This is a genomic window from Amycolatopsis sp. NPDC051061 (assembly GCF_040682935.1).
Classification (GTDB): Bacteria; Actinomycetota; Actinomycetes; order Mycobacteriales; family Pseudonocardiaceae; genus Amycolatopsis.
Genome location: NZ_JBFBBZ010000007.1, coordinates 168,757 through 225,267 on the forward strand (window position 1 = coordinate 168,757; position 56,511 = coordinate 225,267).

The 56,511-nt window shown below is 69.8% G+C and carries 53 protein-coding genes and 3 pseudogenes (2 of these 56 cut by a window edge); 34 read left to right on the forward strand and 22 right to left on the reverse strand.

Annotated elements, in window-relative coordinates; translation table 11 throughout:
* From AB0N03_RS12035 to AB0N03_RS12070, 8 genes and pseudogenes are all read left to right on the forward strand, one after another.
* Positions 1-626, forward strand: partial view of a germacradienol/geosmin synthase gene (locus tag AB0N03_RS12035; protein WP_364369647.1) — the 3' portion only. The gene continues 1,489 nt to the left of window position 1, outside the view; the window shows 626 of its 2,115 coding nt (coding positions 1,490-2,115); the start codon falls outside the window, past its left edge; its stop codon occupies positions 624-626.
* Between the two features lies 1 nt (position 627).
* Complete coding sequence (locus tag AB0N03_RS12040; protein ID WP_364369336.1) at positions 628-789, forward strand: hypothetical protein; 162 nt, start codon at positions 628-630, stop codon at positions 787-789.
* 75 nt (positions 790-864) lie between these two features.
* Positions 865-1,656 (forward strand): MBL fold metallo-hydrolase, encoded by a 792-nt coding sequence (locus AB0N03_RS12045; RefSeq protein ID WP_364369339.1) that lies wholly within the window; start codon positions 865-867, stop codon positions 1,654-1,656.
* Positions 1,653-2,246 (forward strand): VTT domain-containing protein, encoded by a 594-nt coding sequence (locus tag AB0N03_RS12050; RefSeq protein ID WP_364369342.1) that lies wholly within the window; start codon positions 1,653-1,655, stop codon positions 2,244-2,246. The genes AB0N03_RS12045 and AB0N03_RS12050 overlap by 4 nt, the downstream gene beginning before the upstream one ends.
* Positions 2,243-4,360: a phage holin family protein gene (locus tag AB0N03_RS12055; protein ID WP_364369345.1), complete on the forward strand. Its 2,118-nt coding sequence runs from the start codon at positions 2,243-2,245 to the stop codon at positions 4,358-4,360. The genes AB0N03_RS12050 and AB0N03_RS12055 overlap by 4 nt, the downstream gene beginning before the upstream one ends.
* Positions 4,357-4,587: a glutaredoxin domain-containing protein gene (locus AB0N03_RS12060; RefSeq protein ID WP_364369348.1), complete on the forward strand. Its 231-nt coding sequence runs from the start codon at positions 4,357-4,359 to the stop codon at positions 4,585-4,587. Before AB0N03_RS12055 ends, AB0N03_RS12060 begins: the two co-directional genes overlap by 4 nt.
* A pseudogene (locus AB0N03_RS12065) lies at positions 4,584-4,787 on the forward strand (ferrous iron transport protein A); the annotation flags it as partial. The gene AB0N03_RS12060 and the pseudogene AB0N03_RS12065, both read left to right, overlap by 4 nt.
* A complete protein-coding gene (locus tag AB0N03_RS12070; protein ID WP_364369650.1) occupies positions 4,776-5,528 on the forward strand; it encodes a class I SAM-dependent methyltransferase in 753 nt (250 codons plus the stop codon). The pseudogene AB0N03_RS12065 and the gene AB0N03_RS12070, both read left to right, overlap by 12 nt.
* Here AB0N03_RS12070 and AB0N03_RS12075 read toward each other — a convergent pair.
* A complete protein-coding gene (locus AB0N03_RS12075; protein ID WP_364369351.1) occupies positions 5,506-6,294 on the reverse strand; it encodes a TetR/AcrR family transcriptional regulator C-terminal domain-containing protein in 789 nt (262 codons plus the stop codon). The genes AB0N03_RS12070 and AB0N03_RS12075 overlap by 23 nt on opposite strands.
* 76 nt (positions 6,295-6,370) lie before the next feature.
* On the opposite strand from AB0N03_RS12075, the gene AB0N03_RS12080 reads away from it, so the two are divergent.
* Genes AB0N03_RS12080 through AB0N03_RS12090 form a run of 3 tightly spaced genes read left to right on the forward strand, consistent with a single transcriptional unit; the run spans position 6,371 to position 10,329 of the window.
* The gene (locus AB0N03_RS12080; RefSeq protein ID WP_364369354.1) at positions 6,371-8,644 is read left to right on the forward strand and encodes an excinuclease ABC subunit UvrA; all 2,274 of its coding nucleotides are present in this window, start codon (positions 6,371-6,373) and stop codon (positions 8,642-8,644) included.
* Positions 8,641-9,429: a siderophore-interacting protein gene (locus tag AB0N03_RS12085; RefSeq protein ID WP_364369357.1), complete on the forward strand. Its 789-nt coding sequence runs from the start codon at positions 8,641-8,643 to the stop codon at positions 9,427-9,429. The genes AB0N03_RS12080 and AB0N03_RS12085 overlap by 4 nt, the downstream gene beginning before the upstream one ends.
* A gap of 15 nt (positions 9,430-9,444) precedes the next feature.
* Positions 9,445-10,329: an aminoglycoside phosphotransferase family protein gene (locus tag AB0N03_RS12090; protein WP_364369360.1), complete on the forward strand. Its 885-nt coding sequence runs from the start codon at positions 9,445-9,447 to the stop codon at positions 10,327-10,329.
* 36 nt (positions 10,330-10,365) lie between these two features.
* Here the strand turns inward: AB0N03_RS12090 and AB0N03_RS12095 are convergent, their stop codons facing one another.
* The gene (locus tag AB0N03_RS12095; protein WP_364369653.1) at positions 10,366-10,929 is read right to left on the reverse strand and encodes a TetR/AcrR family transcriptional regulator; all 564 of its coding nucleotides are present in this window, start codon (positions 10,927-10,929) and stop codon (positions 10,366-10,368) included.
* Positions 10,930-11,090: 161 nt separating this feature from the next.
* Complete coding sequence (locus AB0N03_RS12100) at positions 11,091-11,792, reverse strand: SDR family oxidoreductase (RefSeq protein ID WP_364369363.1); 702 nt, start codon at positions 11,790-11,792, stop codon at positions 11,091-11,093.
* A gap of 102 nt (positions 11,793-11,894) precedes the next feature.
* Between AB0N03_RS12100 and AB0N03_RS12105 the strand changes: the two genes are divergently transcribed.
* Together AB0N03_RS12105 and AB0N03_RS12110 are read left to right on the forward strand one after the other, a co-directional pair.
* Complete coding sequence (locus AB0N03_RS12105) at positions 11,895-12,386, forward strand: helix-turn-helix domain-containing protein (protein ID WP_364369366.1); 492 nt, start codon at positions 11,895-11,897, stop codon at positions 12,384-12,386.
* A 175-nt stretch (positions 12,387-12,561) separates the two neighbouring features.
* Complete coding sequence (locus AB0N03_RS12110; protein WP_364369369.1) at positions 12,562-13,125, forward strand: snapalysin family zinc-dependent metalloprotease; 564 nt, start codon at positions 12,562-12,564, stop codon at positions 13,123-13,125.
* A gap of 60 nt (positions 13,126-13,185) precedes the next feature.
* On the opposite strand, the gene AB0N03_RS12115 is transcribed toward AB0N03_RS12110, so the two are convergent.
* Complete coding sequence (locus tag AB0N03_RS12115; protein ID WP_364369372.1) at positions 13,186-13,857, reverse strand: GntR family transcriptional regulator; 672 nt, start codon at positions 13,855-13,857, stop codon at positions 13,186-13,188.
* Between the two features lie 176 nt (positions 13,858-14,033).
* Complete coding sequence (locus AB0N03_RS12120; protein WP_364369373.1) at positions 14,034-14,216, reverse strand: hypothetical protein; 183 nt, start codon at positions 14,214-14,216, stop codon at positions 14,034-14,036.
* Positions 14,217-14,401: 185 nt separating this feature from the next.
* Here AB0N03_RS12120 and AB0N03_RS12125 point away from each other — a divergent pair, with 185 nt between their 5' ends.
* Entirely contained in the window at positions 14,402-15,556 is a 1,155-nt protein-coding gene (locus AB0N03_RS12125; protein WP_364369375.1) for an AAA family ATPase, read from the forward strand.
* A gap of 27 nt (positions 15,557-15,583) precedes the next feature.
* Here the strand turns inward: AB0N03_RS12125 and AB0N03_RS12130 are convergent, their stop codons facing one another.
* Positions 15,584-16,585 carry a LacI family DNA-binding transcriptional regulator gene (locus AB0N03_RS12130; protein WP_364369378.1) on the reverse strand — a complete coding sequence of 334 codons (1,002 nt, stop codon included), beginning with the start codon at positions 16,583-16,585 and terminating at the stop codon, positions 15,584-15,586.
* Positions 16,586-16,739: 154 nt separating this feature from the next.
* Here AB0N03_RS12130 and AB0N03_RS12135 point away from each other — a divergent pair, with 154 nt between their 5' ends.
* The 8 genes from AB0N03_RS12135 to AB0N03_RS12170 all read left to right on the forward strand — a co-directional run bounded on the left by AB0N03_RS12135 (position 16,740) and on the right by AB0N03_RS12170 (position 26,804).
* Positions 16,740-17,819 (forward strand): ABC transporter substrate-binding protein, encoded by a 1,080-nt coding sequence (locus AB0N03_RS12135; protein ID WP_364369381.1) that lies wholly within the window; start codon positions 16,740-16,742, stop codon positions 17,817-17,819.
* The gene (locus AB0N03_RS12140; protein ID WP_364369384.1) at positions 17,816-19,372 is read left to right on the forward strand and encodes a sugar ABC transporter ATP-binding protein; all 1,557 of its coding nucleotides are present in this window, start codon (positions 17,816-17,818) and stop codon (positions 19,370-19,372) included. The genes AB0N03_RS12135 and AB0N03_RS12140 overlap by 4 nt, the downstream gene beginning before the upstream one ends.
* Positions 19,365-20,321 carry an ABC transporter permease gene (locus AB0N03_RS12145; RefSeq protein ID WP_364369386.1) on the forward strand — a complete coding sequence of 319 codons (957 nt, stop codon included), beginning with the start codon at positions 19,365-19,367 and terminating at the stop codon, positions 20,319-20,321. Before AB0N03_RS12140 ends, AB0N03_RS12145 begins: the two co-directional genes overlap by 8 nt.
* The gene (locus AB0N03_RS12150) at positions 20,318-21,298 is read left to right on the forward strand and encodes an ABC transporter permease (RefSeq protein ID WP_364369389.1); all 981 of its coding nucleotides are present in this window, start codon (positions 20,318-20,320) and stop codon (positions 21,296-21,298) included. Before AB0N03_RS12145 ends, AB0N03_RS12150 begins: the two co-directional genes overlap by 4 nt.
* A 29-nt stretch (positions 21,299-21,327) precedes the next feature.
* Positions 21,328-23,823, forward strand: coding sequence for a LamG-like jellyroll fold domain-containing protein (locus AB0N03_RS12155; protein ID WP_364369391.1), 2,496 nt, complete (start codon positions 21,328-21,330; stop codon positions 23,821-23,823).
* 76 nt (positions 23,824-23,899) lie between these two features.
* Positions 23,900-25,657 carry a hypothetical protein gene (locus AB0N03_RS12160; RefSeq protein WP_364369393.1) on the forward strand — a complete coding sequence of 586 codons (1,758 nt, stop codon included), beginning with the start codon at positions 23,900-23,902 and terminating at the stop codon, positions 25,655-25,657.
* Positions 25,658-25,743: 86 nt separating this feature from the next.
* Positions 25,744-26,142 (forward strand): carboxymuconolactone decarboxylase family protein, encoded by a 399-nt coding sequence (locus AB0N03_RS12165; protein WP_364369396.1) that lies wholly within the window; start codon positions 25,744-25,746, stop codon positions 26,140-26,142.
* Positions 26,139-26,804, forward strand: coding sequence for an epimerase (locus AB0N03_RS12170; protein ID WP_364369398.1), 666 nt, complete (start codon positions 26,139-26,141; stop codon positions 26,802-26,804). Before AB0N03_RS12165 ends, AB0N03_RS12170 begins: the two co-directional genes overlap by 4 nt.
* Here AB0N03_RS12170 and AB0N03_RS12175 read toward each other — a convergent pair.
* Both AB0N03_RS12175 and AB0N03_RS12180 read right to left on the reverse strand, forming a co-directional pair.
* On the reverse strand, positions 26,764-27,420 hold the full coding sequence (locus AB0N03_RS12175; RefSeq protein ID WP_364369401.1) for a TetR family transcriptional regulator: 657 nt from the start codon (positions 27,418-27,420) through the stop codon (positions 26,764-26,766). The two genes, AB0N03_RS12170 and AB0N03_RS12175, sit on opposite strands and share 41 nt — an antisense overlap.
* A 19-nt stretch (positions 27,421-27,439) precedes the next feature.
* Positions 27,440-27,856, reverse strand: coding sequence for a PGPGW domain-containing protein (locus tag AB0N03_RS12180; RefSeq protein WP_364369403.1), 417 nt, complete (start codon positions 27,854-27,856; stop codon positions 27,440-27,442).
* Positions 27,857-28,209: 353 nt separating this feature from the next.
* On the opposite strand from AB0N03_RS12180, the gene AB0N03_RS12185 reads away from it, so the two are divergent.
* The 4 genes from AB0N03_RS12185 to AB0N03_RS12200 all read left to right on the forward strand — a co-directional run bounded on the left by AB0N03_RS12185 (position 28,210) and on the right by AB0N03_RS12200 (position 30,937).
* The gene (locus AB0N03_RS12185) at positions 28,210-28,545 is read left to right on the forward strand and encodes a metalloregulator ArsR/SmtB family transcription factor (RefSeq protein ID WP_364369406.1); all 336 of its coding nucleotides are present in this window, start codon (positions 28,210-28,212) and stop codon (positions 28,543-28,545) included.
* A complete protein-coding gene (locus AB0N03_RS12190; protein ID WP_364369409.1) occupies positions 28,542-29,000 on the forward strand; it encodes an SRPBCC family protein in 459 nt (152 codons plus the stop codon). Before AB0N03_RS12185 ends, AB0N03_RS12190 begins: the two co-directional genes overlap by 4 nt.
* A 1-nt stretch (position 29,001) precedes the next feature.
* Positions 29,002-29,607: a dihydrofolate reductase family protein gene (locus AB0N03_RS12195; protein ID WP_364369412.1), complete on the forward strand. Its 606-nt coding sequence runs from the start codon at positions 29,002-29,004 to the stop codon at positions 29,605-29,607.
* A 100-nt stretch (positions 29,608-29,707) separates the two neighbouring features.
* Positions 29,708-30,937, forward strand: a complete 1,230-nt coding sequence (locus AB0N03_RS12200; protein WP_364369415.1) for a DUF222 domain-containing protein — start codon at positions 29,708-29,710, stop codon at positions 30,935-30,937.
* Between the two features lie 198 nt (positions 30,938-31,135).
* Here the strand turns inward: AB0N03_RS12200 and AB0N03_RS12205 are convergent, their stop codons facing one another.
* From AB0N03_RS12205 to AB0N03_RS12215, 3 genes are read right to left on the reverse strand one after another with little or no spacing between them, the layout of a single operon-like run.
* Positions 31,136-31,570: a VOC family protein gene (locus AB0N03_RS12205; RefSeq protein ID WP_364369418.1), complete on the reverse strand. Its 435-nt coding sequence runs from the start codon at positions 31,568-31,570 to the stop codon at positions 31,136-31,138.
* Positions 31,571-31,606: 36 nt separating this feature from the next.
* A complete protein-coding gene (locus AB0N03_RS12210) occupies positions 31,607-32,194 on the reverse strand; it encodes a CE1759 family FMN reductase (RefSeq protein WP_364369421.1) in 588 nt (195 codons plus the stop codon).
* Positions 32,191-33,291, reverse strand: coding sequence for an LLM class flavin-dependent oxidoreductase (locus tag AB0N03_RS12215; RefSeq protein WP_364369424.1), 1,101 nt, complete (start codon positions 33,289-33,291; stop codon positions 32,191-32,193). Before AB0N03_RS12215 ends, AB0N03_RS12210 begins: the two co-directional genes overlap by 4 nt.
* A 106-nt stretch (positions 33,292-33,397) precedes the next feature.
* On the opposite strand from AB0N03_RS12215, the gene AB0N03_RS12220 reads away from it, so the two are divergent.
* The 3 genes from AB0N03_RS12220 (at position 33,398) to AB0N03_RS12230 (ending at position 39,421) form a co-directional block, all read left to right on the forward strand.
* Positions 33,398-34,723: a hypothetical protein gene (locus tag AB0N03_RS12220; RefSeq protein WP_364369427.1), complete on the forward strand. Its 1,326-nt coding sequence runs from the start codon at positions 33,398-33,400 to the stop codon at positions 34,721-34,723.
* A 135-nt stretch (positions 34,724-34,858) separates the two neighbouring features.
* On the forward strand, positions 34,859-36,910 hold the full coding sequence (locus AB0N03_RS12225; RefSeq protein ID WP_364369429.1) for a DNA topoisomerase IV subunit B: 2,052 nt from the start codon (positions 34,859-34,861) through the stop codon (positions 36,908-36,910).
* Positions 36,911-36,937: 27 nt separating this feature from the next.
* Positions 36,938-39,421, forward strand: coding sequence for a DNA topoisomerase (ATP-hydrolyzing) (locus AB0N03_RS12230; RefSeq protein ID WP_364369432.1), 2,484 nt, complete (start codon positions 36,938-36,940; stop codon positions 39,419-39,421).
* Between the two features lie 213 nt (positions 39,422-39,634).
* Here AB0N03_RS12230 and AB0N03_RS12235 read toward each other — a convergent pair.
* The 4 genes and pseudogenes from AB0N03_RS12235 to AB0N03_RS12250 form a co-directional block, all read right to left on the reverse strand.
* Positions 39,635-40,147: pseudogene (locus tag AB0N03_RS12235) on the reverse strand (beta-ketoacyl synthase N-terminal-like domain-containing protein); the annotation flags it as partial.
* A 70-nt stretch (positions 40,148-40,217) separates the two neighbouring features.
* The gene (locus tag AB0N03_RS12240) at positions 40,218-41,522 is read right to left on the reverse strand and encodes a family 1 glycosylhydrolase (RefSeq protein WP_364369435.1); all 1,305 of its coding nucleotides are present in this window, start codon (positions 41,520-41,522) and stop codon (positions 40,218-40,220) included.
* A 105-nt stretch (positions 41,523-41,627) separates the two neighbouring features.
* Entirely contained in the window at positions 41,628-42,908 is a 1,281-nt protein-coding gene (locus tag AB0N03_RS12245) for an RICIN domain-containing protein (protein ID WP_364369438.1), read from the reverse strand.
* 28 nt (positions 42,909-42,936) lie between these two features.
* A complete protein-coding gene (locus AB0N03_RS12250) occupies positions 42,937-44,763 on the reverse strand; it encodes a glycoside hydrolase family 3 N-terminal domain-containing protein (protein WP_364369441.1) in 1,827 nt (608 codons plus the stop codon).
* 254 nt (positions 44,764-45,017) lie between these two features.
* Here AB0N03_RS12250 and AB0N03_RS12255 point away from each other — a divergent pair.
* A pseudogene (locus AB0N03_RS12255) lies at positions 45,018-45,146 on the forward strand (DUF664 domain-containing protein); the annotation flags it as partial.
* Here AB0N03_RS12255 and AB0N03_RS12260 read toward each other — a convergent pair.
* The 6 genes from AB0N03_RS12260 to AB0N03_RS12285 form a co-directional block, all read right to left on the reverse strand.
* A complete protein-coding gene (locus AB0N03_RS12260; protein WP_364369444.1) occupies positions 45,143-45,640 on the reverse strand; it encodes a YbaB/EbfC family nucleoid-associated protein in 498 nt (165 codons plus the stop codon). The pseudogene AB0N03_RS12255 and the gene AB0N03_RS12260 overlap by 4 nt on opposite strands.
* A gap of 5 nt (positions 45,641-45,645) precedes the next feature.
* On the reverse strand, positions 45,646-46,026 hold the full coding sequence (locus AB0N03_RS12265; RefSeq protein WP_364369447.1) for a YbaB/EbfC family DNA-binding protein: 381 nt from the start codon (positions 46,024-46,026) through the stop codon (positions 45,646-45,648).
* A gap of 9 nt (positions 46,027-46,035) precedes the next feature.
* Entirely contained in the window at positions 46,036-47,166 is a 1,131-nt protein-coding gene (locus AB0N03_RS12270) for a C40 family peptidase (RefSeq protein WP_364369449.1), read from the reverse strand.
* Positions 47,163-47,513, reverse strand: a complete 351-nt coding sequence (locus AB0N03_RS12275) for a hypothetical protein (RefSeq protein ID WP_364369452.1) — start codon at positions 47,511-47,513, stop codon at positions 47,163-47,165. Before AB0N03_RS12275 ends, AB0N03_RS12270 begins: the two co-directional genes overlap by 4 nt.
* Positions 47,514-47,624: 111 nt before the next feature.
* Entirely contained in the window at positions 47,625-48,368 is a 744-nt protein-coding gene (locus tag AB0N03_RS12280) for a thioredoxin domain-containing protein (protein ID WP_364369455.1), read from the reverse strand.
* Between the two features lie 72 nt (positions 48,369-48,440).
* A complete protein-coding gene (locus AB0N03_RS12285) occupies positions 48,441-48,959 on the reverse strand; it encodes a MauE/DoxX family redox-associated membrane protein (RefSeq protein WP_364369656.1) in 519 nt (172 codons plus the stop codon).
* Between the two features lie 88 nt (positions 48,960-49,047).
* Between AB0N03_RS12285 and AB0N03_RS12290 the strand changes: the two genes are divergently transcribed.
* The 4 genes from AB0N03_RS12290 (at position 49,048) to AB0N03_RS12305 (ending at position 54,086) form a co-directional block, all read left to right on the forward strand.
* On the forward strand, positions 49,048-49,878 hold the full coding sequence (locus AB0N03_RS12290; RefSeq protein WP_364369457.1) for a glutamate ABC transporter substrate-binding protein: 831 nt from the start codon (positions 49,048-49,050) through the stop codon (positions 49,876-49,878).
* Complete coding sequence (gene hrpB, locus AB0N03_RS12295; RefSeq protein WP_364369459.1) at positions 49,875-52,301, forward strand: ATP-dependent helicase HrpB; 2,427 nt, start codon at positions 49,875-49,877, stop codon at positions 52,299-52,301. The genes AB0N03_RS12290 and hrpB overlap by 4 nt, the downstream gene beginning before the upstream one ends.
* A gap of 94 nt (positions 52,302-52,395) precedes the next feature.
* The gene (locus tag AB0N03_RS12300; protein WP_364369462.1) at positions 52,396-53,310 is read left to right on the forward strand and encodes an ATP-binding cassette domain-containing protein; all 915 of its coding nucleotides are present in this window, start codon (positions 52,396-52,398) and stop codon (positions 53,308-53,310) included.
* Positions 53,307-54,086 carry an ABC transporter permease gene (locus tag AB0N03_RS12305; protein ID WP_364369465.1) on the forward strand — a complete coding sequence of 260 codons (780 nt, stop codon included), beginning with the start codon at positions 53,307-53,309 and terminating at the stop codon, positions 54,084-54,086. The genes AB0N03_RS12300 and AB0N03_RS12305 overlap by 4 nt, the downstream gene beginning before the upstream one ends.
* Positions 54,087-54,174: 88 nt before the next feature.
* Here the strand turns inward: AB0N03_RS12305 and AB0N03_RS12310 are convergent, their stop codons facing one another.
* Positions 54,175-56,511 carry the 3' portion of a DUF6185 family protein gene (locus AB0N03_RS12310; RefSeq protein ID WP_364369468.1) on the reverse strand. The gene runs 45 nt beyond the window's last position, so the window shows 2,337 of its 2,382 coding nt (coding positions 46-2,382); its start codon lies beyond the right edge, outside the window — the gene reads right to left on this strand; it ends in the stop codon at positions 54,175-54,177.

A 56,511-nucleotide genomic window follows, 5' to 3' on the forward strand; every position in this document is an offset into this window, starting at 1 on the left:
CGAACCGGCCCGACGTGCGCCGCGCGGTCGACACGATGACGTCGAGCTGGCTGTGGGAGCTGGCGAACCAGGCACAGAACCGCATCGCGGACCCGATCGACTACGTCGAGATGCGGCGGCGGACGTTCGGCGCGGACCTGACGGCGAGCCTGTCGCGCAGTCGCGCGGTGCCGCCCGAGCTGTACCGCACCCGGCCGGTGCAGGCTCTCGAACACTCCGCGGCCGACTACGCGGGCCTGCTCAACGACGTGTACTCCTACCGCAAGGAGATCGAGTTCGAGGGCGAGCTCAACAACGGCGTCCTGGTGGTGCGGAACTTCCTGGACTGCTCGGAGGAGCGCGCGTTCGAGGTGGTCGGCGACCTGATCGCGGCGCGGCTGGCGGAGTTCGAGCACGCGGCGGACGTCGAGCTGCCGGCGTTGCTGCGCAGCCACGACCTGGCGCCGGACCTGCTGCGGGAGTACGTCGAGCGGCTCCGCCACTGGATGTCGGGAATCGTGCACTGGCACGAGAACGTCAGGCGGTACACGGAGATCGAGCTGGGTTACCAGCCGTGGTCCGGCCGGCCGACGGGGATCGGGACGTCGTCGCTCCGGATCTCGTCGCTGCTGCCGGCCGGTCGCTGAGGTGCCGACCGACAGACAGATCCGGGTCGCCGAGTTGCTGCACGAGATCGGCATGCACCGCGAAGCCGAACAGGCGCTCCGCACGGACCTCCGGGCGAGGTGGCGGCGCCTCCGCCGCCGGTGGGCCGGGCGAACCCGGCCGCGGCGAAGAGAGCGGCGCTAGCTCGCCGTCACCGGGCAGCGTCGTTCGTGCCACTCCGCCGGGCATTCGTTCGGGGAGGGGGCGATACTCGACAGCGTGAGCGGCTTCAACCTGCGTTTCCTCGGCCATTCGACGGTCCGGCTCGAAGTCGGCGGCCGGGTGCTCCTGACCGATCCCGTGCTCACCGCGCGCGTCGGCGGGCTCGTGCGGGTCGTGCCGCCGCCGGCACCGCACGCCTACGAAGACGTCGACCTCGTGCTCCTTTCGCACCTGCACGGCGATCACCTGCACCTGCCGTCGCTCAAGCTGCTCGGCCGGCGCACCCGCATCGTCGTCCCGCGCGGGGCCGGGTCCTGGCTCGCCAAGAAGGGCTTCGACCACGTCGAAGAGATCGCGCCGGGCGAAACCGTCACCGAAGGCGCGCTGGAAGTCACCGCCACGGAAGCCGTCCACTCCGGACACCGGTGGGGCCCCCGGCTCACCCACGGCCCCCAGAGCCCCGCGATCGGGCACCTGATCCGAACCGGGGACACGAAGATCTACAACGCCGGCGACACCGACCTCTTCGCCGGGATGGCGGACTTCGGCCCGGTCGACGTCGCCCTCCTGCCCGTCTGGGGCTGGGGGCCGAACCTCGGGCCGGGTCACCTGGACCCGGCCCGCGCCGCGAAAGCGGCCGGAATCGTCCAGGCCCGCGCCGCCGTGCCCGTCCACTGGGGAACCCTCGCCGTTCCCGGCCTGAGACGCACCGCGCGGATGCGGCGGCTGCTCGCCGATCCGCCGCGGGTGTTCGCCGCCGAAGTGAAAGCCGCCGGCGGAGCCACCGAAGTCCTGTTCACCGAGCCCGGCGCCGACGTCGTGCTCCCCGCCCGTGAGGACCGGGCGTGAACTGGACCGACCCGGCCGCCATCGGGTACCCGGCCCTGTTCGGCGGCGTGCTGCTCGGCTCGATCATCCCGATCGTGCCCACCGGCGCGGTCGTCGGCGCCGCGGCCGCCGTCGCGACCACCACCGACCACCTGTCCCTGCCGCTGGTCATCGTCCTGGCCACGCTGGGCGCGTACGTCGGCGACGTCGTGACGTTCGGGATCCCGCGCCTCGGCAGCGAAGCCGCGTTCCGCTGGATCAGCCGCCGCCAGCCCGCCGAACAGCTCGAGAAGGCCCGTGACCAGTTCGCCCGCCGCGGCTGGCAGCTCGTCGTGATCGGCAGGCTCGTCCCGGCCGGCCGGATCCCGGTGCTGCTCGCGGCGGCCGCGCTGAGCTACCCCTGGCGGCGCCTGCTGCCCGCCGCGCTCCTCGCGTGCGTGCTCTGGGCGGGCGCGTACAGCTTGCTCGGCATCCTCAGCGGGGGCATCTTCGACTCGCCGATCATCGCGACCGTGCTGGCGACGGTGCTGGTCCTGCTGGTCACCGTGCTGATGAACCTGATCGCCCGGTGGCGGCGCAAGGCCAAGGAGAAGACGGGAGAGCGAGTGTGACGACGTCCGCGCCGAAGGGCCGGCTGCTGCGTGGTGGCCGGGCCGTCGCCCGCATCCTGCTGGTGTGGGCCGCGGTGACCGGTGCGCTGCGCCTGCTCGACGTCCTCCTGCCGGGCTTCCGGATGACGCACTGGTGGCAGCCGACGGTCTGCGCGCTGCTGCTCGGCCTCCTCGCCGGCGTCGGCTGGCCGCTGGTCATGCGCATCGCCTACCCGCTGGCGTTCTTCACCTTCGGCGTCTTCGGGTTCCTGCTGCTCGGCGCCGGGACGCTGGCGGTGTTCCGCACCGTGCCCGGTGTCGAGGTCACCGACTTCCGCAGCGCGGTGCTCGTGACGCTCGGGATGGCGGCGGTCGGCGCGCTGATCTCCAGCCTGCTCGCCGTCGACGAGGACGAGATCTTCTTCCGCCGCGCCGCCCGGCGCCGTCGTCGCCACACCGCCGCGCCCGGCCAGGGCGAACTGCCGCCCGGCGTGCTGTTCCTGCAGATCGACGGCCTCGGCTTCGACACCGTCCGCCGCGCGATCCGCGACGGCGACATGCCGACGTTCGCCGCCTGGCTCGCCGAAGGCAGCCACACGCTGACGCCGTGGCACACCGACTGGAGCTCGCAGACCGGGGCGAGCGTCTGCGGCATCCTGCACGGCTCCAACCACGACATCCTCGGGTTCCGCTGGTACGAAAAGGACCGCGACCACGTGATGGCGTGCGCCCACCCGACCGACGCGGCCGAGATCGAGCGGCGCCACTCCGACGGGCAAGGCCTGCTCTCCGGCGGCGGAGCGAGCCACGGGAACCTGTTCTCCGGCGACGCCGACCACGTCAGCCTCACCATGAGCTCGATCCCCGTGCTGGTGCCGAAGAAACTGCGCCACCGCCGCCGCGACCGGCTCGGCGCGGGCTATTACGCCTACTTCGCGAACCCGGTCAACGCGCTGCGCACGTTCTTCGTCGCGCTCGTCGACGTCTTCCGCGAGATCAACGCCTCGGTGCGCCAGCGCCGCGCGGGCGTCGTGCCGCGGGTCCCGCGCGGCGGCTGGTACCCCCTCGCGCGGCCGGGCACGACGGTGATCGCGCGCGACGTCGTCGTGTCGGCCATCCTCGGCGACATGCTGGCCGGGCGGCCGGTGGTGTACGCGGACTTCCTCGGCTACGACGAGGTCGCGCACCACTCCGGCATCGAGCGGTTCGACACGCTGTCGGTGCTGCGCTCGATCGACCAGCAGATCGCGCGGCTGCACCGGGCGAGCCGGCTGGCGCCGCGCCGCTACCACGTCGTCGGGCTATCGGACCACGGCCAGACGCAGGGGCAGGCGTTCTCGGAGCGGTTCGGCGAGACGATCGAGGCCTGCGTCGGACGGCTGTGCGGCGGTTCGCCGCCGCCCGCCGCCGGCAAGCGGCGGCAGGCGGAGAGCTGGCAGATCAACGCGGCGCTGGCGGAGGCGACGAAGAGCGGCGGCCTGATCGCGCGCCGGCTGCGCGCCCGGGTGGAGAACGCCGAGACCGGCGGCGACCGGCCGCGCACGGAGTCCGGTTCACCGGGTGCGGTGACGCGGGTGGCGCCGGGCGTGGTGGCGGTCGTGTCCGGGCACGTCGCGATGGTGTCGTTCACCGAGCACGAGGGCCGCGTCGTGCTGGAGACGATCGAGCGCGAGTTCCCCGACCTGCTGCCGGCGCTGGTCGACCACCCCGGAGTCGGATTCATGCTGGTGCGCAGCCGCGAATTCGGCCCGGTGGTCCTGGGCCGCGACGGCCTGCACCGGCTGGCGACGGGCGTAGTCGTCGGCGAGGACCCGCTGCTGCCGTACGGCCCGCACGCGGCGGACCTGATCCGGCGGGTCGACACGTTCCCGCACTGCGCCGACGTGATGATCAACAGCCGCTACGACCCGGACTCGGACCAGGCATCGCCGTTCGAGACGCACGTGGGCTCGCACGGCGGGCTGGGCGGGCCGCAGCAGCGCGGTTTCGTCGTGCACCCGAGGGAGTTGCCGCCGCTCGGTGCGGTCGTCGGTGCGGAGGCGCTGCACCTCGTGTTCCGCGGGTGGCTCACGGAGCTGGGACACCCTTCGCCCGCCCCGGTGGAAATCCCTGTCGCTTCGGAGGTCGCTTCATGAGTTTGACGGTGTACGGCGCTTCCTGGTGCCCGGACGTGAAGCGCAGCCGGGCCTTGCTCGACCGCGAAGGCGTCGAATACTCCTATGTGGACGTCGAGGCCGACGCGGCGGCCGAGCGCCGGGTCCGCGAGCTGCAGGACGGCGCGCGCCGGATCCCCACGATCGTGTGGGACGACGGCTCGTTCCTGGTCGAGCCGTCCGACGACGAGCTGAGCGCGCGGCTGTGAAATTGCTGCGAGAGCTGCCGCTCGGCACGCGAGTGGTCGTGCGGTACCGGATCGAGGGCGGGTTCACCGACGCGCTCGGGAACCTCGTCGCCCGGGACGACACCACCTGCACGGTCGACACGCGGCGCGGCCCGGTCGTGGTGGCGTTCGAGGCCGTCGCGCTCGCCAAGCCGGTACCCCCGCCGCCGGTGCGGAAGTCGCGGTTCGACGAGCTGGTGGCCGAAGCCGACGCGGTGTCCGTCGACGGCTGGGACTTCTCCTGGCTCGACGGCCGGGCCACCGAAGCGCGCCCCTCGTGGGGTTACCAGCGGCTGCTGGGCGAAAAGCTCGCGAACGTCCACGCCGCACTCGACCTCGAAACCGGCGGCGGCGAGGTCCTCGACGGGTGCCCTTCCCTGCCTCCGCTGATGGCGGCGACGGAGTCGTGGCCGCCGAACGTCGCCGCCGCGTCGGCCCGGTTGCGGCCGCGCGGGGTCGTCGTGGTGGCCACCGAGGGCCTCCCTTTCGGGGACGACGTTTTCGACCTCGTCTCCAGCCGCCACCCGGTGACGACCGCGTGGGCGGAGATCGCCCGCGTTCTGCGCCCCGGCGGGAGCTATTTCTCGCAGCAGGTCGGCCCGGCGAGTGTGTTCGAGCTGGTCGAGTTCTTCCTGGGCCCGCAGCCACCGGAGGCCAGGAACAGCCGCCACCCCGACCGGGCCGTGCAGGAAGCCGGAGCCGTGGGCCTGACCGTCACCGATCTGCGGTCGGAGTCCTTGCGCACCGAGTTCGGTGACATCGGCGCGGTGGTCTACTTCCTGCGCAAGGTGATCTGGATGGTCCCGGGGTTCACGGTCGAGCAGTACCGCCCAAGACTCCAACAGCTGCACGAGAAGATCGAGCGGGACGGCCCGTTCGTCGCCCACACGACCCGGTTCCTCATCGAGGCCCGGAAGCCTTGACGATCGCCGTCTCGACGCCGTCCAGCAGCAGCTCCAGCCCCGCCTCGAACGACAGCCGCGCCTCGCGCTCCAAGTAGGGCTCGTCGGAAAGCTCGACCGAGGGCCCCAGCCGCGCCACCGTCGGGAACCGGGCCGTCAGATCCGGCACCAGCTCCCCGAGCAACGCCGATCGCGCGTACCACCAGTCCTCTTCGGACAGTCCCGTCTCACGCGCCGCCTGGCGGGACTCCGCCGCCGCCTGGACCGACCCGCGGACGATGTTGAACAGCGCCGACACCACCCAGCGGACCCGGGACAACGGCAGTCCGGTCGAAGCCAGGACCGACAGCAGCGTCTCCTGGACGTGGAACTCCCCCGGCCCGAGCACCGGGCGCGCGGGCGACACCTGCAGCAGCCACGGGTGGCGCAGGTGCAGGTCCCACAACGCGTCGGCCAGCGAAAAAGCCGCCGCACGCCACCCCGAAGTCACCGAATACGACGACGGCAGCTCCCCCAGCGTCCGGTCGTACATCAGGTCGACCAGCTCGGTCTTGCCCGGCACGTACGTGTAGAGCGCCATCGCCGTGCGGCCGAGCCGCTCCCCCACCGAGCGCATCGACAGCGACGCCATGCCCTCGGCGTCGGCGATGTCGATCGCCGCCGCGACGATCGCCTCGACGGACAGGCCCGGCTTGGGCCCCGGGCCCGTGCGCGGCGCGACCACGCGCGGCCCCCACAGCAGCTCCATGGACCGCCGGGCGTCGCCCTGACCCGCGAAGACGACCACCTTGCCGACTCCTTACACCATAAAGTAATGTACGATCGAGAATCACCTTACAGCCTAAAGTATCAAGAAGGACGGTATGACCTCACCCAGGCGGGCCGCCGACACCCACGACGTGATCGAGGTCCGGGGGGCCCGGGAGAACAACCTGACCGGCGTCGACCTGGACATCCCGAAGCGCCGGCTCACGGTGTTCACGGGCGTGTCCGGCTCCGGCAAGTCGTCCCTGGTCTTCGGCACCATCGCGGCCGAGTCCCAGCGGCTGATCAACGAGACCTACAGCGCCTTCCTCCAGTCGTTCATGCCGAGCCTGTCGCGCCCGGACGTCGACCTGCTGGAGAACCTCAGCGCGGCCATCGTCGTCGACCAGGAGCGGATGGGCGCCAACTCGCGCTCCACGGTCGGCACCGCGACCGACGCCTACGCGATGCTGCGGATCGCCTTCTCGCGGCTCGGCGAACCGCACGTCGGGACGTCCGGCGCGTTCAGCTTCAACCTGCCCGAGGGCATGTGCCCGGCCTGCGAGGGCCTCGGCCGGGTGTCCGACCTCGACGTCCACGCCCTGCTCGACTTCGACCGCTCGCTGCACGACGGCGCGATCCAGGTCCCCGGCTTCACGCCGGACAACTGGTACGTGCAGACCTACCTCTCGTGCGGCTTCTTCGACCCGGACGCCAAGATCCGCGATTTCACCCCGCAGCAGCTCGACGATCTGCTGCACAAGGGCCCGTGCAAGGTGAAGGTCGGCAAGACCAACATCACCTACGAAGGCCTCGCGGTGAAGGTCCGGCGGCTCTACCTGCAGAAGGACACCGAGTCGCTGCAGCCGCGCCTGCGCGCGTTCATCGAGAAGGCCGCGACCTTCAAGACCTGCGACGCGTGCGGCGGTGCCCGGCTGAACCAGGCCGCGCTCTCGGCGAAGATCGACGGCCGGAACATCGCCGACTGCGCCGCCCTGCAGATCAGCGACCTCGCCGACTTCGTCCGGAACCTCGACGCGCCGTCGATCCGGCCGCTGCTGGGCAACCTGCGCGACACGCTCGACTCGCTGGTCGAGATCGGCCTCGGCTACCTGTCGCTGGACCGCGAGTCCGCGACGCTCTCGGGCGGCGAGGCGCAGCGCGTGAAGATGGTGCGGCACCTGGGATCGAGCCTCACCGACGTCACCTACGTCTTCGACGAGCCGACCGTCGGGCTGCACCCGCACGACATCGAGCGGATGAACAACCTCTTGTTGTGCTTGCGGGACAAGGGGAACACGATCCTCGTCGTCGAGCACAAGCCGGAGACCATCCGGATCGCCGACCACGTCGTCGACCTCGGTCCCGGCGCGGGCACCGACGGCGGCCGGCTCTGCTACACCGGGAGCGTCGACGGCCTGCGCGCGTCCGGCACGCTCACCGGCCGCCACTTCGACCACCGGGTCACCCTGCGTTCCCAGGTGCGCGAGCCGAGCGGGCACGTCTCCATCACCGGCGCGAAACTGCACAACCTGCGTGACGTCAGCGTGGACGTCCCGCTCGGCGTCCTGACCGTGGTCACCGGCGTCGCCGGCTCCGGGAAGTCGTCGCTGATCCACGGTTCGCTGGCGGGTCGCGACGACGTCGTGGTGGTCGACCAGTCGGCGATCCGCGGGTCCCGCCGGTCCAACCCGGCGACCTACACCGGCCTGCTCGACCCGATCCGCGCGGCGTTCGCCAAGGCCAACGGCGTCAAGGCGAGCCTGTTCAGCGCCAACTCCGAGGGTGCCTGCCCGCACTGCAAGGGCCTCGGCGTCATCTACACCGACCTGGCGATGATGGCCGGCGTCGCGTCGGTCTGCGAAGAGTGCGAGGGCAAGCGGTTCACGCCCAAGGTGCTGCTGTTCCAGCTGCGCGGCAAGAACATCAGCGAAGTGCTGGCGATGTCCGTCGCCGAGGCGCGCGAGTTCTTCCCGTCCGGCAATGCGCGGACGGTCCTCGACCGGCTCGGCGACGTCGGCCTCGGCTACCTGACGCTCGGCCAGCCGCTCACCACGCTCTCCGGCGGCGAGCGGCAGCGGCTCAAGCTGGCGATCCGGATGGCCGAGAAGGGCTCGACGTACATCCTCGACGAGCCGACGACCGGCCTGCACCTCGCCGACGTCGACCAGCTCCTGGCCCTGCTCGACCGGATCGTCGACGCGGGCAACACGGTGATCGTCATCGAGCACCACCAGGCGGTGATGGCCCACGCCGACTGGCTGATCGACCTCGGCCCCGGCGCCGGGCACGACGGCGGCCGCGTGGTGTTCGAGGGGACGCCGGCCGCGCTGGTGGCGGACGCCTCCACGCTCACCGCCCGCCACCTGCGCGAATACCTGGGGAAGCCGTGAACCCGACCGGGCTGCTCGAAGTGACGGCGGTGCGGCGGCCGACCCCGCGCACCGTGCGCGTCACGTTCACCGGGTCCGGGTTGGACTCGCTCGAGGCGTGGCCCGACCAGCAGCTCAAGCTCCTGTTCCCGCCACCGGGCCGCCCGGTGCGGCTGCCGTCCGCCGACGACGACGTGATGCGCTGGTACCAGGCGTACCTGGCGATCCCCGAAGACGAGCGGCCGGTGATGCGCAGCTACACGGTGCGCTCGCGGGATCGCGGCACGATCGACGTCGAGTTCGTGCTGCACGCTTCCGCGGACGGCCCGGCGACGACGTGGGCGCGCACCGCGGCTCACGGTGACGTCCTCGGCCGCTACGGCCCGGATATCGCCTACCGCCGTCCGGTGCCGAAGGCGGACACGGTGCTGCTGGCCGGGGACGAGACGGCGCTGCCCGCCATCGCGACCCTGCTGTCCGAAGTGGACAACGCACTGGTGTTCGTGGAGGTCCCGGACGCGGCCGAGGAGCAACTGCTGCCGGTCCGCTGGCTGCACCGGGACGGCGCACCGCACGGAACCAAGCTGCTCGAAGCCGTGCGGGGTGCTTCGCTCGGTCCGGGAGTGGCCGCTTGGCTCGCGGGAGAAGCCGGGATGGTGCGGTCGCTGCGGCGCCACCTCGTGGGCGAGCGGGGGCTCGCCAAGGACGTCATCGAGTTCACCGGCTACTGGCGGCGCGCGCTGACCCAGGACGACGCGCCGACGTCCGAAGATCTGGCCGACGCACGGGAAAAGCTCGGCGGCTAGTGGCAGACTTCCGGCGTGCGCACGGAAGAGGCTCTGGCGGCGGCGGGCATCGACCCGGCTTCGGTGGTGGCGAGCGAGGAAATCGGCGGGGGAACGTACAACACGGCGATCCGGCTGGCGCTGTCCGACGGGCGGCGGCTGGTGCTCAAGATCGCGCCGTCCGCGCCGGGGTTGTCCCATGAGCACGATCTCCTGGCCACGGAGGCGGAGTACTACCGGCGGGTCTCGGGCCCGCTGCCGTCCGTCGTCGGGGCCGGGCCCGGGTTCCTGCTGATGACGGAACTGCCGGGCGTCCCGTGGTCTCAGCTGCGTGACCCCGGCCCGCGGGCCGAGCTGGGCGCGATCGTCGCGGGCTTGCACGGCGTCACCGGCGACGGGTTCGGCTACCCGCAGGACCCCTTGCGGCCGACGTGGCCGATGGCGTTCACGGCGATGGCGGACACGGTCCTGGCGGACGCGGTCCGGTACGGGGTGCGCCTCCCCCGCCCGGCGGCGGAGATCTCGCACCTGGTGCAGCGCCACGAGCCGCTGCTGGAGCTGGTGACGACACCGGTGCTGGTCCACTTCGACCTGTGGAAGGGCAACATCCTCCTCGACGGCGACCGGGTGTCGGGCATCATCGACGCCGAGCGCGCGTTCTGGGGCGATCCGGTGGCAGAGTTCGTTTCGCTGACGCTGTTCCGCGACCTGGACACGGCGCTGGTCGAGGGGTACCGAGCGGCGGGTGGCCCGGCACGGTTCGACGCGCCGTCCCGGCGGCGGCTGGCGTTGTACCGCGTGTACCTGGACTTGATCATGCTGGCGGAGCTGGTCCCGCGGAAGGACGGCGACGCCGGCCGGGCCCGGCTCATCACGGAACATCTGGTGGCGGACCTCGATACCGTGCAGCGTGCGCTCTGAAATCGTGGTCCCGCCGACCTGAAGCCGCCGCCACGATCAGGCGAACACCAGTGACACCAGCTCGTCGACGAACGGCTCCACCAGCTCCGCCCCGGTCCGGTTCAGCACGCTGTGGAACAGCGCGACCCGCCCGTGCGCCCCGACGAACACCACCGCCGCCGCCCGGCCCGGGGTCACCCGCAGCGCGTGGCCGGCCTCGACGCAGCGCTCGAAGCCGGCCGTCAGGCGGTCGATCACGTCCAGCAGCGGACCTTCCGCGCGGGCGTCGGGCTCGGGACGCGACGCGCCGTTCGCGAGCATCAGCCGGTAATGCCCGGGGTTCTCCATGGCGAACGCGCAGTACGCGTGAATCTGCGCACGGACGCGGCCGACCACGTCGGTTTCCCCGAGCGTCTCTTCGGCCGCGCCCATCGATTCCGCCAGCCGCGTGTATTCGTGGTCGAGCAACCCGCGCACCAATTCCGCGCGATCGGAAAAATGCTGGTAGATGCTGGCCGGGGCGATCCCGACCGCGCGCGCGACTCCGCGGATCGTCAGTCCGTCCTCGCCGCCGAGCTCGGCCAGCAACCGGCCGGCGGCGGCGAGGATCTCTCCGCGCAGCCGTTCGCCTTCGCCCCAGCGGTTCCTCGTTCGGCCGTTTCCGGCTTCGACATTGTCCGGCACCCGCCCATTCATACGCCCGGGGTCACGGTGGCCGTATTCCGGGGTCCACTATAAGCAAAAACTGTCGAAATATGACAAAGCCGGAATCGGTTCCGCGATTAGGCGAGCACCGGGTACAGCCCCGCGAGGTCGCCGGACAGCCCGGCCCGCACGTTCCGGCTGACGTCGTCGGCGAGCACCTCGAGCCGGCCCTGCTCGACGCCGTCGAGGGCGAGCCCGGCCACGACCGCCGGGTCGACCTTCGGCCCGTCGACGTGCTTGGCCATGTCGGTGTCCATGTAGCCGACGTGCAGCGCGGTGACCCGCGTCTTCTGCGGCGCGAGCTCCAGGCGCAGCGCGTTGGTCAGCGACCAGGCCGCCGACTTGGCGGCGGAGTACGCGGCAACCTGGGGCGCGGTGAACCAGGAAAGCACCGAAAGCACGTTGAGCACCGCACCGCCGCCGTTGCGCTCGAGGATCGGCGCGAACTCGCGTGTCACGGCGAGAGTGCCGAAGTAGTGCGTGTCCATCTCCAGCTTGATGTCGTCGAGCGAACCGCCGAGCAGTGACGCGCCCGTGGACGAACCGGCGTTGTTGACCAGCAGCGTGACGTCGCCCGCTTGCGCCGCAGCTTCCCGGATCGACTCGGGGTCGGTGACGTCGAGCTTGAGCGGCACCACTCCCGGCAGGTCGACCGACTCCGGATTCCGCGCGGCGGCGTAGACCTTGGCCGCGCCGCGCTCGAGGAGAGCGGCGGCGAACTGCCGGCCGAGCCCCCGGTTGGCTCCGGTGACCAGCGCCACCGCACCCGTGATCTCCATGACGAGCTCCTCTCGCACCTGGCTTGCTCGTTGCAAGCTAGCTGCGGCCGACTGTACGGCGTAGACTTGCTCGGAGCAAGTCAGGTAGGAGGGAGCACACTCATGAGCCGCCGCACCACCTGGGAGGGCACTGCCTGCCCGATCGCTCGCGCCGCCGACGTCCTCGCCGAGCCGTGGACGCTGCTGATCCTGCGCAACGCGACCGCGGGCACCACCCGCTTCGAGGACTTCCGCGGCCAGCTCGGCATCGCCGACAACGTGCTCACGACCCGGCTGAACAAGCTCGTCGACCGCGGCCTGCTGACGAAGCTCCCCTATCGCGACGGCGGCCGGACCCGCCACGAGTACCGCCTGACCGAGGCCGGTTCGGACGCGCTGCCGGTGCTGCACGCACTCGGCGCGTGGGGTGACGCGCACACGATGTCCGAAGACGCGGCCGGCCCGATGCAGCTCGTGCACATCGGCTGCGGCGAGCTCACCCGCCCGGGCACGAAGTGCGACAACTGCGGAAAGCCGCTGGTCAGGACCGATTTGGCGTGGCGTGAATCGCGACTGCGCGAGGGTGAGATCTCGCTGGCGGACCCGGTCGGCTGAGCCGGACGGCGCATCCTCGTATGCACGCCTGCGCATGTCAACCGGTCGAAATGGTTGGTAAATCACCGTTCGCAGCGCAGTACGAAAGTCGGGTCACAAGAGCCGGGCGCTTCCGTAAGTTCGACACCCAGCGCGCGCAAACCCGGCAAATTCCCCACGGCAAGGAGTCGTCCCGATGTCCAGGAAGTACCTGCTGCCCGGCGCCGCCGTCGCGCTGGCGATGATCGCCACCCCGCTCACCGCGGCCCCGGCCTTCGCGGCCCCGGCGCAGACCGAAGCGGCCACGATCGTCTACTACGACACCTCGGACGCCCCCACCTTCCGCGCCCAGATCAACGCGGGTGCGGCGAACTGGAACGCGGCCGTGTCGAACGTCAAGCTCCAGGAAAGCTCCTCGGGCGCGACGCTGCACTACACGGAGGGCAACGACCCCCAGGGCTCGTACGCGCAGACGGACGGCCACGGCAGCGGCACGATCTTCATCGACTACACGCAGGCCGAGCAGTACAACCAGACCCGCATCACGGCCCACGAGACGGGCCACGCGCTGGGTCTGCCGGACCACTACGAGGGCCCGTGCTCGGAGCTGATGTCGGGCGGTGGCCCCGGCCCGTCGTGCACCAACGCGAACCCGAACGCACAGGAGTCGTCCCAGGTGGAATCCCTGTGGGCCAACGGCTTCCGCGCGGCGGCCGCCCAGCAGACCCGCATCTACGAAGTGACGATGCCGGTCAAGTGACCCAGGTTTGACGTCGTCGGGGGAGGCCGCACCGGGTACGCCCGGTGCGGCCTTCGCACGTCACAGGCGCGACAGGAGGCGATCCCGCCCCACCTCGAGGTGATCCGTCATCGCCTTCCGCGCGGCCGCCGCGTTCCCCGCCGTCAAAGCGTCCACGATCACCCGGTGCTCGGAGATCGTCTGCTCCCCGAACGGCTGGTTGTAGTTCAGGCGGAAGAAGTGCAGGTGGCAGTGGGTCCGCGCGAACGCCTGCTCGACCGCCACGTTCCCCGCCAGGTGCAGGATCAGCTCGTGCAGCCGCGCGTCGTGCGCCGTCAACGCCTTGTAGTCGCTGTACGCGTCCTCGATCGGCGCCGAAGGACACGTCGCCAGTTCGGCTTCGAGCAGAGCCACGTGAGAATCTGACATCGCGGAAGCCGCCCGGGCCGCCGACGGGGGCTCCAGCAGCAGCCGCAGCGCGTACATGTCGTCGACTTCCTTGCGGTTCAGCAGTTCCGTGACGCGGTAGCCGCGCAACGGGAGCCGGCTGACCAGTTCCTCAGACTCCAGCCGGGCCAGGGCCTCGCGCACCGGAGTGCCCGAGACGCCCAGCTCGCGGGCGATCTCGTCGATGTTGACGCGGGCGCCCGGCTCGATGCCGTCGTTCATGATCAGCGCGCGGATCTGCTCGTAGACGCCGTCGGCCAGCACCTGCCGGCCCGGCAGGGCTTCGAGGCGGCGACCCTCCACCATGACTCCCCTCCCGTGTCGTGACTACAGGCTACTGCTTGGCCAGGACGTCCCGGCTCTTCGACGCCATCTCACCGAACACGTCGCCGTCGCGCTGGTGGGCGAAGTACGCCTCGAACAGCGGCCGCTCCGCGTCCTGCAGCGCCGCGCCGTTGCGTCGACGCCGAGGTCGCTGAGCATCACAGTCCCTTCAGGACGGTCCAGCTGCTCCAGCCCAGGTAGGGCTTTTGGGCTACCGGCTGCTGTTGTTGCTCGGCCGCGGTGGCCGCGGTGGCCGGGGGAGCCGGGGGAGCCGTGAGCAGGCCCGCCATCACCGTCAGTCCGGCGAGGACACCCAAGGCCCGTCTGCCCCGTGCCGTCATGACCACTCCTTCGAGGTCGAGTTCGTCAGACATCGGAGGACCACGGTTCGATTTGCCAAAACCGTAGATCCTATAGGATCGCCGACTGAAGATTAGCGCTGCTGAGGTTCGCCGATGTCGACGGCTGCGCCGGACAGAGATCGGACGAATCCGAACTGTCGGGGGTGGCGGTTAGGTTCGGGGGCATGCTGACCACGCTGGCCGTCGAGAACTACCGCTCGCTGCGCGACCTGGTCCTGCCGCTGTCCGGGCTGACCGTCGTCACGGGGGCGAACGGCAGCGGCAAGTCGAGCCTGTACCGCGCGCTGCGGTTGCTGGCGGACGCGTCCCGCAACGGCGCGGTGGCGGCGTTGGCCGGCGAAGGCGGACTGCCGTCGACGCTGTGGGCGGGGCCGGAGAACGGCGTGCGCCCGGGCGCGCGGGTCCAGGGCACGGTGCGCACGAAGGCGGTCGGGCTGCGGCTCGGATTCGCCGGTGACGAATTCGGCTACGCACTCGACCTGGGGCTGCCGGTGCCCGGGAAGAAGACGATGTTCGACCTGGACCCGGAGTTCAAGCGCGAGGCGGTGTGGTCCGGGCCGTTTTTGAAACCGGCTTCGCTGCTGGCCGACCGGGCGGGCCCGGTGGTGCGCACGCGGGTCGAGTCCGGCGGCTGGGGTGACGAGCGCTTCAAGATCCGGTTGTCCGACAGCATGCTGAGCGAGTTCGCGGACCCGCGGGCGTGCCCGGAACTGCTGGTGGTGCGCGAGCGGATCCGCTCGTGGCGGTTCTACGACCACTTCCGCACGGACGCGTCGGCCCCGGCCCGCCGGCCCCGGATCGGAACGCGCACGGTCGTCCTGTCCCACGACGGCGCGGACCTGGCGGCGGCGCTGCAGACGATCATCGAGATCGGCCGCGTGGCGGAGCTGGCGGCGGTGATCGACGCGGCGTTCCCGGGCTCACGCCTTTCGGTGGTCTCCCAGGACGGCTTGCTCTCGGTGAGCTTCCACCAGCACGGGTTGTTGCGTCCGCTGTCGGCGGCGGAGCTGTCGGACGGGACGCTGCGCTTCCTGCTGTGGGTGGCGGCGCTGCTGACGCCGCGGCCGCCGGAGCTGCTGGTCCTGAACGAGCCGGAGACTTCCCTGCACCCGGACCTGCTCCCGGCGCTGGCGGCGTTGATCGCCGTGGCCGCGAAGGAGACTCAGGTGGTGGTGGTCTCGCACGCCTTGCCACTGATCCGGGCTCTCTCCGAAGTCGCCGAAGTCGGGGCTCTGGAGCTGGAAAAGGAGAACGGGGAGACGAAGCTGGTCGGCCAGGGCCGGTTGGACCGGCCGTCATGGCACTGGCCGAAACGCTGACCGGGCCGACTCGCGCCCTGCTGAACCTCAGCGGCCCTTGGTGCTCTCCCGGATCTCCAGCGCGAACGGCGTCTGGATGTCCTGCGGCGGCAAGGCCTTGTCCCCCGTGATGCGCCGGTGCACGAGGTCGATCGCCGCCTCGGCCAGCGCCGTCTTGTCGGGCGCGATCGTCGTCAACGCCGGCAACGAGAACGCGCTCTCCTCGTTGTTGTCGAACCCCACGATCGCCACGTCCTCCGGGACCCGCAGCCCCAGCTCCGCCACCGCCCGCAGCGCGCCGATCGCCAGCAGGTCGTTGAAGCAGAACACCGCGTCCGGCGGGGAATCCGAAGCCAGCAACGACCTCATCGCCGCCGCCCCGACCGAGCGGTGCCACTTCTCCGCGGGCGCCACCAGCGTGTCCGAATAGGACAGTCCAGCCGAAGACAAAGCCTCGCGATATCCGGCCAGACGCTGAGACGACGTCCCACGAGCCGGATTGCGCCCGATCGCCGCGATCCGCGTCCGCCCCAACGACGCCAAATGGGACACCGCCGTCTGCGCCGCCAGGACGTTGTCGATCGCCACGTGATCGATCGGCACGTCCACCGCGTGCTCGCCCAGCATCACCAGCGGGATCTCGCCCGGGGACGGGAAATCCGCCGCCTCCAACGCTTCCGGGTGCACCAGGGCGCCGTCCACCAGGTGCGGCCCCAGCGAGAACAACGTCTCCCGCTCCCGGGACCGCGTGCCCTGCGTCTGCTCGATCAGGACGCTCCAGCCGCGCTTCTGCGCCGCCGTGATGACCAGGCCCGCCAGCTCGCCGAAGTACGGGATCGACAGCTCCGGCACCATCAGCGCCAGGAACCCCGTGCGGCCACGACGCAGGTTGCGCGCACCCACGTTGGGCCGGTAACCGGTCGCCGCCAGGGCTTCCTCCACCCGCCGGCGGTTCTCCGGCTTGACGAACGCGTAGCCGTTCACCACGTTCGACACCGTCTTCACCGACACTCCGGCGAGCGTGGCGACGTCCTTGAGCGTCACGGTCACGGGCGGCTCCTTCTCAGGTGGTGAGCACGCAGCATAGCGACACTTTGCTGGTTTACAACGTTGTTCCAACGATGTAAAAAGTACCTCAAGGCTCCCGCGGTGACTCCGATCACCCCGGTGAGCGGGCCCCACCGTCGCTGCCCGAGGAGTCACCGTGCCCCTGTCCACCCGTCCCCGCCTGGTCCTGGTCACCGCGGCCGCCGCCGCGCTCACCCTCACCTCCTGCACCAGCCGGGAAGAGACCCCGGCCGCCCCCTCCAGCGGCGGCGGGCCGGCCGCGTCCGCGCAGTCCGTCGCCCCGAGCGCCGACGGCTGCACCATCGACAAGACCGGGTACCCCAAGGTCGACCTGAAGACCGCGGTGGTCGGTTTCTCACAGTCCGAAAAGGAAGCCAACCCCTTCCGGACCACCGAGACCCAGTCCATCCGCGACGAAGCCGCCAAGCTCGGCATCGCGAGCGACAAGCTGCTCGTCACCAACGCCCAGAGCGATTTGAACAAGCAGATCAGCGACATCAAGTCGATGCTCGACCGAGGTGCCCAGCTGCTCGTCGTCGCGCCGCTGAACTCCGACGGCCTCCAGCCCGCGCTCGACGCGGCGAAGGCCAAGAAGGTCCCGGTCGTCACCATCGACCGCAAGGTGACGTCGCAGCCGTGCACCGACTACCTGACCTTCATCGGCTCGAACTTCGTCGAGCAGGGCAAGCGCGCGGCGCAGGAGATGACGCGCATCACCGGCGGCACCGGCAAGGTCGCGATCCTGCTCGGCTCGTCCGGCAACAACGTGACCACCGACCGCACCAAGGGCTTCAAGGACGAGCTCGCCAAGACGGCCGGGCTGTCCGTGGTCGCCGAGCAGACCGGCGAGTTCGACCGCTCCAAGGGCCAGGCCGTGATGGAGCAGCTCATCCAGAGCCACCCCGACATCACCGCCGTGTACGCGGAGAACGACGAGATGGGGGTCGGCGCGGTCAACGCGCTGAAGACCGCCGGCAAGACGCCGGGCAAGGACGTCAAGATCGTCTCGGTCGACGGCACCCGCAACGCCGTGCAGCTCATCGTCGACGGCAGCTACAACGCCGTGATCGAGTCCAACCCGCGCTTCGGCCCGCTGGCCTTCCAGACGCTGCAGAAGTTCGAGAACGGCGAGCCGATCCCGGCGAGCATCGTCATCACCGACGACCAGTACGACGAGACCAACGCGGCCCAGAAGGTCGGGAACTCGTACAAGTGACGGCGACCACCGAAGACGACGTCGCCATGACGACCGCGCCGGTGCTCGAGGTGGCCGGGGTGACCAAGCGGTTCCCCGGCACCCTCGCGCTCGACGACGTCAGCTTCACGCTGCGGCCGGGCGAGGTGCACGCGCTCGTCGGCGAGAACGGCGCCGGCAAGTCCACGCTCATCAAGGTGCTCACCGGCGTCTACCAGCCCGACGAGGGCGAGGTGCGCCACCTCGGCGAGCCGGTGACGTTCAAGCGGCCGATCGACGCGCAGCGGGCCGGGATCTCCACGATCTACCAGGAGGTCAACCTCGTCCCGCTGATGAGCATCGCCGGCAACGTCTTCCTCGGCCGCGAGCCGCGCACGAAGGCCGGCCTCGTCGACTGGTCCAGGATGTACGCCGACGCCCGCGAGCTGCTCAAGGGCTACGGCATCGACGACGACGTCAAGCGGCCGCTGCACTCCCTTGGCGTCGGCGCGCAGCAGATGGTCGCCCTCGCCCGCGCGGTCTCGACCGACGCCAAGGTCGTCATCATGGACGAACCGACGTCGTCGCTCGAGCCGCGCGAGGTCGAGACGCTCTTCGAGGTGCTGAACCGGCTGCACGCCGAAGGCATCGCGATCGTCTACGTGAGCCATCGCATGGACGAGCTTTACCGGGTCTGCGAGAGCGTCACCGTGCTGCGCGACGGCCGGGTCGTCCACAGTGGACCGCTGGCCACCCTGCCGCGCATCGAGCTCGTGTCCAAGATGCTCGGCCGGGAGATCAAGCAGATCCGCGAGGAAGGCGTCACGGCGTTCGGCGAGGAACACGACGTCGAGCGCGAACCGCTGCTCAAGGCGGAAAACCTGGCCGGGATGCGGAAGCTGCACGACGTCTCGGTGAGCATCCGGCCCGGCGAGGTCGTCGGGCTCGCGGGCCTGCTCGGCTCCGGCCGCAGCGAGACGGCGCGAGCCATCGTCGGGGCGTTCCCCCTCGACGGCGGATCCGTGCTGCTCGCGGGGAAGCCGCTCAAGAGGAACAAGATCAAGGCCGCCATGCGGGCCGGGATCGCGCTGCTGGCCGAGGACCGCAAGACCGACGGGATCATCCCGAACCTGTCCGTACGCGAGAACATCGTGCTGGCCGCGCTGCCGTCGCTTTCGCCGTTCGGCCTGGTCAGCAAGTCCAAGCAGGACAAGATCGTCAAGATCTTCATGGACCGCCTGCGGATCAAGGCGTCCAGTCCGGAACAGAAGGTGTCCGAGCTGTCGGGCGGCAACCAGCAGAAGGTGCTGCTCGCCCGCTGGCTCGCCACCGGCCCGAAGATCCTGCTGCTCGACGAGCCGACCCGCGGCATCGACGTCGGCGCCAAGGCCGAGGTCCAGGCGCTGATCGACGAGCTCGCGCGGGAAGGGCTCGGCGTGCTGCTCATCTCGTCCGAACTGGAAGAGCTGATCGACGGCTCCGACCGCGTGGTCGTGCTGCGCGACGGCTCGGTCGTCGGCGAGCTGACCGGCGACCGCATCACCGAGGAGAACGTCCTGACCGCGATCGCAGCCGAGGCTGACAACGATGTCTAGCGCCACCCTGACGAGAGACCGCGCAAAAGTCACGGCGTGGCTGCAGAACTACGGCGTCTACCTGGCCGTCGTCGTGCTGCTGCTGTTCAACGTCGTGTTCACCGAGAACTTCCTGTCCGCGGCCAACTTCCGCACCCAGCTCGTGCAGGCGGCGCCGGTCTGCATCGTCGCGCTCGGCATGGCGCTGGTGATCGGCACCGAGGGCATCGACCTGTCGGTCGGCTCGGTGATGGCGATCTCCGCCGCGCTCATCCCGCTCTACCTCGGCGCGGGTCCGCTGACGGCGATCATCGTCGCCGTCATCGCGGGCGTCGTTTCCGGCCTGTTCAGCGGATACCTGGTGGCGTACCTGGGGATCCAGCCGATCATCGCGACGCTGGCGCTGCTCGTCGGCGGGCGGGGACTCGCGCTGGTCATCGCCCACGGCCAGCTCGTCCAGCTGCACAGCCAGGAGTTCCTGGAGCTGGGCACCGGCGACCTGCTCGGCGTCCCGATCATGGTCATCGTCGCGGGCGTGCTCGCGGTGCTGGCCGGGCTGGTCGTGCAGCGCACGACGTTCGGCAGGCACCTGGTGGCGGTCGGCGGCAACCGCGCCGCGAGCACCCTGGCCGGCCTGCCGGTGAAGCGCGTGCTCATCAGCGTCTACGTCATCTCCGGGGCGCTGGCCGCGGTGGCCGGCGTGCTGGCGACGTCGCGGCTGGCCGCCAGCGACCCGAGCGACGTCGGCCTGCTCATGGAGCTGTCCGCGATCACCGCGGTCGTCGTCGGCGGCACCCCGCTGACCGGTGGCCGGGTCCGCGTGCTGGGCACCGTGTTCGGCGCGCTGCTCATGCAGCTCGTCCAGGCGACCTTGATCAAGCACAACCTGCCGGACTCCACCGCGCAGATGGTCCAGGCGGCCATCATCGTCGTCGCGGTGTACGTCGCGCGCGAGCGGAGCAGCCGATGACCGCCACCACCAGCCAGCCGACCGCGCGCAATGCCGCGTTCGCCGGTGTCTTACAGCGTCAGGGCGCGGCCGTCGTGCTCGTGCTCGGCGTCGCCGCCTCGTGGTTCGCGTTCCCGCACTTCGGCACCGCGGACAACCTGCGCAGCCTCGTGCTGCAGGGCTCGTTCCTCGCGGTGATCGCGCTCGGCATGACGTTCGTGATCATCTCCGGCGGCATCGACCTGTCGGTCGGCTCGAACTACGCGCTCGGCGGCGTCCTCGCCGCGTACGGCGCGCAGTATGGGCTCGTCGTCGCGATCGTCCTGCCGCTCGCGGTGTGTTCGCTGATCGGCCTGGTCAACGGCGTGCTCATCGCGCGCACCGGGATGGCGCCGTTCATCGTGACGCTGGCGTCGCTGCTGTTCGCCCGGGGTCTGTTGCTGGCGCTGACGTCCGAGGGCGCGACGACGTACAAGGTGGACCCGGGCTCGGCGTTCCTCTGGCTCGGGCAGGGCACGATCTTCGGCATCGGCGTCCCGGTGTACATCACGCTGGTGCTGTTCGCGCTCGGCGGGCTGCTGCTGCGCCGCACCCGGTTCGGCCAGTCCGTGTTCGCCATCGGCGGCGCCGAGCAGTCCGCGCTGCTCATGGGCCTTCCGGTGGCCCGCACCAAGATCAGCCTCTACACCCTCAGCGGCGCGCTGGCCGGGTTCGCCGGCGTCCTCACCGCCGCGTACCTGCAGTCCGGCGTCACGGTGATCGGCGTCGGGACCGAGCTCGACGCGATCTCCGTCGTCGTCATCGGCGGCACGCTGCTCACCGGCGGCGCCGGGACGATCATCGGCACCCTCGTCGGCGTGCTGCTGCGCACGCTGATCCAGAACGTCATCAACCAGATCGGCACCCTCGACTCCAACTACCAGACGGTGGTGAGCGGGGCCTTCCTGCTCGTCGTCGTGGTGATCCAGCGCCTGCTGGCGCGTTCCCGAACCCGCTGAGCCCCGTCCCCCACCAGGAGGTCTCAACGATGTTCCGCCCGGCCCGAAAAACCCGGAGATGGCTGACCGCCGCCGCGGCGTTCGCCGTCGCGGTCGCCGGCCTCGGCACCGCACCCGCGGCGAGTGCCGCGCCCGCGCCCCAGTGGCAACGGCTGACACCCCCGCTGTCGACGCCGTGGACGAAGGACGTCTCGCCGTCGAACGCCCTGCCCGACTACCCGCGCCCGCAGCTGACCCGCGACAAGTGGCAGAACCTCAACGGCGTCTGGGAGTTCGCCAAGGCGACCCCGGGTGAGGCCGCGCCGGTCGGGAAGACGCTCGGCGAGCGGATCCTCGTGCCGTACCCGGTCGAGTCCGCGCTGTCCGGGATCATGCGCCACGAGACGAACATGTGGTACCGCCGCACGTTCGAGGTCCCGAAGAACTGGCAGATCGGCAAGGGACAGCGGCTGCAGCTGCACTTCCAGGCCGTCGACTACGACGCGACGGTCATCGTCAACGGCAAGACCGTCGGCCGCCACACCGGCGGGTACGACGCGTGGTCCGTCGACGTCACCGACGCGCTGACCACGAAGAAGACCCAGGAGATCGTCGTCGGGGTCGCCGACCCGAACGACCAGGGCGGGCAGCCGATCGGCAAGCAGCGCCAGCCCGGCGACGGCATCTTCTACACGCCGTCCTCCGGCATCTGGCAGACCGTGTGGATGGAGCCGGTGGCGTCCGCGCACATCGACCGGCTCGACGTCACCCCGGACGTCGCGAGTGGGTCGGTCACGGTGAACGCCGTGGTCGGCGGGCCGGTGAAGCAGCGCGTCGAGGCGATCGCCTACGACCACGGCCGCCCGGTCGGGCGCGTGTCCGGTGACGCGAACAAGCCGTTGAAGCTCAAGGTGGACCGGCCGCACCTGTGGTCGCCGGACGACCCGTTCCTCTACGACCTGCGCGTCAAGCTGTCCGGTGGGGACGAAGCCGGTTCCTACTTCGGCATCCGGTCGATCAGCGTCGGCAAGACCGCCGACGGCAAGCAGCGGATGCTGCTCAACGGCAAGTTCGTCATGCAGGTCGGCCCGCTCGACCAGGGCTTCTGGCCGGACGGCATCTACACCGCGCCGACCGACGCCGCACTGAAGTTCGACCTGCAGCAGGAGAAGGCGCTCGGCTTCAACATGGTGCGCAAGCACATCAAGGTCGAGCCGGACCGCTGGTACTACTACGCCGACAAGCTCGGGCTGATGGTCTGGCAGGACATGCCGGCGATGAAGGACGACGTCGAGCCGTCGGCCGCGTCGCGCGTGAACTACGAGTCCGAGATGAAGCGGATGATCGACCAGCACCGCAGCTTCCCGTCGATCGTCACGTGGGTGCCGTTCAACGAGGGCTGGGGCGACTACGAGGTCGGCCGCATCGCCGACGAGGTCAAGTCGTGGGATCCGTCGCGGCTGGTCAACGCCGAATCCGGCGTCAACTGCTGTAGGTCCGAACCGGACAGCGGTCGCGGTGACATCTACGACGACCACACCTACACCGGGCCGGGAACGCCGACCCAGACCGGAACCCGCGCGGCCGTCGACGGCGAGTACGGCGGCCTCGGCCTCAAGGTCGCCGGGCACGAGTTCGACCCGGCGGGCAGCTTCGCCTACGAGATGGAGCCCGACAGCGCGACGCTGACCCGGCGCTACGGCGAACTGCAGCAGCGCCTGCTGCTGGTCGCCCAGCGCTGCGGCGTCTCGGCCGGCGTCTACACGCAGACCACCGACGTCGAGAAGGAGGTCAACGGCTTCTTCACCTACGACCGGCAGGTGAAGAAGATGGACTTCGCGGCGGTCCGCGCGGCGAACCAAGCCGTCATCAAGGGCGCGACGGGTGCTCCCGTTTCCGGTCCGTCGGTGCCGGCAGGCACGCCGGGCATCGACGGCATCGCGGCGTACGGATTCGATGAGAACACCGGCACGACGGCCGCGGACTCCGTCGGCGACCACGACGCCACGCTCGTCGGCGGCGCGTCGTGGACCGAGGGCAAGAGCGGTTCGGCGCTGGCGGTGAACGGGTCGGGGCAGTACGCCGACACGGGCGCGGCCCTGGTGAACACCGAAGGCAGCTACAGCGCGGCGGCGTGGGTGAAGTTCAACGCCGTGGGCGACGGCTTCCAGACCGTGGTGAGCCAGGACGGCGACAGCACCAGCGCGTTCTTCCTGCAGTACTCCGGCCAGGACCACCGGCTGGCGATGAGCTTCGTGGGCACGCGGGCGCTGGCGCCCACCGCGCCGGAGGCGAACCGCTGGTACCACGTGGTCGGCGTCCGCGACGCGGCCGCGGGCACGCTGAAGCTCTATGTGGACGGTCAGCTGGCGGCCACGAAGAGCGTCTGCCTCGGCGACGCCTCGACGGGCCACACGGTGATCGGCCGCGGCAAGTACGGCGGCGGCCCGGTCGACTACCTCGACGGCGCGGTCGACCAGGTCCACGTCTACGACCGGGCCCTGTCCGACGCCGACGTGAGCGCGTTGTACTCCAGCGGGAAGTAGGCAACCGGAAGCACTCCCTGCGCGTGTTGGACCCGGGGACCGCGATCGCGGTCCCCGGGTCTCGCACTTTCAGGGGGTGAGCCTTTTGGGCTCCGGAAGATCGAAAGCGGGCATCATCACCGCCACGGCGGCGCTGCTCATGGCCGGCACGGCGATTCCGGCATCGGCCACGGAATACACGACGCTCCGGTCGGCGTCGTGGTCCTATGCCGACTCGGCCGCACCGAAGACCGCGTTCGTCAACCCGGCCGGCGACGCGCCCGTCGGCGCGAAGGTCACGGCCGACCACAAGAAGCACGTTTCGAAGTCCTACTTCACGTTCGACCTTTCCGGGCTGGCCGGCGCCACGGTGCTCGACGCGCGCCTGACCACCGGGGAAACCGCGGTCGCCGACTGCACGGCGGCCCGCGGCACCGAGCTCTGGGTGACCGCGCCGGCGAAGAAGGCGCCGACGTGGGCCGAGCAGCCCCGGGAGCTGAGCCGGCTCTCCGGCCGGAGCGACCCCGCCGAATGCCCGGCCGAATTCGTCGGCTGGGACGCCGAAACGGCGCTGCAGCAAGCGATCGACGCCGGCCGCACGTCACTGACCCTGGCCATGCGCCTGCCGGACGCCCAGCAGTACAACCCGCGGTTCGGCCGCACCTACCGGCCGGTGCTGTCGGTGAGCCTGCAGGAGAACCAGCCGCCGGTCACGCCGACCGCGCTCAAGACCGGTGAGCACCCGTGCGCGGACAACCCGCTCGTCCGGCGCGGCGGCACCGGCCTCTCGGCGACCGTGCGCGACCCGGACGACATGAACTTCTCGGCCGAGTTCGCCTGGTGGCCGGTCGACCACCCGGACCAGCGCGCGACCGGAACCGACGACATCTACGGCTTCCTCTCCACCTACTACGACCCCGACGCTCAGCTCGCCGACGGCGTCACCTACGCCTGGCAGGTCCGCGCGAAGGACAGCCTGGCTGCGAGCCCGTGGAGCGTGACCTGCCGGTTCACCACCGACTTCAGCGCGCCCGCCGCGGGCCCCGTGATCACGTCGGCGGACTACCTGCCCGACGACATCACCAAGGGCGGCACGGGGATCCCGGGCTCCTTCACCTTCGACGCCCAGGGCGACACCGACGTGATCGGCTTCACCTGGGGCGGCGGGTACGTCGCGGCCGACCACCCGGGCGGCACGGCCACGGTGAGCTACACGCCGTCGAGCAGCGGACCCCTGAACATGTACGCGTGGAGCGTCGACGCGGCCGGGAACACGTCCCCGTCGGGCGGCTACCGGTTCTGGGTGGCGGGGAACGAGCCCGCGGTCGCCTGCACCCCGGCGTCGGACTACGTCGGCGTTCCCCGGCAGTGCACCTTCACCCCGCACGGCAACGGCGGCGCGACCGCGTACGTCTGGAAGTTCGACCAGGGCGCCGAAACCACGGTGCCGGCGGGCGCGGACGGCACGGCGACGGTCACCATCACCCCGACCGAACCCGAGCAGTTCCAGACCCTGACGGTCCGGACGAAGCTGACCAACGGCAACCTCACCGCGGCCACCACGCACCACCCCGGCATCCGCCTCGGCGAGCCGACGGTGGACGTGCCGGCCGCGATGGTCGCCGGTCAGCCGGCGGAGTTCACGTTCCACGCCGTGCTCCCGGAGTCGACGAGCTTCGGTTACAGCTGGGACGGCGGCGAGGTCGTCACCGTGCCGGCGGGCCCGGACGGCGTCGGGAAGGCGTCGATCGTCTCGCCCGACCCGAGCTGGCACACGTTGACCGTCTTCAGCGTCACCGCGGCCGGCCAGCGGTCCGGGACCACCGAGACCTACGTCGACGTGGCGGAGTCCTGACGGCCTGACCACGACCGTGACGGCCACCCCACGGGGTGGCCGTCACGGTTGTCCTGGAGCGTGCTCCAGCCACTACCGTCGCTGACATGACCGAAGATCGCTTCGAACGCGGCCACCGGGCCCTGACCGACCTCAACGGCGAAGAGACCACGCAGCGCGTGCTCGACAGCCTCGCCGACATCTCGCCGAAACTGGCCGACAGCCTCGTCGCCTGGGGGTTCGGCGAGATCTACACGCGGCCGCAGCTCGTGCCGCGGGATCGGCAGCTCGTCACGCTCGGCATGCTGACGGCGCTCGGCGGCTGCGAGCCGCAGCTGGAGGTGCACGTCAACGCCTCGCTCAACGCCGGGCTGACCCCCGAGGAGATCGTCGAGGCGCTGCTGCAGTCGGCCGCCTACTGCGGGTTCCCCCGGGCGCTGAACGCGACCGCGGTGGCGAAGAAGGTCTTCGGGGAACGCGGGCTGCTGCCGGTGTCCGGCGCATGAGGGTCGTCCTCTTCGGTGCGACCGGCATGGTCGGGCAGGGCGTGCTGCGCGAGTGCCTGCTGGACGAACGGGTCGAGGCGGTCCTCGCGGTCGGCCGCTCCCCCGTCGGCACCGAGCACCCGAAGCTGACCGAACTGGTGCGTGAGGACCTCTTCGCGCTCGAGCCGATCACCGGCTACGACACGTGCTTCTACTGCCTCGGCGTGTCGTCGGTCGGCGTGGCGCCGGAGGACTACGAGCGGATCACCTACCAGCTCACCCTTTCGGTGGCCGGGAAACTGCCCGAGGACAGCACGTTCGTCTACGTCTCGGGCTCCGGCACCGACAGCACCGAACGCGGCCGGGTGCGCTGGGCGCGCGTCAAGGGCGCAACGGAGAACGCGCTGGCCGAGCTGCCGCTGCGGACGTTCTCCTTCCGCCCCGGCTACATCCAGCCGCTGCACGGAATCACGTCGAAGACCCCGCTGTACCGGACGCTCTACCGCGTCGCGATGCCGCTGTACCCGGTGCTGCGGCGGCTCCTGCCGCGCGTGGTGACGACCACCGAGGAGATCGGCAAAGCGATGCTGGAGGTCGCCGGGAACGGCTACGGGAAGGCGGTGCTCGAGAACACCGACATCGTCACCGCCGCCGCGCGACGAGACCCGCCAGCAGGTTCGTGAGCCCCTCGGCCAGCCCGCTCGCGAACGACGGCGCCCCGCCCAGCTCGGCCGTGGCCGCCGCGACGGCGTCGGTCGGGTTGGCGTACGGCCACGCCCCCGACACGAGGATCACCACGCCGAGGGCGAACTGCCGGGCGCCGTCGGCCGACAGCTCCGGCACCCGCGTCCGGACCAGCGCGCCGAGGCGCTCGGTGCTGGCCGCCGCGCGGCCCTTGAAGCTGCGCGCGAACTCCGGTGAGATGTTGCGTTCCAGCACCGGCGCCATCGCGCTGATCAGTTCGCACAGCGACCGCCGCTCGGCGAGCGTCGCGGCGATCTTCCCCGCGACACGCTCTTCGCGCGCGAAGCCGGGATCCGCCGGGGCCGCCTCACCGAGCGCGAGGGCATCCAGCCACGCCGACCACTCGGTGTCGAGGACTTCGAGGAAGATCGCCTCGCGGCTGTCGAAGTAGCGGAGCACGTTGGACTTCGCGAGCCCGACGTGGCAGGCCAGCTCCCGCAGGCTGATGTCGGCGACCGGGCGCTCGGCCAGGAGTTCCCGCGCGGCGGCGAGGATCGCGGTGCGGCGCGCCTCGATCTGCTCGGGCCGCCGGGCTCGCTGGAATCCGGCGCTCATGGCGCCGACAGTATCGCCCTCAGCTGCGGCTGGCGGCCGCGCGCCGCGACTTGACCCGCTGGTAGCTCCAGATCAGCAGCGCGAACAGGATCACCGACGACAGGATCAAGCTCGACCCGGTGCTCCAGCCGCTGAACGGCAGGGACTTCACCAGGCCCCAGACGATCCCCGCGGCCAGCAGCGCCAGCCCGGCCAGCACCGAGCCGGCGATCCGCAGCGGCGAGGACACGCTCTCCTCGGCCGCCTTCATCGCGCGGTCGCGCACCGGGTCGACGTACCGCTCGAGCGTGGGGAACTCCGACGCGAGCAGCAGGAGCCCGGCGAGCACGAGCAGCAGCCCGGGGCCGGGCAGGACGAGCAGCAACACCCCGACGATCAGCAGGACGGCGCCCGCCACCGTGATCGAGATCCGCTTCGCCTGTTTGCCGATGCCCACTGGGCCTCTCCCCTCGTTTCGCCCGATTGTTCCTGGTTGTGGCCTCGCGTGCCACTCACGAGAGCCCGCACCCTGGCCACGGCCACGGTCACCCCCGCCAGCGCGACCACGCCGAGCACGAGCACGAGCCCCGGCCAGACGTAGAGCACTTGGACGTAGGTACCCCGTCTTCCGGCGAATACCACCCCGAGCAGCTGGGGCAGGAACGCGAGCGGGACGAGCCGGACTGACCGGGGCCGCGGGCCGCTGCCGGACGACGTCGATCACCCCTGGCTTTCGGCAGGTTCTTGACGGGCTCGTCGCATCCGGCCTATATTCGACCCGTCAGTTGATAAACAGATTGGTTGATAAAGATGACGGTTGACGAGGAGGCGCTGGACCGGGCGTTCACCGCCCTCGGCGACCCGGTCCGCCGGGCACTGGTCGCGCGGCTGTCCCGCGGCGACGCGACGGTCAACGAGCTGGCCGAGCCCTTCGCGATCACGAAGCAGGCGGTGTCCCGGCACATCCAGGTGCTGGAGCAGGCCGGGCTGATCACGCGCAGCCGCGACGGGCAGCGCCGGCCGTGCCACCTCGTGCCGTCCGCCCTCGAAGCCCTCACCAGCTGGATCGACACCTACCGGCTGGCCACCGAACGCAGCTACCGGCGGCTCGACGCCGTCCTGGACACCCTGGAGGAAACGCCATGAGCACCACGATCACCGCTCGGCCCGGAACGCCGTTCATCGAGATCACGCGCGAGTTCGCGGCCCCGCCGTCGGCGATCATGCGCGCCCACACCGACCCCGAGCTGATCGTGCGCTGGCTCGGCCCGCACGGCATGGAGATGGAGATCGTCGAGTTCGACGCCCGGTCCGGGGGTGGCTACGACTACCTCCACCGCGACGAGCGCGGCGAGTACCGCTTCCGCGGCGTCTACCACACGGTGAGCGCCGACCGGATCGTCCAAACCTTCGAATTCCTGGGAGCGCCAGGCGACGTCACGCTCGACTCGATGGCCCTGACCGACCTCGGCGGCCGCACGCGCATGGTGACCCACTCGGTGTTCCCGTCGGTCGAGGCGCGCAACGCGGCGCTGGAGAGCGGGATGAGCCGCGGGATCACGGAGTCGTACGAGCGGCTCGACAAGGTGCTGGCGGACTGACGTGGCCGGGGTCGTCGCGAGCTTCTGCATGTCACTGGACGGGTTCGTCGCCCGGCCCGACGATTCGGTCGGGCCGCTGTTCGACTGGTACACCGCGGGAGACGTCGAGGTGCCGATGGTCGGCTACCCGATCACGTTCCGCGTATCCCCGTCGAGCGCGGACTACTTGCGGTCGCATTTGGACGCGGTCCGCCACAGCGCGTTCGTCTGCGGGCGGCGGGTTTTCGAGTACACCCACGGGTGGGGTGGGAGTCCGCCTGGTGGGGGTGCTGCTTTCGTTGTCACTCATCGGCCTCCGCCTTCGGATTGGCCTGCTGCCCACCTGGCTCCGTTCACTTTTGTCTCTTCTGTCTCCGAGGCTGTCGAGCTGGCCAAGGCTGCCGGGGATGGAACTGTGGGTGTCTCCGGGCCGAGTATCGCTCAGCAGTGCTTGAATCTGGGGCTTCTCGATGAGGTTCGGATCGATCTGGTTCCGGTTTTTCTCGGGGAGGGGGTGCGGTACTTCGCTCATCTCGGTGGCTCGAACGCTTCGCTTGAGCGGGTTGAGGTTGTTCTCGGCTCTGGTGTCACTCACTTGCTTTATCGGGTTCGGTACCCGGACTCTTGAAGATGCGGCTTCGCCGGGGCGCGGGAAATCGGTGATTCGCTCTGCCGCTTCCACCTGATCGAGTGATGAACATGCGTTCGTGGGTCGGTAATCTTGGTGTGTGGACAGCGAAGCGGTGATGCGAGCGGATGCGGTGGCCTTGGCCGATCGCATCTCCGGGCTGCTCACTGTCGTGCGGTCTGCCGAGGCCGAGATCGGTGCGCTGCTGGTGGAAATCGAGTCGCGTGGCGTCATGGAACTGTTCGGATATCGGTCTGTGGCGCGATTGTTCGAGCATCTGGCCGACGTTCCCAAGGCTGCCGCCGAGTCTCTGGTGAAGCGGGCTCGGGCTCTTACGCCCGGCCGGAACCTCGACGGCAGCCCGGTGCCTGCTGTTGCTCCCGCTACCGGCGCTGCCGCGTCGGACGGCCGGTTGAGCACGCCGATGATCGACACCATCATCGGTGTAGTGACTCAACTTTCGCCCGAGCACCGCGACGACGCCGAGCAGCACCTGCTGTCCTTCGCCTCCGAAGCCGGGTACAAGCAAGTCGCGGCGTTGGGTGCACGCATCGTGGCCCACCTTGACCCTGACGGCGCCGAACCCGACACCACCGAACCTGCTACTCCTTCTCGCGAGCTGTCGTTGCGCCGCAAAAGAACCGGGATATGGGAACTTCAGGGTCGCTTCGACGACGAAACCGGCACGAGAGCCAGCGCCCTACTGGACTCCCTCGCCCAACGCCGCACGACCGACGAAGGACCGGACTTGCGCTCCCCACAGGAACGCTACGGCGACGCCTTCTCCGACGCCATCGACCTCGCGTTGAACTCCCCCGACCTGCCGATGCAGGCCGGCGAACGAGCCCACGTGATGGTCGCGGTCTCGCTGGAGGACCTGAAGTCCGGCATCGGCCAGGCCACCCTCGGCGACACCGGCCGCATCTCCGCAGCCGAAGCCCGGATCCACGCCTGCGACTGCATGCTCATCCCCGCAGTCCTCGGTGGCAAGAGTGAACCCCTCGACCTCGGACGCCAACGCCGCCTGGTCCCGCCCGGACTCCGCCGCGCGTTGTACCTGCGCGACCGCGGCTGCGCCTTCCCCGGCTGTCATCGTCCACCCCGGCACTGTCAAGGTCACCACGTCCGGCATTGGGCTGACGGCGGCCCGACCGAGCTGGGCAACATGGTGCTGACGTGCGCCCATCACCACCGCCTGTTGCACCGCTCGGGCTGGCAAGTCCGCATCGCCGCCGACGGCCTCCCCGAATTCTTACCACCGGTGTTCCTGGACAAGCGCCGAAAACCCAGGCGCAACAACCTCCACCAACCGTTGCCGTTCGCGGCGTAGACAATCGCACATGGGAAAGGCCCGCAGCCACCGGCTACGGGCCTACACCCACGCCCCGAGCAACCCGCTGTCAGCGGATCGCCGCCCCAGACTCCCATCGGCAACTCGAGGCCCACACTCAGATCCGCCCCATCACGCAGCCAGGCCACTACGCAAGCTCGACCGCAGGAGCCACAAGGCGGACTGAACAGGCCGGCCTCAGTCGATGCAGAACTCATTCCCCTCGACATCCTGCATCACGATGCAGGACTCGTTGTACCCATCAGCACGCAACACTTGCACCTGCACCGCCCCCAGCCCGACCAGCCGCGCACACTCCGCCTCGAGCCTCCCGAGCCGCTCGTCGCCCACCAACCCGGTGCCCACCCGCACATCGAGGTGCACCCGGTTCTTCACGACCTTGCCTTCCGGAACCCGCTGGAAGAACAGCCGCGGACCCACTCCCGTGGGATCACCGCAGGCGAACGCCGCGCCCTGGCGCTCGGGTGGCAGCGAAGCGTCGAAATCGGCCCAGGTCGCGAAGCCCTCCGGGGGCGGTGGCACCACGTAACCCAGCACTTCGCACCAAAAACGAGCCACCCGCTCGGGTTCCGCACAGTCGAACGTGATTTGGACCTGCTTGACCGACGCCATCAACCCACCATAGTGCCGCGGCGGGCCAAGCCGTTCTCACTCCCCCGCGCCCGCCAGCAGCTGGTCGAACGGCACGAAGTCCGGCTCGGCGGCCACCGCGGGCCGTCCGGCGGCGAGGGTGGCCAGCTCCGCTCCCGCCTTCTCGATCCGCCGCTGCAGCGCACCCTCTCCGCTGCCCCAATCCGACGAAGCCGCATACACCCCGGTCGCGACCGGATCCGCCTTCAGATACCCGAACAGCGGCCGCAGCTGGTAGTCCAGCACCAGCGAGTGGCGCTCGGTCCCGCCCGTAGCCGCCAGCAGCACCGGCTTGCCCGCCACCGAGTCCGCGTCCAGCACGTCGAAGAACGACTTGAACAAACCGCTGTACCCGGCCGTGAACACCGGCGTCACCACGATCAGCGCGTCCGCGTCGACCACCGTGGCGATCGCCGCGCGCAACGCCGGGCTCGGAAACCCCGTCAGCAGGTTCTTCGTCACGTCCAGCGCGATGTCCCGCAGCTCGACCACCGAAACCGACACCGGCGACGCCGCCGCCGCGACCGTGGCCGCGGCCAGGCGGTCCGCCAGCAGCCGGGTCGACGACGGGACCGACAGCCCCGCCGTCACCACCGCGAGCTTCATGCCGACACCCCCGCCGAAGCCGAAGCCGAGGCAGCAGCGACCAGCGAAGCGTGCGTCGGCGCGTCCGGGACATGGGCCGGACGCAGCGAGTCCAGCTCCTTGCGCAGCACCGGAATCACCTCCGAACCCAGCAGGTCCAGCTGCTCCAGCACCGTCTTCAACGGCAGGCCCGCGTGGTCCATCAAAAAGAGCTGGCGCTGGTAGTCGCCGAAGTGCTCGCGGAACGTCAGCGTCTTCTCGATGACCTCCTGCGGGCTCCCCACGGTCAACGGCGTCTGGTCGGTGAACTCCTCCAGCGACGGCCCGTGGCCGTACACCGGCGCGTTGTCGAAGTACGGCCGGAACTCGTTCCACGCGTCCTGGGACTTGGGCCGGATGAACGCCTGCCCGCCGAGGCCGACGATCGCCTGATCCGCCGACCCGTGTCCGTAGTGCTCGAAGCGCTGTCGGTAGAACGCAATCAGCTGCTGGAAGTGCGTGGTCGGCCAGAAGATGTGGTTGGCGAAGAAGCCGTCTCCGTAGAACGCCGCCTGCTCGGCGATCTCCGGGCTGCGGATCGACCCGTGCCACACGAACGGCGGGACGTCGTCCAGAGGCCGCGGTGTCGACGTGAAGCCCTGCAGCGGCGTGCGGAACTTGCCGGACCAGTCGACGACGTCCTCGCGCCACAGCCGGCGCAGCAGCGCGTACTTCTCGATGGCCAGCGGGATGCCCTGGCGGATGTCCTCGCCGAACCACGGGTAGACCGGGCCGGTGTTGCCGCGGCCCATCATGAGGTCGACGCGGCCGTCGGCCAGGTGCTGCAGCATCGCGAAGTCCTCGGCGATCTTCACCGGGTCGTTCGTCGTGATGAGCGTCGTCGATGTCGACAAAACGATCTTGGACGTCTGCGCCGCGATGTGCCCCAGCATCGTCGTGGGCGACGACGGCACGAACGGCGGGTTGTGGTGCTCGCCGGTCGCGAAGACGTCGAGCCCGACCTCTTCGGCCTTGAGCGCGATCCTGACCATCGCCTTGATCCGCTCGTGCTCCGTCGGCGTGGTGCCGTTCGTGGGATCGGCCGTGACGTCGCCCACCGTGAAGATTCCGAACTGCATGACCTGCTCCCTTCGCGACCCCATCTTACATGCGTGTTCAACTACTTCCAAGCAAGAGATATTCCGGCCGTCGAAGCCGTCGGGGGTACCCAGTAAGGTCAAGGACATGGACGCGGAGCTCGGTCGGCTGGGTCTGGCAGAACGTTCGGTACGACTTCTCACGGGCCGCGACATCTGGGGATCGATCACCCCCCTGCTCGCGCCCCGCCGGAACCTGGTGGCCGCCTTCGGCCACGTCGGTCCCGGCGCGGCCGCGCTGCTGCCTCTGGAACCCGGCGACACGGTGATCACGGACGCGAGCCTGGACACTGTGCTGTCCGGCGCGACGAGTCCGCACGCCCTCTTGCACTGGGTGAAGGCGGGCGTGATCGTGCACTCGCTGCGCGGGCTGAACGCGAAGCTGGTGATCGCCGAGGACGACCCGTCGTTCGTGGTCGTCGGCTCGGCCGACGTCACCGCCGCGGGCCCGCGACAGCTGTTCGAGGCGGTGACGGTCTCCCACGAGAAGCACACCGTCGAGGAGGCCCAGGAGGCCTGGCTCGAGTGGTGCGACCTGGCCGGCCCCTCGCTGACGGCGAGTGATCTGGAGCCGCTCCTGGAGCAGTACGGCGCCGGCAAGCTGGTCACCTCGCCGCGCACCCCCACGCCCAGCCGCGCCGCGGCGCCCGCCCGGCCCGTGGTCACGAGCCGCCCGGCGACGCCCGTCCGGCCCGCCACCCCGACGCCGCCCCCCTCCCCGGTGCGGCCCGCCACCCCGCCGCCGTCCCCGGTGCGACCCGCGGAGCCCGCCCCGGCCGCCGAGGTCGCGCCGGCACCCCCGGCCGAGCCGCCGGCACCGGAACCGGAACCGGAACCGGTTGCGGCACCGGCCGTCGTGAACGAGCCGGACACCGGCGACACGCCGGACACGACCGAGACACCGGCGGACGTCCCCCGGCCCTCCTGGCCGCGCCCGGCCGAGCTGTACCTCGTCAGCCTCGTCGAGGGCGGCGAGCCGTCGGCCGAGGCCGAGTACCGGCTCGAAGAGCTGACGCGCGAATACACCCACCCCGGCGAAAACGGCGAACAGCCGTTCCGCGTCGAGCTGTTCTGGGCCGACGACGGCCAGGGCCAGGACCCGCCGCGCACGCTCCGCCCGGGCGTGCACGTGATCCGCGTCTACAGCCAGAAGCAGGGCCGCGCCCTGGTCGGGTCCCAGATCGCGCCCCCCGGCCTCGTGCTGCAGGCCCACACCGACGAGTTCGCCTACCCGCGCCGCACGTACTGCTACGTGCTGACGCGCGAGTCGTCGGCCAAACCGGCGTTCGGCGAACTGCGGAAGGCCCTCGTGGCCATCGGCGAGAAGCCGAACTTCCGGAACAGCTTCCAGGTCCCGCGGAAGATCGAAGCCCTGCTCGGCCTGTGGCCCGACCTGGGCTACGACCCCAAGTAGCGGGCGGCCCGCGCCACTCCGGAGCAGGGAGCGCGCGGAAGTTGTCGGGGGTGGCGGATATCCTGCAGTACGGTGCAGGCCGAGTCCGCACCACCACCAGTACTTTCGCGAGCCACGATCCGGGAGAACGACCCTGTGACTGCCGAGACCTTGTACGGGGCCGACGACCTCACCCACCTCGAGGGTCTCGAAGCCGTCCGCAAACGCCCCGGGATGTACATCGGCTCCACCGACAGCCGGGGCATCAACCACCTCTTCTCCGAGGTGGTGGACAACTCGACGGACGAAGGTGTCGCCGGTTACGCGACGAAGATCGTCGTCACGCTGCACGCCGACGGCAGCGTCCAGGTGGACGACGACGGCCGCGGCATCCCCACCGGCACCCACGCCAAGTCCGGTTTGTCCGGCGTCGAGCTGGTGCTGACGCGGCTGCACGCCGGTGGCAAGTTCGGCGGCTCCGGCTACAAGACCTCCGGCGGCCTGCACGGCGTCGGCGCCTCGGCGGTCAACGCGCTGTCGCACCGCTTCGACGTCACGGTGAAGCAGGACGGCAAGGTCCACCAGATGTCGTTCAAGCACGGCATCCCCGGCACGTTCGACGCGCCCGGCGCGAAGGCGAAGTTCACCCGCCGGTCCGGGCTGAACCTCACCGGCAAGATGAAGCGCGGCGAGCGCTCCGGCACGTCGATCCGCTACTGGTACGACTCGCGCTACTTCGAGTCCGGCGCGGCGCTGGACGTCGAGGGCGTGCGGGCGAAGCTGCGCAACACCGCGTTCCTCGTCCCGGGTGTCACATACGTGCTGCGCACGGCCATCGAAGACACCATCAACGAGGAAACCTTCCACTTCCCGCACGGCCTCGTCGACATGGTCGACTTCCTGACCCCGTCGGGCGAAAAGCCGGTCTGCGGCACGCTGCTGATCACCGGCGTGGGCATGTACAAGGAGAACGCGGCCGACGCGGCGGGCGTCATGCAGTCCAATGTGGAGCGTCACGCCGAGATCGAGGTGGCGCTGCGCTGGGGCACCGGCTACGAGCGCACGGTGGAGTGCTTCACCAACACGATCCGCAACGTCCACGGCGGCACGCACCGCCGCGGCTTCGACCGCGCGATGGCGAAGGCGCTGCAGGACGCGATCTCCAAGACCCGCGGGCTGCTCAAGCCCAAGGAGGACATGCCGACGATCGAGGACGTCCTCGAGGGCATGACTGCCGTCGTGCACGTCCGGCTGCCGGAGCCGCAGTTCACGTCGCAGACGAAGGACGAGCTGTCCACCGCCGGCATCACCCGCGTCATCCAGGGCATCGTCGACAAGCACGTCAAGGCCTGGACCGAGGACCGCAAGACGAAGTCCGAGGCGAAGGTCGTGCTGCAGAAGGTGGTCGACGCCTCCCGCGTCCGGCTCACCCAGAAGCAGCAGAAGGACGCCGCCCGGCGCAAGACCGCCCTCGAGGGCGCGGCGATGCCGCCGAAGCTGGTCGACTGCCGCACCACCGGCGTCTCCCGCAGCGAGCTGTTCCTCGTCGAGGGTGACAGCGCGCTGGGGTCGGCCCGCATGGCGCGCGTGTCGGAGTACCAGGCGCTGCTGCCGCTGCGGGGCAAGATCCTGAACGTGCAGAAGGCGTCCCTGGGCGACACGCTGAAGAACGCCGAAATCGCGTCGATCGTGCAGGTCCTGGGCGCGGGCACCGGCCGCACGTTCGACCTGACGACCATGCGCTACGGCCGCGTCATCCTGATGGCCGACGCGGACGTCGACGGCTCGCACATCCGCACACTGCTGATCACGCTGTTCGCGAAGTACATGCGTCCGGTGATCGAGGACGGCCGGCTGTACGCGGCGATGCCGCCGTTGCACAAGCTCGTCACGAAGGGCCGCAACCCGGAGACGCACTTCACCTTCACCCAGCAGGAGATGGAGTCGAAGTTCGCCGAGCTGGAGCGGGCGGGCAAGAGCATCGTCACCCCGGTGCCGCGGTTCAAGGGTCTCGGCGAGATGGACGCCGACGAGCTCTGGGACACCACGATGAACCCGGCCAGCCGCTCGGTCCGCCGGATCACCATGGACGACGCCGAAGCCGCCGAGAGCGCGCTGGAACTGCTGATGGGCGAGAAAGTCGAGCCCCGGCGGAACTGGCTGGTCGCCTCCTCGGACCGGATCGACCGCGACGCCATCGACGCTTAATTTTCGTAGCTACCAAGGAGTTCTGCCGTGGCACGCCGCAAGGGCACCACCACCAAGGTCGATCCCAGCGCGTTCGACCGCGCCGGCGCGAACGTCTTCGACAACTCGCTGAAGACGGAGATCGAGGACTCGTACCTGGAGTACGCGTATTCGGTCATCCACTCACGCGCCCTGCCGGACGCGCGCGACGGGTTGAAGCCGGTGCACCGCCGGATCCTGTACTCGATGAACGAGAACGGCTACCGCCCGACGCACGCGTACGTGAAGTCGTCGCGCGTGGTCGGCGACGTCATGGGCAAGTACCACCCGCACGGCGACGTCGCGATCTACGACGCGATGGTGCGGCTGGCGCAGGACTTCTCGCTGAACGTGCCGCTGATCGACGGCCACGGCAACTTCGGCTCGCCCGACGACGGCCCGGCCGCCTCGCGGTACACCGAAGCGCGCATGTCGCCCGAGGCGATGCAGCTGGTCGGCGAGCTCGGCGAGGACACCGTCGACTTCCGGCCGAACTACGACGGTTCGCTCGAAGAGCCGACCGTGCTGCCCGCGGCGTTCCCGAACCTGCTGGTCAACGGCACGTCCGGGATCGCGGTCGGAATGGCGACCAACATGATCCCGCACAACCTCGGCGAGGTCGTCGCGGCGGCGCGGTGGCTGATCACGCACCCCACCGCGACGCTCGACAAGCTGATGGAGTTCGTCCCCGGCCCCGACCTGCCCACCGGCGGCAGCCTGCTCGGCCTGGACGAGGTGCGCCGCGCGTACGAGACCGGCCGCGGCGTGGTCCGGATGCGCGCGAACTGCGAGACCGGGCCCCTCGAAGGCAGCCGCGGGCGGCAGGCGATCACCGTCACCGAACTGCCCTACGGCGTCGGCCCGGAGAAGGTGATCGAGAAGATCACCGACGAGGTCAACAAGTCCAAGCGGCTCACCGGCATCGCCGACGTCAAGGACCTCACCGACCGCGAGAACGGCACGCGGCTGGTCATCGAGTGCAAGGTCGGCGTCAACCCGCAGGCGCTGCTGGCCGATCTGTATCGGCTCACGCCGCTGGAGCAGTCGTTCGGCATCAACAACCTGGTCCTCGTCGACGGCCAGCCGCAGACCCTCGGGCTGAAGGAGCTGCTGGAGGTCTTCCTCCGGCACCGCTACGAGGTCGTCACGCGGCGGACCAAGTACCGGCGCCGCAAGCGCGAAGAGCGTCTGCACCTGGTCGACGGCCTGCTGATCGCCCTGCTGAACATCGACAAGGTGATCAAGCTCATCCGCGAGAGCGAGAACGCGGCGGCCGCGAAGGACGGCTTGATGACGCGCTTCAAGCTGTCGGAGATCCAGGCGACGTACATCCTCGACACCCCGCTGCGCCGGTTGACCAAGTACGACCGGCTCGAGCTGGAGTCGGAGCAGGAGCGGCTGCGCGAGGAGATCGCGGAGCTGTCCAAGATCCTCGACGACGAGTCGGTGCTGAAGAAGCTCGTGTCGTCGGAGCTGGCGAAGATCGCGAAGGACTTCCCGACCGAGCGTCGCACGTCGCTGATCGACGGCGACCTCAAGGAGGTCCTGGCCGCGTCGAAGCCGTCCGGTCCGCTGGAGGTCACGGACGACCCGTGCCAGGTCATCCTCTCGGCGACCGGGCTGGTGGCACGCACCGCGGCGGAGTCCGAGGAGTCGACGGAGACGCGTCGGCGCAACGGCCGCGTGAAGCACGACGCGGTGTCGGCTGTGGTCCACACAACCGCGCGCGGCCAGATCCTGCTGGTGACCAGTCGCGGCCGGGCGTTCAAGACGGACGTCCTGCCGTTGCCGGTGCTGCCGGAGCAGGCGGGCACGGTGTCCCTGCGCGGCGGCATGGCGGCGCGCGAGCTGGTGCCGCTGGAGAAGGGCGAGACGGTCGTCGGGATCGCGCCACTGGGAGAGCAGGCGGCGGGTTCGCCGGGCCTGGCGCTGGGCACGAAGGCCGGGGTGGTGAAGATCTGCTCGCCGGAATGGCCGGTGCGTTCGGACGAGTTCGAAGTGATCTCGCTGAAGGACGGCGACGAGGTCGTCGGCGCGACGTGGCTGAAGGACGGCTCGGAGACGCTGGCGTTCGTGTCGTCGGAGGCGGCCCTGCTGAAGTACGCGGCCTCGCTGGTCCGCCCGCAGGGCCTCAAGGGCGGCGGCATGGCGGGCATGAACGTAGGAGCGGGGTCGGCGGTGTTCTTCGGAGCGGTCCGCACGGACGACGACGAGCACGGCGAGCCGCTGGTGATCACGTCGACGGGCGCCAGCGTCAAGGTCACGCCGTTCAGCGAGTATCCGGCAAAGGGCCGCGCGACGGGCGGGGTCCGGGCTCAGCGGTTCTTGAAGGGCGAAACGGCGCTGCGAGTGGCATGGATCGGTCCGCGCCCGGCGGGTGCGGCCCGCAACGGGGACCCGGTGGAGCTCCCGGAGATCGACGTCCGCCGCGACGGCTCTGGCCACGCGCACCCGGGCCCGGACGTGGTGGGCCACCTCATCGAGCGCGACTGACGGTCGTGAGTGTTCAGAGCGGTTAAAATCGTCCTGAACACTCACGACCCGGCTACGGCAGCCTCGCCGCGATGTCGTCGATCGTCCACGCGCCTGCTTGGTCAGCGGATCGTAGATCATCCTCGACGCCAGGATGTCGTCGAGCGTGTAGACGTCCTGGAACTGCGCGTACGGGTTGTTCACCGAGTGCCGGTGGTTCTTCTCGCCGATCTTCGCGAAGTGCTCGGCGGTCGTGCCGTACTGCTTCATGTGCTCGCGGCCGGCGGCGCCGAACATCCACGGCGCGGGCGGGAACCGCACCTCGGAGATCTCGGTGAGCGCCTGCAGGTGGTTGCCCATCGGCTGCTCGCGGTCGTCGAACGTCGACCCGAGCGAACCCGGCTTCATCTTCTCGAAGCCCAGCGCCAGCACGCAGTCCGCACGCCCGCCGCGGATCGCCTCCGCGGCCAGGTACAGCGCGGTCGACCCCGTCGAGCAGTTGTTGTTGACGTTGACCACCGGGATCCCGGTCATCCCCAGCTCGTAGACGGCGCGCTGCCCGGACGTCGACTCGCCGTAGACGTACCCGACGTACGCCTGCCGGACGGCGTCGTAACCGAGGCCGGCGTCTTCGAGCGCCTTGGTCCCGGACTCGCGCGCCATCTGGGGGTAGTCCCAGTTCTCGCGCCGTCCGGGCTTCTCGAACTTCGTCATCCCGACGCCGACGACGTATACCTTGTTCGTCATGCAAAAAACATACAGACCGGCATGTATTTATCAAGCTCGAACAACAGATCCGCAGGTCAGCGGCGCGAAATCAGCCCAGCGGAGCCACCGGGCCGGGGTACCGAGCCGGGTCGAGGCAGCTGCCGAGACCGTCGACGACCGAGCAGAACCCCGGCGGCCGCACCGGCGTGTAGCCGGCCGGGACGCCGTGGCCCGCGATCAGCTGCCGGTACGCCGCGACGGCGTCGGTCGGCCGGCGCGTCAGCGTGGCGTCCGAGCGGGCGTCCACTGTGTACAGTCCGAACCGCGGCTGGTAACTGCCCCACTCGTAGTTGTCCGTGAGGCTCCAGTAGTTGTAGCCGATGACGTTCATGCCGTCGGCCTTGGCGCGCTGCACCCAGTAGATGTGGTCACGCAGGTGATCCGAGCGCGTGTAACCGTCGGGACGCGCGTTGCCGTTGTCGGTCGGCATCCCGTTCTCGACGACGTACAGCGGCAGGCCCGGGAACTTCCGCGCGTAGTACCGCAGCGCGTAGTAGATGCCGTCCGGCTGCGGCGTCACCTTCCAGAACTCGCCGCTCGCCGCGTGGATCGCGCTGAGGTTGTCGAGGCTCGCGCCGTAGTAGTAGTCGAGGCCGGCGAAGTCGAGCTTGTCGCGCACCTGGTCGAGGAACGACGCGTCGAGGATGCCCTGCGCCGCCGGGATGTAGGCCGTGTTGCTGGACACGAGCGCACCGGGGTCCAAAGAGTGGATCAGGTCGTACGCCGCGCGGTGCACCTTGACCAGCCGCGCCTGCGCCCACGGCAGCTTCCACCCGGCGAGCCCGCCGTTGGCGGTCTCGTTCTGCAGGTAGACGGTCGGCTCGTTGATCGTGATCCAGATCGCGCCGAGACCGCGGTAGCGCTCGACGACGCGGCGGGCGTTCGCGAGCCAGGCGTCGACCGTGCGATCGCTGTCCCAGCCGCCCTGGTCGGCGACCCAGCCGGGGTAGACCCAGTGGTCGAGGGTGATCATCGGCCGCATCCCGGCGTCGACGACGTGCCGCACGACGTCGTCGTAGTACGCCAGCTCGGCCTGATCGAGCTGGCCGGGCCGCGGTTCGATCCGGGCCCACTCGACGCTGAAGCGGAACACGTTCACGCCGAGCTGCTTCGCGCGGTCGATGTCCTCGGCGTAGTGGTGCCGGAAGTCGACGGACTGGAGGTAGGGCTCCTTGATGGACGACGTCTTCGCCTGCTCGTAGCGGCGCCAGTTGCTGTCGGGCGCCGAGCCCTCGGCTTGGTAGCCCGAGGTGGCGACACCCCAGAAGAACGGTGTCGTGGCCACTGCCGGGGACGCGCCCGCGAGAAGACCCGCGATGAGCGTCAGGACCACGAGAACCACGCTGCGCCGCATCGCACCCTCCGACAGATCGTGAAAGTGCTTCATGTTAGCGCCGAAAAGCCGCGAAGGGCACCCTCATGGCCACAAGAGCCATGAGGGTGCCCTTCACGAGCTTCCCTAGGCGACCTTGAACGACTGAGCGGCGCTGCCGTCACAGGTCGACTGGACCAGCTGGACGCCGTCCGCGGTGGACGCTCCCGGCACGGTCAGGCACTTGCCGCTGTGGCGGGCGACGAAGTGGTAGTACCCGCCGCCCTCCGACACCGGCTGCCACTGCTGGTTGTTCCCGCCGCCGTAGGCCCACAGCTGCAGGCCGGCGTTGTCCGTCGTCGCCACGTTCGCGACGTCGATGACCTGGGCGGGGTTCGTCCGGTTGTCGATCCGGTCGAAGCCGCCGCTGGTCGGGGCGAATTGGTACTGCTGCGCTGTGGTGCCGTTGCAGGCGTACTGCTGGATCACGGTGCCGTTGGCGCTGCCCGCGGCCTTCGCGTCGACGCACTTGCCGGACGCCTTGTTCGCCACGGCGTACCAGGCCGACGGGTCGATCGTGCCGTCCGGCGGCGGGGTCGTCGTGCCGCCGCCGCCGAGCCACTTCAGGCCGTCGAGCAGGAACCGGTTCTGGTCGGCGCTCTCGAACGTCGACGACAGCGCGGTGTTCGTCTCGTAGTTCATCGCGTTGTGGCCGAAGTTCGAGTAGATCATCTTGTAGTTCTTGTTCGTCCACGAGATCGGGTAGTACCCGCTGTTCCAGGTCTGGCTCGGGTCGGTGCCGATCGGGAACGTGGACTGGTCCATCGACGCCAGGATCGTGATGTTCGAGTTCTGGCGCAGGTCGTTCTGCCAGGCGTACCACTCGGACGTCGAGGACTTGATGGTCGCCGGCAGGTTCACCGTCGACGGGTGCGTGCGGTTCTCGATCTTCAGCGTCTCCGGCGTCGGGCCCCACGTGTTCGACGTGAACCGCCCGGTGCCGAGGAAGTCGTTGTGGAACCAGTTGGCGTACGACGGCGTGGTGTTGTCGTTGTACGCGGTGACGTGGAAGCCGTAGAACGCGCCGCCGGCCTGCATGTACCGCTGGAAGCCCTGGAACTGCGCCTGCGACTGCGGCTGGTCGTCGAGGAACAGCACGACCTGGTACTGGCTCGGCGTGATCGTGGTCAGCTGGTTCCAGTTGGTCGTCGAGGCGTAGGTGAAGCCGTTGGCGCCCGCCTGCTGCGGGAACCAGACGTTGGCCTCCTTCTCGAAGCTGATGTGCGCGGCGTCGTAGGTGCCGCTGTAGAACGCGAGCACCTTGAACGGCGTCGCGGCCTGCACGGCCGGGGCGCCCAGGGTGAGACCCAGGCACGCGGCGAAGAAGGCCAATATCCGGATCAGGGGGCGGCGGGCTCTTGACGACATGCGTGTTCCTTCCGGTGGGGGATGGGAATCACCAGTGGCGCGAGTAGTGCAGGCCGTAGCCGAAGGGGAACAGCGCGGGCTTGCCGTCGCCGACGTTGATCGGCTGCTGGTCGGCGCTGCGCATCCAGGTCACCGGCAGCTTGCCGGTCGGGTTGTAGTCGCCGAAGAGCACGTCGGCGACGCCCTTCCCTTCACTGCCCGGCAGCCACGATTCGACCAGCCCGGCCCAGTCCGGCAGCTGCGCGGTGATGTCGAGCGGCCGCCCGGACACGAGCACGACCACCGTCGGCACGCCGGAGTCCTTCAGCTTCTGCAGCGTGGCGAGGTCGGCGGCGTCGAGTCCCATCCCTTGTGGACGGTCGCCCTTGCCTTCCGCGTACGGTGTCTCCCCCACGACGGCGACGGCGACGTCGTAGCTCTTGTCGATCCCGTCGCCGTCCTTGGCGTAGGTCACCTTCGACGACGTGCTCTTGATGCCCTGCAGGATCGTGGTGCCGGGGATGACCGGCCCGCTGGTGCCCTGCCAGCCGACCGTCCAGCCGCCGGACTGGTTGCCGATGTCGTCCGCGCTCTTGCCGGCCACGAAGATCTTTTCGCGCTTGGAGAGCGGCAGCACGTGGTTGTCGTTCTTCAGCAGCACTTGCGACTCCCGCACGGCCTGGCGCGCCAGATCGCGGTGTTGCTCGCTGCCGATCGTGTTCAGGAACCGGCGGTCCGTCAGCGGGTGCTCGAAGAGGCCGAGCTCGAACTTCTTCGTCAGGATGCGCTTGTTGGCGTCGTCGATCCGCGACATCGGCACGCGGCCTTCTTGCACCAGCGTGCGCAGCGTGTCGATGAACTTCTGCCAGTCGTAGGGCACCATCACCATGTCGATGCCCGCGTTGATCGAGGCTTCGACTTCTTCGGGGGTGAAGCCGGTCTTGCCGTTGATCTTGTCGACGCCGTTGTAGTCCGAGACGACGATGCCCTTGAAGCCGAGTTCCTTCTTGAGGACGTCGTTGACCAGGTACGAGTTCGCGTGCAGCTTCACGCTGTTCCAGCTGCTGTAGGAGATCATCACCGAGCCGACGCCGCGCTGGACGGCGGCCTTGAACGGCGGCAGGTGGATCTGGCGCAGCTCCTGCTCGCTGATCTCGGTGTTGCCCTCGTTGACGCCGCCGGTGGTGCCACCGTCGCCGACGTAGTGCTTGGCCGTGGCCATGACCGAGCCCGGCCGGTCCAGCTCTTTCCCTTGCAGGCCGGTGATGATCGACGTCATCTCGGTGGCCAGCTGCGGGACCTCGCCGAAGGACTCGTAGGTGCGGCCCCAGCGGTCGTTGCGGGCGACGCACAGGCAGGGTGCGAAGTCCCAGTCGATGCCGGTACCGGAGACCTCTTCCGCGGTGGCGCGGCCGATCTTCTCGACCAGCCGCGGGTCGCGCGTCGCGCCGAGGCCGATGTTGTGCGGGAAGACGGTGGCGCCGTAGAGGCCGTTGTGGCCGTGGACCGCGTCGACGCCGTAGATCAGCGGAATGCCCAGCGGCGTGGCGAGAGCGGCTTTCTGGAAGCCGTCGTACATGTCGGCCCAGGTGACGGGCGTGTTCGGCGTCGGCTGCGAGCTGCCGCCGGAGAGCAGCGAGCCGAGCCGGCCGGTGGTGACGTCGGCCGGGCTTTTGACCCCCAGACGTTCGGCCTGCATCATCTGGCCGAGCTTGTCGTCGAGCGTCATCCGGGACATCAGGTCGGCCACCCGGACCTTGACCGGTCGCCGGGAATCCTTGTACGCCGGGCCGTTTCCGGCGAGAGCCGGCGTTTCCGACGCCACGAGCAGCCCCAGTGCCAGCGCGCCGATGCCCAGTCTGCGTGCGAGACCCATCCGGGTCCTCCTCGTCGAGAGACCGAAATTCACGCCTTGAATTAAGACACAGGCTTTCGGCGTGGTCCAGACCTCTGACCGAACTCGGTTTCCGCTCAGCGGGATTGCCGAGTGCGGTCAGGTTCTGACCTAATTTGCTTCTACGGTCGTTCTCATGACTCGCGAACACGAAGACCTGCTGACCCTGCTGGCGGAAGTACGTAAGCGCTTGCTGAGGCCCGTCCGGAACATTTCGGACGCCGTGGTCACCGCCGGAGCCCCGGTTCTGGTCGGTGAGGCGGATCGTGCTGCACCTGATCCACGAGACGGCCCAGCACGCGGGCCACGCGGACATCATCCGGGAGTCCCTGGACGGCGCGAACTCGACCGCCCAGCCGAACTAGCGGTCCGAGCGCAAGGAAGCCGGGTCGAACGAGTCCCAGTACGCGTCTTCGTCCTCGGCACTCGTCACCGGCTCGGGTGATTCCGCCGGCGCCGAACCGAGCCGCTCCGCGCGCAGCCGCTGGAACTCCTCGACCGTCATCCCCGGGTCGTCGTCCTCGGCTCGCGCGGGCGCCGGCATGCCCGTCATCTGCTCGATCATGGCCGTCATGTCTTCGCCCAGCAGCAAAGCGACCTTGTTGTAGCCGTCCTGGGTCGCCTCGCGCATGGCCGCCTGGGCGATCTCCACCACCAGCGGCCCCAGGCTTTCGCCCAGGTTCACCGCCGAGGGCGCCAGCCACAGCCCCAGCAGCTTGCCGCGGCCGTCGACCGTCGCCTCGACCTGGCCGTCGAGGTCGTGGGCCGTGCCGGACGCCGACGCCAGGAGCTCGTCGACCCGGGCCATCGCCTCTTCGCGCGCCCGGGCCTGGGAAATTAGCTCACGCGTCGTGGGCATCGCGCTCACCTTCCGTACGAGTAGGTGTCGGCGTCCGGGTCGTCGTCCGGGATCGCCTCATAACCCAGGACTTCCAGCTGCGACGCGTCCACCACCGGCGCCAGCGCGTGGTACATCTTGTCGCCCGCGCGGCGGGTCGCGCGCTGGGCCAGCTCGAGGATCTGATCGGCGATGACCGACGACCCGTGCCGCAGCGCCGACCGGTGGATGGTGAGCCCGGTCAGCAACCCGCCGGGCGCCACCTGGACCTCGATCGTGCTGTCCGGGGACGACGCCTTGCCCACCGCCGGGCCCGAGCGGTCGAAGCGCGCCTCAGCCTCGGCACCCGCGCGGTCCGCCTGCTCCGCGATCCGCGAAGAAGCCAGGTCGATGTCGAAGTCAGCCACGATGCGAAGTCACCCCGTCGGACGGTAGAAGCCGATGAACGACTGTCCCGCGTTCGTGGTGCGGATCTTGCTGATCTGCACCGGGTCGCCGGCCTCGACCATCTGGCCGTCGCCGATCACCATCGCCACGTGCCCGGACCAGACGACGAGGTCGCCGGGCAGCAGCTGGTCGATCGAGGGCACCTCGGCCCCGACCGTCTGCATCTTCGCCGTCCGCGGCAGCTGCAGCCCCGCGTCCTGGTACGACGTCATGGTCAGGCCGCTGCAGTCCAGCCCCTGGCCGCGCGCGGTCCCACCCCAGACGTACGGCACGCCGAGCTGCGACAACGCCGCGCGCACGGCCTTCGCCGCGGTCTCGTTGGGTGCCATGACCTGCTTGCCGCCGGGCAGGTTGATCGCGACGCCGGAGCCGGGCTGCGGCGGGATCGCGACCGGCAGCCGCGGCTTGTGCACGGCGCCGCCGCCCCCGCCACCGCCGCCTCCCCCACCGCCGCCGCCCCCGCCATCGGAGCCGCCCGAGTAGCCGGAGTTGCTGTTGAAGGACGAGGCCACCTTCGTCGGGGACGCGCTGCTCGTGGACGTCGACTGTTCGCCGCCGCCCAGCCGCGTCCCGATGTCGGTGAGCTGGTTGATCGTCTGTTCGCTGAAGGTCGCGGCCTGGCCGGTGAGCCGGCTGATCTTCGTCTGCAGCTTCATCAGGATGTCGCGCGACGCGGCGGCGCGGCTCTCCGGCGGCTGGATGGACTTCACCGCCGCCAGCGCCTTCATCGACGCCGAGATCTCCTTGATGATCTGGTCGCGGACCTGGTCGTTCTTGATCTCGCCCAGGTTCAGCGTCTCGGCCGCCTCGGCGACGGCCTGCTCGATCTCGGCGCTTTCGTCGAGGAGGTCCTGGACCTCCTTCTCCAGGCTCTGCGACGTCGCGGTGGCGCGGTCGGTCGTCGAGCCGGAACTGGCGGAGGTCAGGTTGACGCGCTGGTCGGCCGCGGTGTCGCGGGTGCGTCCCACCGACGTCTGCAGCGCGACGTGCGCGTCCCGCGCGCCGCCGATGGCGGCCGGGTCGTGGCGCAGCTTGTCGGCGAACTGGTTGGTGGTGTCCAGGCTGTGCCGGACCAGCTGGTCGGTGTGGTGCTCGGTCACGCGCGGTCCTGCCCGAGGTCGCCGCCGAGCCGCCGGATGACGTCGCCGTGCTCGCCCTCGACCGCCGCGTAGTTGCGGTCGGTCTGGCGGGCCGCGTCGCCGACCTGCCGCCAGCCGCCGCCGACGCGGTGCATCCGCTCCTGCAGGGCACGCATCCGGCCGCTGTAGGCGCCGGAGAAGCCGGACTCGCCGCCCATCTCGGAGAAGCCGTGGCCCCCGAGCGTCACGTGCGGGCCGACGTGGTTGTCGGCCGCGCCCTTGACGTCGTCACCGAGCGGGTCGACCTCGCGGGCGTACCGCGCGTACGCGCCGTCGTCGACGTGAAACCCCTGATGCGAACCGTCCACTGGCCCTCCCTGTCACCGGAAGGTGCGACGTGCGCGCGCCACCTCCGGTTCCCCTGCTGCGGAAGTCAGCCTAGACCACGGTCCGTACCCGAGTGGGCGAATTGCCCGGACTCAGCCGGTGACCTTCGCGAGCCAGCCCGGGTCCTGCCAGTTGACGATCGCGCCGTTCGCCGTGACCGTCGGCGTGCCGAAGCCGCTCTGCCCGTTGCCGAAGTCCTGCGCCAGCTTCGGGTCGTTTTCGATCTGCTGGAAAGCGGCGTTGACCTGCTGGTCGTAGGTACCGGCGTTGATCGTCTGCGCGAACGCCGGGTCGGTGATGCCGACGTCGTTGCCGAGCTTGATCAGCTGCGCCTTGTCGTAGCCGCGCTTGCCCTCTTCGGGCTGGTTCGCGAACAGCGCGTCGTGGAACTGGAGGAACTTGCCGGCGTCGGCCGCGGCGAGCGCCGCGTTCGCCGAGTCGAGCGAGTAGCCGGGCGGGTCGGAACGGTCGTTGAGCAGCGGCACCATGTGGTAGCGCACCTGCAGCTTGCCGTCGTTGATCGCCTGCTCGACGTCGGTCTTGTAGGTCTTCTCGAACTGACCGCAGATCGGGCAGAGGAAGTCGGCGTAGACGTCGATCGAGGCCTTCGCGCCCGCCTTGCCGACGGTGACGACGACGCCGTCGCGCTTCTGCGTGACGTCGCCGGCCAGCGAACTCGTCGTCTGGCCGGGGTTGATGACCTGGCCTTCGGTCTTGTTCTTGTCCGAGATCGTCCAGATCACGCCGCCGATCACGAGCGCGGCCACGACGACCACGGCGGCGATCCCGATGATCCACTTCCGCTTGTCGGTCGATGCGCCCCTGGCCTGGGCCACCGCCTTCGCTCCCCCAGCCTGCGAGGCCTGACGACGCTTCCGAGCGGTCCGCTCAGCTCCACCCACTGTGTATCAGTTCCCTTCCGCGATACCCGAGTAGTCGGGCTCGGGCTCGTCGGAGTTCCCGCGACTGTTCCCGCGACCTCGCGCGAGCCAGCCGTCGAGCGACAGCAGCGTGCGCGGCCGCGCCAGCAGCCAGACGGCCAGCAGCGCGAAACCGGAGTCGCGGAGGATTTCCTGCGGGTACTCGGTCTGCCCCGCCGCCACCTGGCCGCCGCCGCCGAAGCACCCGCAGTCGATGCTCAGCCCGCGCGCCCACGACTGGGCGATCCCGGCGATGAGCACGAGCAGCAGCACCAGCGCGGCGCCGGCCACCCACCGGGTCGCCAGGCCCGCGAGCAGGAACAGCCCGAGCACGAGTTCGACGAGCGGCAGCGCGACGGCCACCACGTTTTCGAGTGCGTCCGGCAGCACGTCGTACGCCTGCACGGCGATCAACGTCTGCCCCGGATCCGCCAGCTTCAGCGCACCGGAAACGAGCCAGACGGCCGCCAGCCCGAGCCGGGCGAGCGTGCCGACGGCGTCCAGCACGGGTTGGGACGGTCGCACCACGCACTTAGGCTAACGGGAGGACCTGAGAACTTCGTGAGGGCATGGCGGTGGTGGAGGGAGCGGCGGAATGCGGTGGCGCACGCTCCTCGGTTCGGCGTTGCTGCTGGTCACGGTGGCGGCCTGCGGTCCGTCGAAGGTCTCGCCGACCGACTCGCTGGTGACCCGCGCCAGTGCGACGGATCACCTGACCATCGGCATCCGGTTCGACGGGCCGGGGCTTTCCGAGCGCACGATCGACGGGAGATTCGTCGGGTTCGACGTCGACGTCGCTACTTTCGTCGCATCGGAATTGGGGGTCGCCGCGAAGGACATCACGTGGCGCGAGACGACGTCCGCCACGCGCGAAACCGACCTCACCTCCGGCGCGGTCGACCTGGTCGTCGCGACCTACTCGATCACCGACAAACGGAAGCAGCAGGTGTCGTTCGCCGGGCCGTACTTCACCACCGGGCAGGACCTGCTGGTGCGGCGCACGTCACCGGACATCACCGGGCCGGAGACGCTCAACGGGCGCCGGCTGTGCTCGGTCACCGGCTCGACGCCGGCGCAGCAGGTGAAGGACAAGTTCGCGCAGGCCGTGCAGCTGGTCGAGTACCCGCGCTACCCGGACTGCGTGACCGCGCTGCTCGCCGGCCAGATCGACGCGATGACCACCGACGGGGTGATCCTCGCGGGTTACGTCACGCGCGACCCCGAGCTGCTGAAAGTCGTCGGGAAGCCGTTCTCGAAGGAGAGCTACGGCGTCGGCCTGCGCAAGGGCGACACCCAGGGCGTGAACGCGGTCGACGACGCGATCCGCAAGATGATCTCCTCCGGCGAATGGCTGCGCTCGCTCAACGCGAACATCGGGCCGTCCGGTTACCAGCTGCCCGCCCCACCCGAGGTCACCGAGAAGTGAAGCTGCCCGATCTACCCGTTCGGGCCGTCCTGCCCGATGTTCTTTCCGCGCTGGACGCGCACGGCACCGCCGTCCTCGTCGCGCCGCCCGGGACGGGGAAGACGACGCTGGTGCCACTGGCGCTGGCTTCTTCCGATGGCCGGGTGGTGGTCGCCGAGCCGCGGCGCTTGGCCGCTCGTGCCGCCGCCGCGCGGATGGCCACTCTGCTGGGTGAACCGGTCGGCGAGACGGTGGGCTATGCCGTGCGCGGCGACCGGAAGGTGTCGTCGCGCACGCGGATCGAGGTCGTGACGTCGGGGTTGCTGGTGCGGCGTGTGCAGGGTGATCCCGAGCTGCCCGGGGTGTCGACGGTGCTGCTGGACGAGTGCCACGAGCGCCACCTGGACGCGGACCTGCTGCTGGCGTTGCTGCTCGACGTCCGCGCGGGACTGCGCGACGACCTGCGGCTGCTGGCGACGTCGGCGACGGTGGCCGCGGGCCGGCTCGCCACGCTCCTCGGTGACGCGCCGGTGATCACGGCCACCGCGCCGACCTATCCGGTTTCCTTCTCGTACGTTCCTCCGGCGCGAGGTGAGCGGGTCGAGGCCTGCGTCGCCCGGGCGGTGCGGACGGCGCTGTCCTCAGGGGACGGTGACGTGCTCGCGTTTCTGCCCGGCGCGGGCGAGATCGCGCGGACTTCGGGGATGTTGTCCTTGTCCGATGTGGACGTTCTGCCGCTGCACGGGCGGCTTTCGGCGGCGCACCAGGACGACGCGCTGCGGCCGCGTGCCCGGCGGCGCGTGGTGCTGGCGACGGCGGTGGCCGAGTCGAGCCTGACGGTGCCGGGCGTGCGCGCGGTGGTGGACTCGGGGCTGGCGCGGGTGCCGCGGGTCGATCACCGGCGGGGCCTGCCCGGTCTGGCGACGGTGCGGGTGTCGTCGGCCGTGGCCACGCAGCGGTCCGGGCGTGCGGGTCGCGAGGGGCCCGGGCGGGCGTACCGGTGCTGGGCCGAGAACGAACAGTCTTTGCTCCCGGCCTATCCGGAGCCCGAGATCCGGACGGCCGAGCTGGCCCGGCTGGCACTGGAGCTGGCGTGCTGGTCGACGCCCGACGGCAGCGGCTTGGCCTGGTGGGACCCGCCGGGCGAGGGCGCACTGGCGGCGGGGCGCGCGTTGTTGGCGACGCTGGGCGCGACGGACGCTTCCGGAGCAGTGACCTCCCGCGGCCGGCGGATGGCGGAGCTCGGGCTGCACCCGCGGCTGGCGCGGGCGTTGCTTGACGGCGCGGAGGCGGTGGGAGCGCGGAACGCGGCGGAGGTGGTGGCGCTGCTGGACGCGGGCGCGACGCTGACGGACGTGGACGCGGAGCTGCGAAGGCTGCGCTCGGCGAGCGACGAACCCGCGCGACGGTGGAAGCGGGATGCCCGCCGACTCGAGGGACTGGCTGCAAAATCTTCAGTGACTGAAAGAAGTGCAGCGGCTGTAGAAGCTATACCCACTGGAGCTCGGCGAGCCGATTCCGCGCTGGTCGTCGCGCTCGCGCACCCCGAGCGGCTCGCCCGGCGGCGGCCCGGGGGTGCGCCCGTCTACCTCATGGCCGGCGGCACCGCGGCCGAACTGCCACCCGGCAGCGGCCTGGACTCCAAATGGCTGGCCATCGCCGAAGCCACCCGGGACCCCGGCCGCGTGCACGGCACCATCCGCCTCGCCGCGGCCGCCGACGAGCGGCTCGCCACCCGCGCCGCCCCGGTGTCCGAAGTGGACGAGGTCACCTGGGACGGCGACGTCGTCGCCCGGCGGGTCCGCAAGCTCGGCGCCATCATCCTGTCCGAGCAGCCCCTCAAGAACCCGGACGTCCACGACGCCCTGGTCATCGGCCTCCGCGAGAACGGCCTCGGCCTCCTGAAGTGGTCCGCCGACGCCACGAGACTCCGCGAGCGGATGGCGTTCCTGCACCGCGTCCGCGGCGAGCCGTGGCCCGCGGTGGACGACACCACCCTACTGTCCGATGTGGACAGATGGCTCGACCTGTCCGGAGCCCGCCGGAAAGCGGACCTCGCGACCATCAACGCGGGCACCGCACTGAAAGCCCTCCTGCCGTGGCCGGAAGCGTCCAAACTGGACGAACTCGCCCCGGACCGCCTCGAAGTCCCCAGTGGCTCGCACATCCGCGTCGACTACGCCGGCGACCAGCCGGTGCTCGCCGTCAAGCTGCAGGAGACCTTCGGCTGGACCAAAACCCCCACCATCGCCGGCGTCCCGGTGGTCCTGCACCTGCTCTCCCCCGCCGGCCGCCCGGCGGCGATCACCGCCGACCTCGGGTCGTTCTGGACCACCGGCTACCCGTCCGTGCGCGCCGACCTGCGCGGCCGCTACCCGAAGCACCCCTGGCCCGAGGATCCGGCGACCGCCGTCCCGACCCGGCACGCCCGCCGCCGCACCTGACGAAAGTCGGGGGTCGGCCGCGACCGTCGGCCGATGCCCCCGCCACCCCCGAAACCCGAGACTCCCGGTACAGGCGAACCACCGGGAGGATTTCATGATCACGCTTCGAGAACTGACGAAGCGCTACGGGGAGAAGACCGTCGTCGACGCGCTCACCTGCGACGTCGCGTCGGGTCAGGTGACCGGCTTCCTCGGCCCCAACGGCGCGGGGAAGTCGACGACCATGCGGATGACCGTCGGGCTCGACCACCCGCAGGCGGGCGAGGTCCTGGTCGGGGGGAGGCGCTACGCCGAGCTGCGGCACCCGCTGCGCGAGGTCGGCGCGCTGCTCGACGCGAAGGCGCTGCACCCGGGCCGCAGCGCCGGGAAGCACCTCACGGCCATGGCGCGCAGCAACGGGATCGCGATCAGCCGCGTCGAAGAGGTCCTCGCGACCGTCGGGCTTTCGGACGTCGCCGGCAAGCGGGCCGGTCAATTCTCGCTCGGCATGGGCCAGCGGCTCGGCATCGCCGGCGCGCTGCTCGGCGACCCGGGCACGCTGATGTTCGACGAGCCGGTCAACGGCCTCGACCCGGACGGCGTCCGCTGGGTCCGGCAGCTGATGCGCTCACTGGCCACCGAGGGGCGGACGGTGTTCGTCTCCAGCCACCTGATGAGCGAGATGCAGCTGACCGCCGACCACCTCATCGTGATCGGAAAAGGCAAGCTTCTCGCCGACGCGCCGGTCGCGGAGTTCATCGCGGGCAACTCCCGCACGACGGTCGCGGTGCGCGTCCCGGCCGACGGCGAACGCTCGAAGCTCGACGAACGGCTGCGCGCCGAGGGCGGCCTGACGCACCCCGGCGAGCCGGACGAGCTGGTGGTGGACGGCGTCGACGTCACCCGCGTCGGCGACCTGGTGCACGAACTGGGGATCCGCGTGCACGGGCTCGCCGAACGGACCGCGTCGCTCGAGCAGGCGTACATGGAACTGACCGCTTCTTCGGTGGAGTACGGGGTGTCGGCATGACCACGACAGAGGTACGCGGCGGCGGTCTGGCCGGCGCGGTGGCGGCGGAGTGGACGAAGTTCTGGTCGGTCCGGGCGACGTGGTGGTGCCTGATTGCGGGCGCGGCGCTGATGCTGGGCTACAGCACCCTGTCCGGCATCGCCCAGCGCTTCGACGACGACCCCCAGGCGGCGAACACCATCGCACTCGGCGGCGGCTTCTACCTGACGCAGTTCGCGGTGATCGCGCTCGCGACGCTGTTCGTCACGAGCGAGTACGCGGGCGGCATCCGGTCGACGCTGCTGTGGACGCCGGTCCGCGAGCGGGTGGTGCCCGCGAAGGCGGCGATCCTGCTGCCGGTGCTCTTCGCTTACGGGGCAGTGCTTTCCGGCGCGGGCATGGCGCTGTCCGGGGCGGTGAAGGACGGCCACGGCCTGCCGACGACCCTCGAAGCCGGCTTCACGACGGCGTCCGGCATGGCCGGGTACTTCGCGTTGCTGGGGCTGCTGTGCACCGGCGTCGGCTGGGCGCTGCGCAGCGCGGCCGGGACGCTGGTGACGGTGATCGTGCTGCTGGTGCCGCTGCCGCTGATCGTGGCGTCCCTGGGGCTGCCAGAGCTGGTGTCGTACTTCCCGGGCATCGCGGGGGTGAACGCGATGGTCGAGGCCGGCCAGCCGAACCCGATCACGATGGCACCGGCGCCGTACGCACCGTGGGCAGGATTGCTGATCTGCGCGGCGTGGGCCGCGGCGGCCCTGGTGACGGGCGCGGCGGTTCTGCGCCGCCGCGACGCCTGACGCGTCACCAGATAAAGCCAGCGGGTGAAGGCGAGCAGTTCACCCGGTGGCTTCGGGCTGGCGCCTCCGGGTGACGACACATCCACCGTCATCTGATGGCAGCGTCCGGTTTGTTCTGCACCGTGTCCGGTGATCTGGACTGCACTTCGGGTTTGGAGTCACTTTGCGGCCCGGCGATAATCGTGAATACGAGCGTGATGACCGCCGAGACCGGGGCCAATGCCGCAGTTATCCCCGAAGGCAGGTCGCTCACGCCGTACACCTTGAGGCGTTCCTTCAACGTCAGATACCTCGCGATGCGAAGGTCCCGCAGCGTTCGAACGTCCATGGCCAGCCCCAGAAAGATCAGAACGATCGCGAACACCGCCCCGTCGATCAAGCCGTCCGTCGAGACAGTTCCATCTGTGAAAATGGACGCCAGGAACACGCAGACTGCGCCCACGACGTAGGCGAACGCCAACGGCAGCACCTTGATCGGGCCGCGCTTGCCGGGTAGGTATCGCCAAAAGATGCCCAAAACGGCGGCAGCGAAGACCCACTTAATCACTTCCCAGGAAATATCGACGAAGTATCCTATAACAACAGAATCGGGCAGGCCTCCCGTGAGATCGACGCGCGCGATCTCCCGGAAGAGGTACACCGCCAGGCCCACCACGACCCCCAGGCGAAGCGAGAGCTTGACCATAATTGTCATATTGTCGCGCGGCGAGTTTCCTGCGCCGAGGGCAAGCACCACGTCCACCGGCGTCACCCCTCTGGGCAAGTTCGTCCGACATGAGGAATCCGAGGGATCCATCGTTTGCGTCAACCATCGATTGGCTTCGATCCGGATAGACCGAACACTCCGCTGCGTCACGTAGTCGCGAATTTTTCCATCCGATCGCATGTCGCGATCCAATATCGGTTTACCTATACGACAGAACAGCCAGAAAGCCGTCGCCACAAGCAACCAGAGAGGCAGATCGAACCCGTAGATCGTAAGGCTCCACTGCGCAGGACCTACCACGAGCAGAGCAAGTGAAATCATCATCAGATGGCGACGTTTGGGGTCCTCTTTGCTCCAGAGATAAGCATTGCTGAGCGCAAACACGGCGATTGCCGGCATCAGAGCGAAGACCCAAAGCCAGTTGGCGGGCATCGACCAAATTGTGAAGCGAGGAGCGTTTCGGAGGGTCTCGGTCAACGGCGTCGGATCGTACATCCATTGCTGGAGGAAGTCGTTGCGCAAGGCCGTCCAGACCCGCTCGACCAGCAGTACCCCGGCCACGATCGACGCCACAGGCCACACCCACCAGACCCGTTTCGGCCGCTCGCCGCCCGATTGCGTGAACGCGCGGATGGCGTGGACCATGGCCGCCACCGCGAAGACCGTGACCACGAATACCATCGCGCTCTCACTCAGGCGGAGGATCAGTGCATAGTCCGTTCGTTGAGTGTTCGTGAACGCGACAAGATCCGCCAGCAGCCAGCCGATCAAAAGGATCACCGCGAGGACTCGAAGCGCGGCAAGCTGGGGCTTCCGCCGGACACCGAAGCACCGGGCGATCACGAGGATCGTGACACCGACCGCGATGTCGGCCGCCCAGGCAGCAGTCGACCAGTCCGGCACCTGGTCACCTTGCGCATTAAGCACTACTCGTGTGATTTCGACGCCAAAACCAAGAACCTGGAGCACGACCAAGGGAACCGTCACCGACCACGCCCGACCGACGAGCGGGTCGGCCGTGCGTGGCATCCGCCTCGAAACGCGCCGGATGAAGATGAGGACAACCACCAGGAAAGCGGCAGTATTCAGCGCACCAGTGCCGCGCAGGAGCAAGTCACCGGTCATCGACCCCTCCCAGACGACCGCTGCTGCGCGAACATCGGGAGTCAGGTCGGCCACGGCCAACGTTTCACCTTCGCCAGTCGACGAGGTCGCCCCGTAGAGCCAGGTCAACTCCCCGGGCTCCGCGGCGTGGGGAGGCCAAGGTTCCGGGACAGCGGAATTCAGCCAGTCCTGAGGCGCGGCGATGGTCACGGTCCACGACGCGGAATGAATGAGACCACCACGTGACACCACGGCCATCCGCCACGGTCGGCCGGGTCCGACCGTCAAGTCAACGGCTCCGACCGCACCATGGCCAGGCTTCACGAGTTCGGTCCACACGTGGTCGTGAACCACCACCTCCCCACCGGACACCATGACCGTCGGCGGACCGTCGCGATACACGGAGAAATCCTTCGAGTAGTCCCCCAGCAGGCAGCGGAGAGCCGCTCGATAGGCGCCATGGTCCGGGTCACCGAGAAGATCAGGCGCGCGCCCCCAAGCCTGCGGGACCCGGATCACCACATCGCTACTCACCCGCGGATAGTCCACCGCGGCTACCTCGACCGCTGCCCGCACCGTCACCGATGCCCTCGGGTACTCGTCGACGGTGCAGTT

What these genes read in the sequence shown, in the direction of transcription:
- AB0N03_RS12120 (WP_364369373.1), bottom strand. Translation starts at nt 14,216, where the DNA reads ATGACGGCACGGGGCAGACGGGCCTTGGGTGTCCTCGCCGGACTGACG.
- AB0N03_RS12125 (WP_364369375.1), top strand. Translation starts at nt 14,402, where the DNA reads ATGCTGACCACGCTGGCCGTCGAGAACTACCGCTCGCTGCGCGACCTG.
- AB0N03_RS12205 (WP_364369418.1), bottom strand. Translation starts at nt 31,570, where the DNA reads ATGGCGTCGGTCAAGCAGGTCCAAATCACGTTCGACTGTGCGGAACCC.
- AB0N03_RS12080 (WP_364369354.1), top strand. Translation starts at nt 6,371, where the DNA reads ATGACCTCACCCAGGCGGGCCGCCGACACCCACGACGTGATCGAGGTC.
- AB0N03_RS12110 (WP_364369369.1), top strand. Translation starts at nt 12,562, where the DNA reads ATGTCCAGGAAGTACCTGCTGCCCGGCGCCGCCGTCGCGCTGGCGATG.
- AB0N03_RS12215 (WP_364369424.1), bottom strand. Translation starts at nt 33,291, where the DNA reads ATGCAGTTCGGAATCTTCACGGTGGGCGACGTCACGGCCGATCCCACG.
- AB0N03_RS12245 (WP_364369438.1), bottom strand. Translation starts at nt 42,908, where the DNA reads ATGTCGTCAAGAGCCCGCCGCCCCCTGATCCGGATATTGGCCTTCTTC.
- AB0N03_RS12290 (WP_364369457.1), top strand. Translation starts at nt 49,048, where the DNA reads ATGCGGTGGCGCACGCTCCTCGGTTCGGCGTTGCTGCTGGTCACGGTG.
- AB0N03_RS12300 (WP_364369462.1), top strand. Translation starts at nt 52,396, where the DNA reads ATGATCACGCTTCGAGAACTGACGAAGCGCTACGGGGAGAAGACCGTC.
- AB0N03_RS12060 (WP_364369348.1), top strand. Translation starts at nt 4,357, where the DNA reads ATGAGTTTGACGGTGTACGGCGCTTCCTGGTGCCCGGACGTGAAGCGC.
- AB0N03_RS12175 (WP_364369401.1), bottom strand. Translation starts at nt 27,420, where the DNA reads ATGAGCGCCGGATTCCAGCGAGCCCGGCGGCCCGAGCAGATCGAGGCG.
- AB0N03_RS12155 (WP_364369391.1), top strand. Translation starts at nt 21,328, where the DNA reads ATGTTCCGCCCGGCCCGAAAAACCCGGAGATGGCTGACCGCCGCCGCG.
- AB0N03_RS12240 (WP_364369435.1), bottom strand. Translation starts at nt 41,522, where the DNA reads ATGCGGCGCAGCGTGGTTCTCGTGGTCCTGACGCTCATCGCGGGTCTT.
- AB0N03_RS12305 (WP_364369465.1), top strand. Translation starts at nt 53,307, where the DNA reads ATGACCACGACAGAGGTACGCGGCGGCGGTCTGGCCGGCGCGGTGGCG.
- AB0N03_RS12250 (WP_364369441.1), bottom strand. Translation starts at nt 44,763, where the DNA reads ATGGGTCTCGCACGCAGACTGGGCATCGGCGCGCTGGCACTGGGGCTG.
- AB0N03_RS12145 (WP_364369386.1), top strand. Translation starts at nt 19,365, where the DNA reads ATGTCTAGCGCCACCCTGACGAGAGACCGCGCAAAAGTCACGGCGTGG.
- AB0N03_RS12260 (WP_364369444.1), bottom strand. Translation starts at nt 45,640, where the DNA reads ATGCCCACGACGCGTGAGCTAATTTCCCAGGCCCGGGCGCGCGAAGAG.
- AB0N03_RS12220 (WP_364369427.1), top strand. Translation starts at nt 33,398, where the DNA reads ATGGACGCGGAGCTCGGTCGGCTGGGTCTGGCAGAACGTTCGGTACGA.
- AB0N03_RS12150 (WP_364369389.1), top strand. Translation starts at nt 20,318, where the DNA reads ATGACCGCCACCACCAGCCAGCCGACCGCGCGCAATGCCGCGTTCGCC.
- AB0N03_RS12165 (WP_364369396.1), top strand. Translation starts at nt 25,744, where the DNA reads ATGACCGAAGATCGCTTCGAACGCGGCCACCGGGCCCTGACCGACCTC.
- AB0N03_RS12210 (WP_364369421.1), bottom strand. Translation starts at nt 32,194, where the DNA reads ATGAAGCTCGCGGTGGTGACGGCGGGGCTGTCGGTCCCGTCGTCGACC.
- AB0N03_RS12105 (WP_364369366.1), top strand. Translation starts at nt 11,895, where the DNA reads ATGAGCCGCCGCACCACCTGGGAGGGCACTGCCTGCCCGATCGCTCGC.
- AB0N03_RS12190 (WP_364369409.1), top strand. Translation starts at nt 28,542, where the DNA reads ATGAGCACCACGATCACCGCTCGGCCCGGAACGCCGTTCATCGAGATC.
- AB0N03_RS12100 (WP_364369363.1), bottom strand. Translation starts at nt 11,792, where the DNA reads ATGGAGATCACGGGTGCGGTGGCGCTGGTCACCGGAGCCAACCGGGGG.
- AB0N03_RS12115 (WP_364369372.1), bottom strand. Translation starts at nt 13,857, where the DNA reads ATGGTGGAGGGTCGCCGCCTCGAAGCCCTGCCGGGCCGGCAGGTGCTG.
- AB0N03_RS12185 (WP_364369406.1), top strand. Translation starts at nt 28,210, where the DNA reads ATGACGGTTGACGAGGAGGCGCTGGACCGGGCGTTCACCGCCCTCGGC.
- AB0N03_RS12170 (WP_364369398.1), top strand. Translation starts at nt 26,139, where the DNA reads ATGAGGGTCGTCCTCTTCGGTGCGACCGGCATGGTCGGGCAGGGCGTG.